The sequence below is a fragment of the Bradyrhizobium sp. LLZ17 genome (genome assembly GCF_041200145.1).
Taxonomy (GTDB): domain Bacteria; phylum Pseudomonadota; class Alphaproteobacteria; order Rhizobiales; family Xanthobacteraceae; genus Bradyrhizobium.
Window position 1 is genome coordinate 2730352 of record NZ_CP165734.1, and the last position, 56134, is coordinate 2786485.

Here is a 56134-nt window from a genome sequence, read left to right on the forward strand (position 1 = left end):
CTGCGGCCCGCGTGTAGGCTTTGGCCCTGTAGGGATTCCCGCCACGCAACGCCGTACGCTGTGCGTATTCTCGCAGGAGACTGACGATCGTGCGAACATCGACGGAAGCCACTCAACGAGCCTCCCGTTCCGCGCCCGGCCTCATCGGAACAAACGCTCCTTTAGCGGGTGGGCCGTCATCGCGCCGGCGATCGAGAGATGCCTCAAGTTTCTGCGCTGCCCGGAAGTCTTCAAGGTGCTGCGTATTCGGGCTATAAGCGGCCTCCTTCTTGAGGAGATTGTAAATTCGCGCCGCAACCAGCTGCAGATGCTTCATCCTGCCGCGCGGCATCGAACGGGCTTTGCAAAGAGCCCGGACGGCGTAGGCGCGGAAGTAGTCAAACGCGTCAGACATGGTGTCTGTAAACGCCGGCCGGCAGCTATGGTTCGGTTACCATCTCGCTCCGCATCGCGGCAATGATCGACGTGCCTGGTCAAAGATCCTCGCGTAGACCCTCGAAAAATGGGTGCCGCACCTTTTCCTCCGCCGACTTCGCCCGGTACTCGATTTCGGCGAGCAGCTTCGGCTCGACCCAGACGCCCTTGTGCGCGATCCGCTTGGAGTAGGGCTGGGTCTTCCGTACCGGAGGCCTCAGTCGCTTCTGCAGGTCAGGGGCGCTCGTCTTGTCGAAACCATGGTCGACTTTCCTGCGTAGAAAAGGTCATCACCCTTGCGGCGACCGAGATAGATGCCGTCCCATTTGCCATCATCGAGCGCGAAACCCGCGATCGTGAGGGTCTCCCGCTGCGAGCAGGTCTTCTTGACCCAGTTATTGCCGCGGCCGCTGGCGTACGCGCTGTCGCGGACCTTGGAGACCACTACCTTGCAGACGTGCGCGAACATATCCTGGCCCTCGATCTCGAAGCTCTCGCTGAACTGGACTGTGTTTCGGCGCGGGGTCTCGACGCTTATCGGCGTGTGGGTCCAATGGATCAGGTTCAATGCAATCAATGACTTGAAGGGGTCCCCAAGACGCCGATGGAGGTCATTTTTCGATCAGCATCTACACCCGTGACCTGGAAGCGCATCGAGAGCGGGATCGCGCCGGACGCCTTCACCATCAAGAGTCCATTCCGCGCTAAGCCAAGGAGGTGAGCCACATGTCGGATGCATTCGATCAATGGGTGGAATGGCGCCACAAACCTCCCGGCGAAAGGCGCAGCATTCCTGCCGAACTCTACGCCGCGGTGATGTCGCTGCCAGAGCCCGATCGCTCCAACCGGCAGAGGGTGAACGAAACTATCCGCAGCCACGAGGCGGCTCGGCGCGAGGGCAGAACCGTATGGCTGGACCTCGGTTGGATCGTTCTCCTCAAGCCATTTTTCCGCGGCTTTGATCGACGGATAGAGCTTGGCCCAATCGGGTTCTCCGATCGCTGTGGACGCCGGATCGCGCGAGTAGAGCCAAACCGATCGTTGCGCTCGACCGCCTTCCACTTCGTACTCCCAGGCCACGCCTTCAGGGTCGTTTTCCTTGAACCACCTGTCGGCGACTTCGGCAGATGCAAACACCTTCACCCAGCCGGCGCCGACGTGAAGTTTTCGCTTCTGACCAACGTTTGGAATCCGTTGGCCGCAGACGTGCAGGGCGGAGTGACGCAGACCAACACCTTATATTTCTACATCAACGGTTCGAAAAGCGCAGTTGCAAGCAACGCCAAAGGTGGCAATGCGCTTATCTAGGCGAGCAGCCCGCGGCCGCAAACAGCTACCGGCGCGCGACCGGAGTGGCCAACGAACAGCGAGCGAAGTTTTGGGAGCTCCGAGCGGCCCTCGGTCTTGCACGCCTGTGGGCGAACGACGGGAAATCCAAGGAGGCGCGCGATCTGCTCGCGGCTGTCTGCGGCTGGTTCACCGAAGGACTGGACACCCGTGACCTGAAGGATGCGCACGTGGTACTGGCCAATTTTGCTTGACCGTTCGTGCGCGGACGCCACGTCAGACCCAAAGACGTCATGACGAGCCCCATCCGCACGCGGCCGGGGACACAGGCCAAATCGATCACCTCGTCGGCGCCGGCGAGAACACGATAGCGATGGCGCCCTCTTCAGCGTCTGCCACCTGGCCACGACCGCAGGACCGGCGGAGTATTGGTCAAATCAGGGGTGATATCCCCTAGCCCCGGGCGACCCAAACTCCGAGCAGGAACGCTATGAACAGCGACCGTGGCGGCGGTCAATCGGTGGTCAGAGTTCAGTTAACAACGCCGTTGATCCCGCCGCGTTTGGCGCGCCGTCGGCTGCCCGAACACATCAAGGGCTCAGTTGCGCGCTTGGTGTAGACCGTGAGATTGAAAGCTCCTCCTCGTTCATGTCGGCTGAGACATCCGCAAAAAGAGGCGTGCTCAGGTAGCGCTCGCCGGTATCAGGAAGCATGCAGAGAATATTGGCTCCTTTCTCGGCCTCGGCTGCAACCTTCAGTGCACCAGCAAAGGTGGCTCCTGAGGTAATTCCGACGAAGATGCCTTCGCGCGTTGCGAGTTCCTTACTGCAGCGGATGGCCTCGGGCCCAGAGATCGGCAGCACCCGATTGATCACCTCCATCACGACAGCATCGTCCGTGAGTTTGGGGATAAAGTCCGGTGTCCAGCCCTGCATCGGATGTGGCTTGAATGTCGGATGCGGTGCTGCCGGGGTACCGTCTGAGTTCCGCGACTGGGGGAGACCGCTTGCCAGCAGCCTGGCATCCTCTGGTTCGCAAACCACAATCTTGGTTTCAGGACTTTCTTTAGCCAACACTCTCGCAACGCCTTTCAACGTTCCGCCAGTCCCGTAGCCGGTAACGAAGTAGTCGAGCTTTTCTCCCGCGAAATCGTCAAGTATTTCGCGCGCCGTTGTCCTCGAATGAACATCTGGATTGGCTTCGTTCTCGAACTGCCGGGTCATGAACCACCCATGCGCCTGGGCGAGCTCGATAGTCTTCTTTAACATTCCGACGGCCCGTTCGGCGGCGGGAGTGACGATCACCTTCGCTCCCAAAAATCGCATGAGCTTGCGGCGCTCGACGCTAAACGGCTCAGCCATGGTGATGACGAGCGGATAGCCTTTGGCGGCGCAAACCATGGCAAGGCCGATCCCGGTATTTCCGCTTGTCGCCTCTATGACAGTTTGCCCCGGCTTGAGCTCTCCGCTTTTCTCTGCGGCTTCGATCACACCAAGAGCCAACCGGTCCTTCACCGACCCGAGGGGGTTGAAGGCTTCGATCTTTACGAAGAGATTGACGCCGGGGGCGCCAAGCGATTAATCCGAACCACCGGTGTATTACCGACAGTCTCGAGAATGCTCTGATATGTTCGCCCCATGTCGCCCTCCATCCCGCGTCATTTGCCGAATGCGTTGAGCGGATCGAAGCTTATACGGATTACCGGCTTCCGCAACGGCAAAGCTAGTGAGGTACCGCCTCCAGCCGGGGCCGGACACTCCATCTCGCCGGTTGACGCGCCGTGACGAGGAGCGGCCGATTTCGCAGCTCAAGGCTTGCGAAAGAGCCGAGCAGACCTGCTTTCGCAGTCACATAGTCAAGACGACTGGTGATGGCATGCTGGTCGAGTTTGCCAACGTGATCGACGCTGCAGGATGCGCTCTCAAAGTCCAGCGTGGCAGGACCGTGCAAATGCCGAAATCGCCAAAAAGACAAGGATCGCATTACGGATCGGAATCCATGTTGGCGCCGGCCTTCTCCTCTCGCTCGGGGTGCCCATGACGTACGGCGTTAACCCCGCGGCCGACCTGTTCTGAGCAATGACAGTTTCGACAGATTTCAAAGTTGGAAACATGAGAGGGCTCCGGTCAATTTCGCCCCAAACCGGCCGCGCCGCGTGAAAGCCGATGTCGCTTCCGCCAATTCCGGGTGCTGCGGTCGTTTACCCTGCTGGCATGGGTGCCAGATTCGGCGGAGTTAGCCGGTGGAGGAAGGCGCTGAAGCTCTCGATAGCAGCACCGCGCCCTCAAGCTCCTCGACGGAAGCGCCACCGCGCCGATAAACGCCGTTGGGCAAAGAGGTCCGAAGTTTTCCCACGGTATAGACAGGCCAACAGCAAGACCGAAGAGTGAATGTATTTATCACTCCCAATGCCGGTTGATTCAGCGTGTCCTCGTACCCAACGGATTCATCTAACCAGGGACAAGCCCTTGTCTCCTCAATCGATCTGGCCGCGTGGATCGAAATATTTCCATCCGCGTTGCGTATTTGGGTGCCGGCACGATTGCGGGGCTGGCGTGATCTTTTTGTTGTTTGCAGGCCTCAGCATGTCTCTCACCAACCTGCTCGTCTCGGTACTGGTCGCGCTCGGTCCTATTGCGGTGCATGATGATGGCCGATACGCGAATTCGCCACTGAAATCATGGTTCGAAAGCCTGCACAGCAAAGACGGCGTTCAATGTTGCGCGGATGCCGATGGCATGGCCCTCGCGGACGTCGATTGGGACACCGAGGATGGGCACTATCGCGTGCGTATTGACGGACAGTGGGTGATCGTTCCGAGTGATAGAGTGGTTACTGACCCTAATCGCACGGGCCGGACGATTGTTTGGCCGCAGTACCTCAACGGCAATCCAGTTATCCGCTGTTTCATGCCGGGAAGCATGACCTGACTGAATCCGTTGCGCATCTCGCAACGCAACCGCGCGCATCTCGCGGTCGCGAACGCTGAGGATTCCAAAAAGCGGCACACGCCATCAACTTCGCTTGTCAAACCAGTATCTCCGGAGTCACAGTTCAATTGCACCGCGCAGCCTTTCGGCCGGTTAAAAGCAAAAAATATTAGGGGCGGAACGGATGAATAAATTTTCGATCGGATACGCCGCGCTACTTGGGTTCGCCTGCACATTGCCAACCCTCTCCTATGCACAGCAGGAGGTAAAGCAAGACTCGATTGGCCCCGTGGGTCAGGCGAACGTCACACCCGTCACACAAGCTCTGCTCAATGCAGCTGACAAGAGCGCAAGCAACTTCCTTCTGACCAACGGCAATTACGCCCAGACGCGATTTCATCCTGCAAAACAGATCAACCGCAACAACGTGAAGAACCTTCACGTTGCCTGGATCTTCCAAACGGACGTCAAGGAATCGCTGGAGACCTCACCGATCGTGGTGGACGGCGTGATGTTCGTCACGACATCCTACAGCCACGTCTACGCGCTCGATGCCAAGAGCGGCCGCGAGCTCTGGCACTACAATCACAAGATGGGACCCATCACGACCTATTGCTGCGGTCCCAACAATCGCGGCGTCCAGGTTCTCAATGACACGGTCTATCTGGCCACGCTGGATTCGAAGCTGGTGGCGCTGAACGCCAAGACTGGCGACGTCGTCTGGAAGACCGACATTGCCGATCCCGAGCTCGGCTACAGCGAGACGATGGCTCCGACTGTCGTGAAGGACAAGGTCCTGATCGGCACCAATGGCGGCGAATATGGCATTCGCGGCTTCGTCCGGGCCTACGACGCCAAGACCGGCAAGCAGCTGTGGAATTTCGACACCGTTCCGGAGAAGTCGGTTGGCGTCTGGGCAACCAAAGACGCCACCGGTCGCGATATGCATCGCGACATCGCGGCAGAAAAGGATGCGGTCGCCAAGAACGGCGATCCCTACGCAAAGCTCGGTGGCGGCGTCTGGCAAAATCCCGCCGTCGATCTCGAGACCAACCGGATCTACTTCGTGGTCGGCAACCCCTCACCCGACCTCGACGGCGCTAGTCGACCCGGCGACAACCTCTATACGGATCTGCTGGTGTCGCTCGATCTCGATACCGGCAAGTATGCATGTCACTTCCAGTATATCGCGCACGACGTCTGGGATCTCGACGCCGTCAGCCCGCCGGTGCTCGTAAACGTGGCGGACAAAAACGGTAAGACCATTCCCGGCGTGATCCATGCCGGCAAGACCGGGCACATCTACGTGCACGACCGCAAGGATTGTAGCCTGATCCGCTTCTCCGAAGCGATGGTGCCGCAGGAGAACATGTGGGTGCTGCCGACCAAGGAAGGTGCGCGCATGCTGCCGGGCGCCAACGGCGGTGTCGAGTGGTCGCCGATCGCGACCGACCCGGGCCAGGGGCTCGCTTACGCGATCAACCTGCATCAGCCCATGCACTACCGCGTCGAAAGCTCGCCTTATCCAAACGGAAAGCTGTGGCTGGGCGGCGCATTCACCGCGATCCCGGAGGAGAAGCAGTCCGGCAATATCACGGCGGTGAACTACAACACCGGCAAGATCAAATGGCAGGTGAAGACACCGGAGCCGATGATCGGGGGCATTCTCGCCACGGCTGGCGGCCTCGTGTTCAGCGGCGAAGGCAACGGCAAGTTCGCGGCCTATGATTCGTCTAACGGCAAGGAATTGTGGAGCTTCCGCGCCGGTGCCGGGGTCAATGCGCCGCCGTCCAGCTACATGGTGGGCGGCAGTCAGTACATCGTGGTTGGCGCCGGGGGCAACACCCAGGTTAACTTCAAACGCGGCAACAACATCATCGCCTTCTCGCTCGATTGACGGGGCAGGCGCGATATCGTCATGGATGTTGCGAAGCGGGGCCGATCGGGGCCCCGCTTCCATGTTGAGCCTCAATGGATCAGTGAATGAATTGCTTGCTGAACTGGACGATCGCGGGCGTGGTCATGCTGGGACTGGGGATTTGCGTTGCCCCAACGATAGCGGTCGCTCAAATCAGGAACGGGGCCAGCGCGCAGCCTGCCCTCCCTCCCGCGATTGCCGATAAGGTCGAAGTCTGCGCCGGCTGTCACGGGGCCGACGGCAAGCCCGTCGACAAAAGCATTCCCATCATCTGGGGACAACTTCAAGGCTACATCTACATCCAGCTTCGCGATTTCAAGCGGGGCGACCGCAAGAACGAGACTATGCAGCCGATCGCGTCGTCGCTCGAGAAGGATGAGATGATGGCGATTGCCGAATTCTTTTCGCAGAAGCCGTGGCCCGATCTTGGCCAGCCGAGGGCTCCGAAGAACGTCGCGCAGAAGGCGGTCGAAGCCGAGCATTCGGTTGGCTGCACCGGCTGCCATTTGGAAGCGTTTCAAGGCGCCGGCACCGTGCCGCGGCTCGCCGGCCAGAGCCGCGAATATCTCGCCAAGACGACTGCGGACTTCCGCACTCGGGAGCGAGGCAATAATCCCGGAATGTCCGACCTGATGATCGCCACCCCGGAGGATGGACTCGCAGCACTCGCGGAGTATCTCGCCGGCTTATAGGCGCGTGCGCAGGGCCTCAATGTGTCGCCCTCAGGCGTTCGCGCAGCGAGGTCAACGTCGTGAGGTCGGCCGCACCTTTGCCGCCATTGTCCCGCAGCGAGGGATCCGCGCCTCGCGCGAGCAACAGGGCAGCGCTCCTCTCGCGACCTCCCTCGGCCGCGATCATCAGGGCCGTGCGGCCACGCGCATCCCGGTCATCGATATCAGCGCCGATGTCCAACAAATAAGTCAGGACATTTGCTACTTTTTCATCCGGGACCTTCTCGTCCGCACCGGCGGCCCACATCAGGACGGTAAGCTCATTGGCATAGCGGGCATTGACGTCGATGTTGCGGGATAGCAACCGCTTCACAATATCGACATGACCGGCGGCGGCAGCATAAACGATTGGTGGTTTCCCGGTGTCATCCGGCAGGCGCTCGTCGGCTCCCTGTGCGATCAGCGCCTCGACGATCGCGTCATTGCCGGCATAGGCAGCCGCCGCGACTGGAGATATCCCGCTGCGGCCCGTGAGCTTGACACTGGCGCCATGTTCGATGAGACGACGGACCACCGCAACATGGCCGCGCTCCGCCGCAAAATACAGAGCGGTCGCGCCGGCGAGATTGCGTGCATCGATCGGAGCCCCCCGCGAAAGCAACAGATCGATCATCTCCATGTGACCGAACCGCGCAGCATGACTTAAGGGCCTTGCGCCCCGCCGGTCACGGGCGTCGACAGAGGCGCCCGAATCCAGCAACGCCGTCGCCAGCCCGGTGCAATTTGCGTCCGCTGCCGAAAACAACATTAGCGACACCTCAGTCGCGGAAATCTGCCTATAGTTAGCTTGAAGTCGGCGGCCCAACTCCACGCAGCGCTCGGATTCCGCAGAGAAAGCTGGTGACAAAACGCACAAGACGAGGGGTACGGCCCAGCAGAAAACTCCGAGACAACGGGACAATGCCTTACCTCCCACCGCTTTTCTCAAGAGTGGCACGCGCGCTGACCGAAGCCAAGCTGTGAGCCGCCTTGGATCAACGCGAAAAGCTGGCGAGCGCAAACTCGCTCTGCAATGCGGCAAACTTTTATTCGATCAGCTGGTCGGCTCCCGAAATTGGGGAGAAAGGCATCACGCAGAAGGCCGGGGCGTTGCCGTTCTCGTCACCGCTATTTCGAGGCTGTCCATCGGCCGACCCATCCGTCGGTCCGCGTATAGGACCCACCACCGCTGCTGCCCGAGAGACGCCCGGTTGCGGTTAGCGTGACGCCGCCGCTGTTGGTCGATGCTTGGAAGGCTCCGGAAGGGCTGACGTTGCCTCCGCCGCCACCTGCAACGGTGACGCGCGTGCCCGACACAGTGAAAGCTCCACTGCCGCTTCCCTGGCAGTTCGTGCTGGTCCCTGTGAACGTCCATGTGCCATCGAAGCCGCCACCCCCGGCAGCACCTCCGGCCGAGCGGCGCGCGGCCTGCGGGGCCGGTGCCGCCCTGGATTTGGAAGGTTTCGCGGCCCGGTCCGGCTCGGCCGGCCTGCTGTCTCGCGCCCCGGACAGGGACTTCTCATCGTTGCCGATGCTGCCGCCGGCACTGCCGGACTGAGCGAGCGCGGACGACGGGCCGAGTTTGCAAAACCACCCCCAAGCGCGTCGACGCAACCCTACGAGAAACCGACAGGCGCCAATTGGTGGGTTGCTATCGTCTAAAGCGCGGCCAGGGAGATCGTCTAGATCGAGGATGCGTGCAAGTCCGTTTGAACCGCATTGCGGCAATTTTGAACGCGCGACCTACCGCCGACTTCGTAGATCTGCAGCGGCAATTGCGTTTTTGAATTTCGCTTCGGTTTGCGCAGCATTGCGCAAATCAGATTCCATCTGAGAAGCAGAGCCATGTGCTGCTGCTCTACTTACAGGCGACAGCGGAAATCGGGCGCATCTAAACCGCTCTTGGGCTTTGGGTCCAGGTACGGACTCTCCGCCCTGATGCATTCCTGTTCAATAGCGCTCCCGTTGCCCGTCATGAAGGGCTGACTCGTTGCTTCAAAAGCGTGGTCCCGTGACACGCCGGACCAAAACTGATGGCGCCTCATGAGGGAGCGTTCTGTGCCTCATGGCGATCAAAACGCAGACTGTTAGACTGGGCCCGCCGCCGTCTTCTTCTAGGTGCTCTCCGCTATCACGCTCGTCGCATCGGGAAAACTTGGAACTTCTCGGCCCAGCGTAGGTTGTGCCGTGCAACTACTGGAGGACGACATGAATAAGAAACTTCTTCTTCTGCTAACGGCTGCCTCGCTTCTGGCGGGTCCGTCGTTTGCGCAAAATCCGCCGGCAACCGATCGGCCCAACAACAATGCGGTCAACAGTTCCGATCAGAAAAACTCCAACAAGCCGGTTGCAGGCGCAAACAGTTTCACTGAGGGCCAGGCCAAATCGAAGATCGAGGACGCGGGCTACACCAACGTCACATCCTTGAAGAAGGACGACAAAGGCATTTGGCGCGGAAAGGCCAGTAAAGGCGGCGCCTCGACCGATGTCAGTCTGGATTTCCAGGGCAACGTGAATGCGGCGAAATAGGTTGGCGCGCAGCAGCGAAAATTGAGAGGGATTCAAGATGACCGTTACGATTTCACGTCTCTACGATAACTACTCCGATGCGCAGCGCGCCGTGACGAACCTGGAAGCTGCGGGCGTGCCGCATTCGGATTTGAGCATCGTCGCGAACAATTCCGAAAACTGGTACAGCACCGACAAGAAGGTCGATCGCGATCGCGACGGGGTTGACGATCGGGCGGAAGGTGCGGCTACGGGAGCGGGCGTCGGCGCAGGTCTCGGTGGCGCTGCCGGCTTGCTCGCGGGCCTTGGTTTGTTGGCTATCCCCGGGCTGGGGCCCGTCGTGGCGGCCGGGTGGCTCGCGTCGACCGCGCTCGGTGCCGTTGCCGGCGGAGCTACGGGCGGCGTGGTCGGGGCGATGACGCAGGCCGGCGTATCCGATGAGGAAGCACCACTCTACGCCGAAGGTGTGAGGCGCGGCGGCACGCTGGTTTCAGCTCGTGTGCCTGATGCTGACCGCGCGCGATACGAAGCGATTCTGAATCAGTCCGCCGTTAATCTGCGCGACCGGAGCGCAGCCTGGCAGAAGGCAGGCTGGAAGAGTTACGATCCGTCCGCCCAGCCTTATGGTGCGGAGGAGGTCCGGAGAGAGCGGCAACTCTACGGTTCCGGAAAGAGATGAATTAGGCGGCGGCCCGCCCTAGGCGGGTCGCCCCCTTTTGCATTCGTAGAACGCCGTTCGACATCGTGTGCTTACCCGGCTTCGTTTGCAGCAGTTGGCAAGGGGAACTCATTTGCACGGAGGGCGTTTACGACAGCTAATTGCCTAGCTCTTGGGCTTAAGGGGGGGAACATGAAGGCATCGGTAGTCTCAACGGAGGCGCGGGATAGCGCGACCGCGGGCAAGTACTTGGCCGCCGAAATACGAAAGTCCCTAAGCAACAAATCGCCTGGTGCCTTGGTAGTATTTGCAGCTCCTGAGCACGACCACCAAGCAATGCTTTCCGCGATACGAAAGCAGCTACCCGACACCATCCTTGTCGGAGCTTCATCTGCCGGCGAATTCACGAATGTGACCAGTGGACAAGGATTAGCGTGTGCACTGGGGTTGGTGGGCGACGATGTGATGTTCTCGTATAGTGTTGGACGCAACCTCGCGATGGATGCCACTGCGGCAGCCCAAGAAATAGTTTCGAGGTTTACATCCACACCGCCTGGTGGGTTTCCCTTTCGGGCTGCTCTGGTTCTGGCTGATGCTCTTGCTGGGCATGCTGATATTTTGGTAGATCAATTGACGTTAGCTACAGCCGGTCAATATCAATTTTTTGGTGGAGGCGCGGGGGACAACGCTCAATTTCAAAAGACAACCGTTTTTTGTGGAGAAGAAGTCTTGTCCGACGCTGCGGTGGCGTTGGAAATCCTTTCCGCAAAGCCACTGGGCGTAGGTGTTAGTCACGGCTGGAGACCAGCCTCGCGCGCCTATCGCGTCACGGCGAGCGATGGCATGAAAGTAATCAGCCTTGATGGCTTTCCAGCGATCGAAGCGTTCGAAGAACACGCGGAAGAGACTCATCAGAACCTGGATCGGAAAGAACCGTTACCATTCTTCCTGCACAATATTATTGGGGTTGATAGCGGGGCTGAACATCGCTTGCGGGTCCCTCTGGCTGTCGACGAAGAAGGCGCAGTGATGTGCGCCGCTGAGGTCCCCGTTGGATCAGTCGTAAGAATTATGAGGACTAGCACGGCATCCGCAGTTTCTGCCGCCAAACAGGCTGCAAGTGCGGCTTTGGATGCATTAGGCGGTCCTCCAGCGGCGGCTCTTTTCTTTGATTGCGTTGCTACTCGCCTGCGGATGGGAGACGAGTTCGGGTTGGAACTCTCCAGCCTGCAGGAGCGATTTTCCGAAATTCCGTTAACGGGGTGCAACACCCACGGTCAAATCGCCCGGGCGGAAGGGCAGTTCAGTGGCTTTCACAACTGCACTGCGGTAGTTTGCGTATTTCCCGAGTAGTCACTTGAAAGAAGCCGAGGCTCACCTTTTAAATGGATTTGCAAACGCCAGCGCAAGGCAAGAAGCTTCGGCGCAACTGGCCAAGAAAATGGGAGGCGATGCCTTCCTCATTTTCTTGAAAGATGAAGAAACGGGCAGTTTTACGCCAGCTCAGGGATTTAACCAGCGCCTGCCTGGCGGCCCGTCTTGGCGAACGTTTTTAAAGCAAGCGTCAAACTGCCGTGAATTCTCCGGAGAGGTCGCGTTTCCTGACGCTAACACGCTCGTTCCCGCGGTCGCTCGTTCGGCCACTGCGGCAATCTTGGTATTCGTCGGCAAGAACTTGTGTATCCGTTGGAATGAAGTCGAATCAGGCCTGCCGCTTTTAATTGAGCTACTAAAATCTGAAGCGCGGGTTCATGTAGCTGTGTCGCGTGAACGTTCTGCCACCGACGCGGCGTCTCATGCGAGGCATCTTGCGAGAGCACTCGATGGCGCGCGTAAAGACGTATCCGCTACCTCCTTAATACTTCAGAATCTCAATGCGACGCTGGAACAGCGTGTTGCGGAAGAAATCGCGCGCCGGAACGAGGCCGAAGCAGCGTTGCGCCAAGCGCAAAAGCTTGAGGCCATCGGTCAACTTACCGGCGGTGTTGCACATGACTTTAACAACCTGCTTACGGTAATCATGGGCGGTCTTGATACGATCGGACGGCAGATCGCAAGCATGTCCGATGCGCCGCAGTTTGGACGCATCATGCGGGCGCAGGCGATGGCGCATCATGCATCTCAGCGAGCGGCGACACTTACCGCCCGCTTGCTGGCCTTTTCACGTCGCCAACCGCTCGACCCAAAGTCCATTGATGTAGATCGTTTGCTCGGGGGAATGGCCGAACTGCTCAAGAGCACTTTAGGAGAACAAATCAGACTTGAAATAGTAGGCAACGCCGGTTTGTGGAGCGCCTTTGCTGACGCATCCGAGCTGGAACATGGAATCCTCAATCTGGCGGTTAACGCGCGAGATGCGATGCCCGGCGGAGGACGACTTACAATCGAAACCGGCAACACCTGGCTAGACGACGAGTATGTTGCCGCACTGCCGGAACCCGTGCCTCCGGGCCAATACGTTTTGGTCGCTGTCAGCGACACCGGAACCGGGATGGACAAGGCAACCATCGATCGCGTATTCGAGCCGTTTTTCACGACTAAGGAGGTCGGCAAAGGGACTGGGCTGGGGCTGAGTCAAGTTTACGGCTTCGTCCGACAAACGGGTGGCCACATCAGGATTTATAGTGAACTGGGGCATGGCACGACGGTCAAACTCTATCTTCCTCGATGCAACACTGAACCCGACAAGCAGGAGGATCGCAGCATTCCGACCGCAACAATGTTGCGGGGTAACGAGGCCATTCTCGTTGTGGAAGATCATGACGATTTGCGCGCGTATTCGTCCGGAGTGCTCCGCGACCTCGGATATCAAGTTTTCGAGGCGGCCGATGCGGCCTCGGCCATAAGCTTTCTTGAATCGTCTCGAACGATCGATCTTCTCTTCACCGATGTTGTATTGCCGGACGGCCTACATGGGAGAAATATCGCCGATCATGCTAGGCGCCTGCATCCGGCGATGAAGGTGCTATTCACAACGGGCTACACACGCAACGCGATAGTCCACAACGGTCGGCTTGATCCGGGGGTGAACCTGCTGAGCAAGCCATTTACCTTTCGCGGATTGGCCGAGAAAGTACGAAAAATTCTCGATGAGGCATGATGCGGAGCAAGTTGGGCCCAATTCGCCGCCGTGTCTTCGTGCCGGCGCAAGATTCATCGAAGCCTTTCGCATTGAAGGAGTGCCGAATCGGCTGCGGGATGTCCTGGACAATCTCCATGAAGAGAGGGAGGGACTCCGAAGTCTGACAGAAAGAGCTGATCAAGAGAGGGACATCGGCGCTCATGCAAGGAGGCAAATGCAGCGGTTTCCGTGACATCAGTTGTCCACCCCCTCAACAAAGTGCACGAACGCGCACGATCCTACCGGGCATCACTGAAGTTAATTGATTTTTCCGTTAACGTACTGCGCTCATAACGGTCTAGTTCTTAGTTCTAGTCCAGGCAGGCCCACCACAACAATTCAGATACCTTTCGGACTGAGAGCCGCCTTACTGCTATTGTTTTGCACAGAAACTCCCGGACGAAAGTGAACGATCCTCGTCGAATGCGAGCGAATTAGCGCAAAACACAATCTGACAGTCGGACGTATATGGCGGCTTGCTCATACGTCTCTCTAACAACATAACTCGTCCGGTACGAGGTCCGCTTCGCTCGACCATCGCAGGTTCGCAGCCGACGTCAGTAGGTTCGAAAATGGGCAACTGCCGGTCATCAACCTGCAGCGGCAACGGTGCAGGAGGCGACTTCGACCAAGTTTCACCGAATGATCATTCAGAGATCCCGTAGCGCTCTCGTTAGCGTCCGTCCTCAACCGCCTCCCTTCCTGGGCACCAACCCAGTGCCTCCGGCACGCTCAATACTTGCCACCGCGCTCACAGCCTCTCGCAGATCTTCCGGCGTGTACGGCTTGCCCAGCAGCACGGCGTCGAGCTTTCCGAAATCATGAGCCGCGGCATGATCGCCCGTCGCGAATATGATCTTCAAAGCCGGAAGCCGAGCCCTCGCCTCTTCGGGCGAGCGTGACGCCAGAAACCTTAGGCAGCCCGACATCAGTGAGCAGGACATCGAAGTTTCAGCAACTGGGCGGTCAGCGCCCGGAACTCGAGACTCGCGGGCAAGCTGTCGAGCTTCTCCCAGGCGAGCTTCGAGGCCAGAAACGTCTGCTCGTTGCACGGGTCCGGAATCCGGGCACGCATCTCTGGCGTTGAAAACGCCTGGAATTGCGCAAACTCCCTCCGTCGCCCCTCCCGTGTCAGCTCGGCAGCTTCCCCCGACCAGTCCGCAAAGAACAGGAAGGGCGTGTCGGCCAACCCTTCCTCTCCCATGAACAGCATGGGAATGTGAGGATTGAGCAAAACGAGCGCGAGGGCCTGCTTCAGCTTTTCCGGACTGACCAGTCTCGACAGCCGCTCGCCCAGAGCGCGATTGCCCACCTGATCATGATTCTGGGCGAAGAAAATGGTGGCCTCGGGCGGCAGATCTGCACTCGGCTCTCCGCGCGGAGCGTCGTGCAGAGGGAAGACTTCTCCCTGATACGCAAATCCCTCGGTAAGGGAGCGCGCGAGATGTTCGAGCGGCTTGTCTGCGAAGGCGCTCTAATAGCCCTCGCGCTCTCCCGTCAGGAGGACGTGAAGAGCGTTGTGGAAATCGTCAGCCCATTGCGCGTCATAGTGCCTGGCCAGCCCCTGCGAGCGACGAAGGAGATGCGCCTGATTTGCCTCGTTCTCCAGCATCAAATGCACGCGCCGGCCTGCGAATTCATTGCGAACCGTCTCGGCAAGCTCGACGAGGAAATGGCGGTCGGAATTGTCCTTCAAGGCGTGCACCGCATCAAGACGAAGACCATCGAAGCCGTAATCCCGCAGCCACATCATCGCGTTTTCGATCAGGAACTCGCGTACGAATACGCCATCTTGTCCCTCGAGGTTGACCGCCGGCCCCCAGCCCGTGGCATGGCGGCTCGTGAAGAAACGCTCGGCATAGCTGTGCAGGTAATTCAGCTGCGGACCGAAGTGATTATAGACCACGTCCAGATAGACCATGATGTCTAGGGCGTGCGCGGCGCGCAGCAGCTGCTTGAGATCCTCGGGCCTGCCATAACGCGCATTCGCCGCGTTCAGCAGCACGCCGTCGTAACCTCAATTGTGCCGGCCTGGGACGTCGTTAAGCGGCATCAGCTCAATGGCCGTGATGCCGAGACCGCGCAGATAAGGTAGCTTGCTCTGGACTCCGGAATAGGTGCCCTCCTCGGTGAAGGTACCGACGTGCAGTTCGTAGATGACGGCTTCCGGCCAGGGACGGCTTCGATAAGGCACGCTGTCGCGCAATGCCTCCGTATCGATTACCTCACTGGGTTGACCGACATCATCGGGCTGGAAACGAGAGGCCGGGTCAGGAACGATCAGCTCCCCGTTGATCCTGAACTGGTAGCGCGTGCCGACGCGCGCGGTCGGACTTAGCAGCTGACACCAGCCGTCGCTGTCGCGAGGCATTGGGCGCGGTGGCTGGCCGACTTCAAGTAACTCGACCGACCGTGCGGTCGGCGCCCAGAGGTTAAAGGACACCCCATGGTCGAGGATCTGAGCTCCGTGGCGGCGAGATTGCTCCGGTCTTGCCGCTCTCTGACTCACGACCTACTCACCTTTTTATTCGTCATCAAGACGCTTCGCCGCTCACAGTGGCTTGGCGGGCCAAAGTCGATCCTATGAGCATCGATTTTCCGTCGCTCAAGTCTGTGAATGAAGAAGTTGAGATCTCTGCATTCGTTCCTTCGGCAGCAGAACTCTGGCCAACAGCTTGTGAGGCTTCGCGCACGCTGTTCAGCCCGGCTCGCTTGGTCGAGCTAAATCAGCCAACGCATCGGCACAGGGAGCCGTGTTCGTCACGTGCGCCACCGCCCGCGAGCTGGAACTGAACTACATCGGGACGGTTAGCCCACGGACAGGAGTTTCTCCATGCAACGCTCGAAGCCGCAGCCGATCCGCAACAAGCTGGACCTGACTGACCCTACCCAGGTGCGCCTTGTCAGGAAGCGCCTACGGTTGTCCGAGTCCGAACTGACGACGATCGTCGGCAAGATTGGCAACTCGATTTCCGCGATCAGCAAAGAAGTCGCGCTACAAAGGGCGAAGGTTTTGCCTAAGCCCGCCGATCTGCCTGCAATCGAGGTGATTGCCTCGGCAGTGACGGAGCAAACCACCGTTGAAGGCGCGATCGCGCCAATTTCCTAAACCGACTTCCTAACCCGCGTTCTTTCGGGGCTGACATGGACCAATCCGCACGCTCTGACGAGACGCTCACTAGGGCGGCTTCGAGCTTGCGCCGTTCCCGCATCACTGAAGGCAGGCCGTTTCCGCTCGGAGCCACGTGGGACGGGCTCGGCGTCAACTTCGCCCTGTTCTCGGCACACGCGAGCAAGGTCGAACTCTGCCTGTTTGACGACGCCGGCGAGTCCGAACTCGAACGGATTGAACTGCCGGAATACACCGACGAGGTGTGGCACGGCTACCTGCCCTCAGCCCGCCCCGGGACCGTTTACGGATACCGTGTCCACGGGCCGTATGAACCTGATGCCGGGCATCGCTTCAACCCCAACAAGCTGGTCCTTGATCCGTATGCGAAGCAGTTGGTCGGCCAATTGCGCTGGGGAGCGGAGCTGTTCGGCTATCAGCTCAACCATGCCGACAAGGACCTCTCCTATGACGAACGCGACAGCGCGCCCTTGATGCAGAAGTGCCGAGTCATCGACCCGGCTTTCACCTGGGGCGTAGCGCGCAAGCCGGAAGTCCCCTGGGAGCGCACGATCGCCTACGAGATGCACGTTAAGGGCTTTACCCAGCTGCATCCGCTGGTATCCGAAGCAGATCGCGGGACTTTCTCGGGCCTGGCGCATTCGGACATTCCGGCCTACCTGCGCTCGCTTGGCATTACCAGCGCAGAGTTGTTGCCCATCCACGCCTTCGTCGACGACAGTTACCTGGTCGAGAAGGGGTTGCGCAACTATTGGGGGTACAATTCCATTGCCTTCTTCGCACCGGAGCCGCGTTATCTCAAAACGCCGTTCGCGAACGAATTCAAGACCATGGTCAATCAGTTTCACGCTCACGGGATCGAGGTGATTCTCGACGTCGTCTACAATCATACGGCGGAAGGAAACGAGCTCGGTCCGACGCTCTCATTCAAGGGCATCGACAACGCGAGCTATTATCGCCTGCTGCCGGACACGAAGCGCTATTACATCAACGACACCGGCACCGGGAATACGGTCAACCTGTCACATCAGCGCGTGCTGCAATTGGTTGCAGATTCCCTGCGCTACTGGGCGACCGAAATGCGCGTCGACGGCTTCCGGTTCGACCTTGCCACTATTCTGGCACGCGAACCTTACGGCTTCGACGAAGGCGGCGGCTTCCTGGATGCCTGCCGCCAGGATCCGGTTCTCTCCGGCGTCAAGTTGATCGCCGAGCCCTGGGACATCGGTCCGGGAGGCTATCAGGTCGGCCAGTTTCCACCCGGATGGGCCGAGTGGAACGACAAGTTCAGAGACACTGTACGCGCTTTCTGGAAGGGCGATCCGGGCACTCTCGCTGACTTTGCCAAGCGCATTTCCGGGTCGGGCGACCTCTTCAACAAGCGCGGCCGCCGGCCGTGGGCCAGCGTCAATTTCGTTACGGCGCATGACGGCTTCAATCTCAACGATCTCGTCTCGTTCAATGATAAGCACAACGAGGCGAACGGCGAGGACAATCGGGACGGCCATAGCAACAATCATTCGTGGAATTGCGGCGTCGAGGGGCCGACAGACGATGTGGAGATCACCGCGCTGCGGGAGCGCCAGAAGCGAAACCTCCTCGCAACGGTGCTGCTGTCGCACGGCACGCCAATGCTGCTTGCCGGCGACGAATTCGGGCACACTCAGAACGGCAACAACAATGCCTATGCCCAGGACAACGAGACCACATGGCTTGACTGGATGGGCATTAGCGCAAACGGCCGGAGCCTCCGTGAGTTTGTCCGCAAGCTGATTGCCACGCGCAAGGCGTTTCCGATCCTCTACCGAAGCCGGTTTCTGGTCGGCTCGCGGAATGAAGAGCTCGACGTGAATGACGTGACCTGGCTGTCACCATCCGGCCATGACATGACAACACAGCAGTGGGAGGACGGCAACGCCAAGTGCTTTGGGATGCTGCTCGACGGGCGTGCCCAGGAGACTGGCATCAAGCGCCGCGGCTCGGATGCGACCATGCTGCTGATCTACAATGCGCACCATGAAGTCGTGAACTTCACCTTGCCCGCCGTCACCGACGGGCGGAGCTGGCTGAGCCTGATCGATACCAACCAGCCGGACACGCCGATGGCCGAGTTCGACCTCGGACATCTTTACGCGGTGACAGGACGGTCTCTGGTGGTATTTGGACTCGCCAACGATACCATCGCGACCCGCCGCCTGCGACAGGGTCTCGGCGCGTTGATCGACATTGCGGACACCCCACTGCCGAGCCAGCTTTGATTTACGAATCGCGGACGTACGCCCTTGTTTTGGATTGACGCCATTGTTGAGCAGCCTCCATGGAGGAGCACAGAACGCACGTGCCTAAGCGAGATCACCTTACAGGAACCAATTGAGGTCCCTTCGGTTTTTGACGTGATGGTCTGGAACGCAACCGAGCAATTTGAGGGCTTTGCGTAGGCGAGCCCTTTTTGTTTTGATGATGATCAGTTGAGGAGTGTAGTCATGTCTGGTCCGACCGAGGAAGAGATCCGTACCAGGGCTTGTCAGCTATGGAAGGACGCTGGCGAACCGGCTTGCAAAATGGATGAGTTCTGGTACCGGGCCGAGAGAGAACTTCTTAAGGAGCGCACCGTGTCAGGCGATCCGCCACCGGGAATGACCGACAATGTTGCCGATTTAGAGCATACTGGTTGACGTGACATGTCTGGTTTAGGGGCGACGCGCACAGGTATCGCTTAGCCGATCCAAGGACACCCCGGACATCAAGTTCCCTTTCGGCAAGTCGTGACTTGCCCGCTGGTCAATCGCCCGCACGGGGACTCCGCGGTAGCCTTCGCAGCACATCAGCTTGCACGCGGGCTCAAGCACAACAAACAACCCTGATGACACGCGGCGGGATTTCCGGGGATCGGCCAAACGCGGGAACCCGACGCGCGTGAATCAACTGCATGTGAGGAGCGGATCAGCCCTAAGCATTGACTATTATAAGCTTGCTTACTATCTGCCCAAAGTGAGTTCGCCATGAATGGTTCGACTAATACGGGATCCGCCGAACTAGGTTTCCTGCTGCACGACGTCGCGCGTTTGATGCGCAAGAGGTTCGAGCAGCACGCCCGTGGGTTCGGCCTGACGCGCGCTCAATGGCAGGCGCTGGCCTACCTCTCGCGCAATGAAGGCATCAGTCAAACGGGGCTCGCGGATCTCCTTGACGTCGAACCGATCACGTTGAGCCGAATAGTAGATCGGCTGGTGGAGTCCGGCTTCGTGGACCGCATCCCTCACGCGACGGATCGCCGGGTGTGGCGGCTTAGTCTTACCGATGCGGCGAAACCCAAACTGAAGCAGGTTCGGGAGCTCGGAGAGAGAACGCGCTCGGAGACGCTCGCTGGTCTCTCCCAATCCGATCGCGAGTGTCTTTTGAAGTCGCTGTCCGTGATGCGGTCGAACCTCTCGGCCGCCTGCGACGCGCCGGTAACGAACAAGAAAAAGGTCGGTGATGGATAAACTGAAAGAAGACAGGAAGCAGACCGCGGAGGACGGTAACGTTCACCAATTCGACCGCGGCCGGCCCGAGCGCCGCATCGAGGAACCGCGGACGGAGCAGCAGGATCAGGTCGAAGCCCGCGGCAATCCGCAGTCGCAGCTCGGGCAAAAAGCGGCGCCGGCCGCACCTGTTCAATCCAGGCGCCGTTCAATGCTGCGGGTCGGGCTGTTTGCACTGCTGCCCGTCGCACTGATCGTGGGAGGATACCTCTAAGTCACTGGCGGCGCGGTGATGGAGACCGAAAACGCCTATGTTCAGGCAGACACCGTGGGCATCTCTACTGACGTTTCCGGAATGGTCCAGCAAGTGGTGGTCAAGGACAACCAAAAAGTCGCGAAGGGAGACGTGCTGTTCAAGCTCGATCCCAAGCCCTCCCAGTTTGCGCTTGAAAGAGCCGAAGCACAGGTCGGCAACACCAAGAACGACCTCCTGGCGATGCAGGCGAGTTACCGGAACATGGAAGCCCAGGTGCAGCAGGCGAAGGCAGATGTCGACTTCAACATGACCAACTTCAAACGCCAGGAGCAGCTGCTCACCAACAACTTCACTCCGCGAGCGACCTACGATGCCGCCAAGAACAGCCTGCAGAGCGCGCAGCAGAAGCTCGCGTCGTTGCAGCAGCAGCTTGAAGGGCTTGCGGCGAACCTCAATGGCGACCCGAATGGAGAGATCGAGGACCACCCGCGCTACAAGGACGCCGTCGCCGCCCGAGACGAAGCCGCCAGACAGTTGGACCATACGACCGTCCACGCGCCGTTCGCGGGCATCGCGACGAACGTTCCGACGCTGCAGCCCGGACAGTATCTCGCAGCGTCCACGGTCGCGTTCAATCTTGTGTCCTCAGACCACGTCTGGGTCCAGGCCAACCCGAAGGAGACTGAACTCACCTACGTCAAACCTGGGCAGAAGGCCACGATCGACGTGGACACCTATCCCGGCGTGGAATGGTCCGGCACGGTCGACAGCATCAGCCCCGCGTCTTCCTCCAGTTTCTCGCTGCTGCCCTCGGAAAATTCCAGCGGCAACTGGGTCAAAGTCGTGCAGCGAATCCCGTTGCGGGTACGGGTCCAGAACGATCCGACAAGCCGCCGCTTCGGGTCGGCATGAGCGTGGAGCTGAGCATAAACACGGGCCACGCCCGCGGTCTCCCGCAGTTCATCACAAACTACCTCTGATCAGATGACGGCAGCCGTCCAGAACCGAGGAGCAATCACCGCCTGCATCATCCTGGCGGTGATCATGCAGGCGCTCGACACCACCATTGCGAATGTCGCGCTGCCGTACATGCAGGGCAGCGTCTCGGCAAGCGCCGACCAGATCAACTGGGTGCTGACCTCCTACATCGTCGCGGCGGCCATCATGACGCCGCCTTCCGGATTTTTGGCGGCGCGGTTCGGGCGCAAGCGGGTGCTGATGGTGGCCATCGTAGGTTTCGTCGGGGCATCTGTCCTCTGCGGATTGGCGCAGTCGCTATTCCAGATCGTGGCGTTCCGTCTCATGCAGGGCTTCTTCGGCGCCGCGCTGGTGCCGATCGCCCAATCCATTCTTCTGGACATCTACACTCCCGAGGAACGCGGGTCCGCGATGGCACTCTTCGGAATCTCTGTCATGGTCGGGCCAGTATTGGGACCGGTCATCGGCGGCTGGCTGACCGACCACATGAGCTGGCGCTGGGTGTTCTACATCAATGTCCCCATCGGCGCGCTCGCCTTCATCGGCATCTCGGCCTTCATGCGGACAGACTCCTCGCTTGGCAGCGGCCGAATGGACTGGCTTGGCTTTGGCAGCCTCAGTATCGCGATCGCTGCCATGCAGGTGTTCCTCGATCGCGGCGCGCAGCTCGACTGGTTCTCTTCCCTTGAGATCATCATCGAGGCGACCGTCGCCGTCTCGGCCTTCTACGTCTTCCTGGTGCATACCTTCACCACAAAGCATTCGTTCGTGGATCCCCGCCTGTTCCTCGATCGCAATTTTACCGTCGGAATGTTCTTTATTTTCATCGTCGGCGTCACCTATCTTGCATCCATGGCTCTCCTCACGCCATGTCTGCAGAGCCTGATGGGCTATCCCGTCGTGACCGCCGGAATCGTCATGGGACCGCGCGGGGTCGGCACCATGGCCTGCATGTTCGTCGTCGGGCGGTTGATCAACAAGGTGGACACGCGCCTCCTGCTGCTTGCGGGCCTTCTACTCACGGCTTGGGCCATGTACGACATGACCGGCTGGACCCCCGCCGTCTCGCAGTGGACCATCGCCGTCACGGGCTTCATCCAGGGCGCCGGCCTCGGCTTCCTTTTCGTTCCCTTGACCACCGTGACCTTCGCGACCCTCGACCCGGCCAAGCGCGGCGACGGGACCGGTCTCTACAACTTGTCGCGCAATGTCGGATCCAGCGTTGGCATCTCGGTCGTCTCCTACCTGCTGATCCGGAACGGACAGGTCAACCACGCCATCATCGGCGCGCATGTGACCGCGACCAACCGCGAGCTTGCGCAGCATGCTTTCCGCGCTTTGAGCCCGTGGACGGCCCCTGGACAAGCCGCACTGGACGCGCTCATCCAGCAACAGGCCACCATCATCAGCTACATCGACGATTTCAAGCTGATGATGATCCTGACACTGGCGGCCATTCCCCTGCTGCTCCTGCTTCGGGGCGCTTCGGCGTCGACACCGGGCGATCACGCCATGGTCATGGAGTAGCGTCCATCAAGCACAGAGAGACTGGCGGCTCCCCGCTTATCGAGGAACGCGCCCGCGGAAGAGCTGCGGCGCGTTGCCGCCCGGCATGGATCAGCAGACGCTGAACCAATACACCGCCGCCATCACGCGCGCCGTGAACGACCTCATCACCTCCATGGGCGGCTCGATTTCGGCGGAGCACGGCATCGGGATCGAAAAGCTCGACGAGCTCAGCCACTACCGCTCGAAGACCGAGCTCGACATCATGCGCACCATCAAGCGCGCGCTCGATCCGAAGAACATCATGAATCCGGGCAAGGTGCTGCGGGTGTGATGGAGGCCGAGCACCTCGCCGTTTCCTCAGCCGCGCGGGTTGACGATGGTGTAGCCTCGCAGCGAACGCGCGTGCATGCGTGTGGCGTGACCGCCCGAGTTGGCGTCATACGCCATCCACATGTCGCCGCCGAGAGACTGCTCGAGAACAAAGACATGCCCCCGTCGCGCCGCGACCATTCCCGGCGCCGGCGCGGCGCGTGGAAAGCGCAGCCAGTTGGATGCCAGATTCAATTCCGGCACGACATGGCCGAACACGTGCAGTGCGGCGCCGCAGCCACAGAACGACGGGCAACCGGCGGGCCGGCCTCCGATGACGCGCTCGCCGGAGACGCTGATCGTCGTGGCGGTGTAACCCGCATTGGTCACCGACATCTGTGTCGCGCCATAGGCCGGCAATGACGGCCTCGGAGCCCGCCCGCGGCGCGGCTGCGCATACGAGAAATCGCAGGGCATGGTGACGTTGCACTCCGGCACTTGAAGATTCCGAGAGGGCCGCGCTTCCGCGGCAATGGAGCTGGCGGCAATAGCGAGACACGCGGAAACAACTTGCTTGATCATTGCAGGACTCTGGGTTGGAGGGTCCTGCCCCGATGAGAACAACCGATAATGATTTGGCTGAATTGGGTCTGAAGAGCGGCGGGAGAAAGTGCGCGATTAACCTGGGTTAACTCAATGGCACGAGCGTCGGTGCAATTGCGCGACAATCGCTTTTGCGAACTCGGCAAAGCGCCACGGCTCCGGCCAGCGCGAGAACGATCCCACCAAAAATGCGATCCAAACGGGCAGATGAGAGCCTCGGAGGCGACGCGTGAATCAAGCGAGAGCTCCTTCGAGCCGCGCGCCTATTCGCGCGCCACTGCTGCTCGAAACTTCAGATTCTTTCTGGCCGCGGAGAACGGGCCTCGTCCCAAGCCTTGCCGCCAAGCCTGAGCTTGACCTTGGCACGCCGAACTTGCGCCTTTCGGAACCCGGCTTCTGAAGAAGTAGAATTCCGAATGAGGATTGATCCAAGGCTCGATCATGCGAAAGCTCACGGTGACCACTCCTATGCACCACCGGGGCTTTCTCCTAAAGCGTATTTTTGAAACGTAAATCATCCGGAGTTTCAGGCGCTTGGAAAGAGCTCGCGGAGAGAGTGGGTCTCCCTACCCATAGAATGCGCAAAAAATGCCGAAAAACAAGGACGCCGCAAAGTCCCGTCCACGTTTGTGACCACGCTGTGTACCACCTCACCGGGCGAATCGGCCGTCGATTTCGGACGATTTCGAGGCGATCGAGAGCGGTCGCCTCCCCTTTGCAGGGCTCACAAAGCCCTCGGTTACATAGGCTCGGCGGCCATCGGACGGAGCCTTTGTCTGCGTGCGCCTACTTCTTGGGCGCGGGTTTGGAACCAACCCTAATCCACGTCGTTGTGTAAGGTTTTGTTATCCGGGAATGGAGCGAAGACATTTAAGCGTCTCATCTCAAGAGATGGCCGCTAGGGGGTAAGCATGTCGAGCAGGGCTGACCGACCGGTTTCCGTCTTGAAACCAAAATCCGCTCGCGACCTGGGAGTAGAGCCCGGAGGGGTGGTGCTTTCGGCGATCCTTGCCGGCTCGCCCGACGCGATCTGGTGCTGGCGCACCGACGGCATCATCACGCAGTGGAATCCCGCGGCACAACGGCTGCTAGGGTTCGAGGCTTCGGAGGTCGCCGGTCACTCCATCCTGGATCTGGTCCCGCAAGCGGAGCGCTCAGCCGCCCAGAACATGATCGATCGGGTGAGCGCCGGCGAATCCTATGGCCCCTTCGAAACCGACCGGGTGGGCAAGGATGGCAGAGCCCTGGCCGTGGAGCTTACGGTCGTCCCGCTGCGCGATGAGAAGGGCTCGATCGTAGGCGGAGCAACCTTTTGCCGGGACATCAGCGAACGCAAGAGGGCCGCGGAATCCCTTTCGCGGACCGTTGGCGAGCTTGGGACGCTCTTTCATCTCACGGAGCGTTTACAGGCTGCCAGATCCGCTCAAGAGGTCTATGAGGCGGCGCTCGATGCGATTACCGAAGCGCTCGAGTGCGACCGCGCATCGATCCTGCTGTTCGATTCGGCTTCCGAGATGCGCTTCGTCGCCTGGAGAGGCATCAGCGAGCAGTACCGCAAAGCCGTGGACGGTCACTCGCCATGGACGCCCGACACGACTTGCGCGTCCCCTATCTTCGTGGCCGACATTCGGGATGCGAACGAACCCGAGGCCCTGAAGAAGGTGATCGAGGGCGAAGGGATTCGTGGACTCGCGTTCATTCCCCTGGTCCGCAACGGACGCGTCTTCGGCAAGTTCATGACCTACTATAGGTGCCCGCATCGCTTCAGCGAAGGAGAGACCCGTCTAGCCAGCACCATCGCACGCCAGTTGAGCTTGTCGCTCGACAGAATCATGACGGAAGACCAGTTGAGGGAATCCGAGCTTCGTTTCCGGCTCATGTCGGAGCACGCTCCGGTCATGATCTGGATAAGCGACTCCTGGGGAAAATGCCTTCACCTCAATCGGCTGCTACGTGACTTCTGGGGAGTGGAGGAAGCAGCCATTCCCGACTTCGACTGGTCGTCGACAATACATCCCGACGACGCCTCCGCCATCCACGAACAGGTGGGGGGCGCAATTGCGAAACGGGCTGCGGTAGAGCTGAAGGGACGATACCGCAGCGCCTCGGGAGCATACCGGGTTCTGGAAACCGTCGCGCATCCTCGCATCGGCGCTTCCGGTGACTTCCTCGGGATGATCGGCGTCAACGTCGACATCACCCGGAGAGAGGAAGCAGAGGCAGAACGTCGCCGTGCCGAAGAGGAATTGCAGGCGATGAATATCGCCCTGAGAGAGAACGAAGAACGTTTGCGCCTGGCTACCGCCAACGCGGACGTCGGCTTCTGGGATGTGGACGAGGTCAATCAGGTCCTGCATTGGCCGCCGTTGGTCAAGGCGATGTTCGGTATCTCGCCGGAGAGACCCGTGTCGATGGCGGACTTCTTCTCAGGCCTTCACCCGGAGGACCGCGAGTTAGTCGGCGCAGCTTACGCAGCGGCGGCAGATCCCGAGGAGCGCGCTCTCTACGATGTCGAGTATCGAACCATCGGTAAAGAGGACGGTCGCGTCCGCTGGGTCGCTGCGAAGGGACGAGGCGTGTTCGATGACGACGGCCGCTGCGTGCGAGTGACCGGCACCGCGATCGACGTCACTGCTCGCAAGGCAGATGAAGCAAAGCTCAAGGAGCTGAACGAGACATTGGAACGCCGAATCTCCGAAGTCTTGGCTGAACGGAGGGTTTTGGCCCACATTGTCGAGGGGACGGATGCTTTCGTGCAGGTCGTGGACCTGGAATTCCGCTGGCTCGCCATCAACAAGGCCGCGGCGGACGAATTCGCGAAGATCTTCGGAGTTCGTCCGCAAGCCGGGCAATGCATGCTTGACCTGTTGACGCATCTGCCCGCTGAGCGAGAAGCCGTGCGCGCGGTTTGGGCCCGCGCACTATCAGGAGAGGAATTCACGGAGATTGCGACGTTCGGCCATCGCGAACAACGTGGCCACTACGAAATGAAGTACAACACCCTCCGAAACAGCAAGGGAGAGCGGATCGGCGCGTATCGATCTGTCTACGATGTGACGGAACGTATCCGCGAGCAGGAGCGGCTCGCGAGGGCGGAGGAGCAGCTGCGTCAGGGACAGAAAATGGAGGCGATGGGCCAGCTAACTGGCGGGGTAGCACACGACTTCAACAACCTGTTGACACCGATCGTCGGCGCCCTTGACGCCTTGCAGCGCCGAGGCGTAGGCGGGGAACGCGAACAGCGATTGATCACCGGGGCGATACAGTCCGCAGACAGGGCCAAGACGCTTGTGCAGCGGTTGCTCGCATTTGCACGGCGGCAGCCACTCCAAACCAGAGCGACCCAGGTGGGGGACCGCATCCGCGGGATGGGGGATCTGATTGCGAGTACGTCCGGTCCGCAGGTCAAGGTCTCTGTCGAGATCGAGCAGGACCTGCCGGCCGCAAAGGTCGATGAAAATCAGCTCGAGATGGCTCTCCTCAATCTCGCGGTCAATGCGCGTGACGCCATGCCTGACGGCGGAACGTTGCGCATTACCGCGGATGCCCAGGACGTCGACTTGGGACATCGCGCCAATCTGAAGCCTGGCCGCTACCTAAGGATATCGGTTGCGGACAGCGGCGTCGGCATGGACGAGTCCGTGAAGGCCCGTGCGATCGAGCCATTCTTCTCGACCAAGGGCATCGGAAAGGGCACGGGTCTCGGGCTATCGATGGCTCACGGCTTGGCCTCGCAATTGGGCGGCTCACTGACCATTCAAAGCCGCCCGGGGCTGGGCACGAATATAGAAATCTGGCTTCCTTCGACCGATGAGCCCGTGAAGGCGGAGAGCCAAGAACAGGTCTCGACGCCCGGCGGTGGCCCGCTTGGAACGGCGCTTCTCGTCGACGACGAGCCCCTTGTGCGCGCGGCAGCCGCGGACATGCTAACGGACATCGGATACGCCGTTCTGGAAGCTGCTTCGGCGGAAGAGGCGATCCGCCTGATCGAGGGCGGTCTCAAGCCCCAGTTGCTTGTTACGGACCATCTGATGACAGGAATGAACGGCACGGATCTGGCCCGGCGCGTTCGGTCGGAAATGCCCGGGACGCAGGTGCTGTTGGTGTCGGGCTATGCCGAAAGCGAAGGCGTTGCGCCCGATCTTCCGCGAATGGTCAAGCCGTTCAGCGGCAACGAACTCGCTGCCAAACTAGCCAGCATGTCGGGCAGCGGATGAGCCGATGTCCGTCTTGAGGAGGCCGTAATCGGCTTCAGATGATTCATCCCGCCGCGCGGCATCGATCGGGCTTTGCAAAGAGCCGGAAGGCGTAGGCGCGGGAGTAATCAAACGCATCAGACATGATGTCCGTAAGAGCCGGCCGGCGCCTATGGTTCGGTCACCACCTCGGCCACGCCGCGGGAGATGGTCCGTGCCTGGTCACAGATCCTCGCGCAGACCCTTGAAAAACGGGTGCCGGACCTTTCCCCCGCCGACTTCGCCCGGTACTCCACCTCGGCAAGCAGCTTCGGCTCGACCCAGATGCCCTTGTGCGCGATACGCAAGTTGCGCTCGGAGACGGCGTTGCAGACGCAATAGCCGGCGACATAGTTCAGCGCATCGGCCTCCGACACGTTCGTTCAGTGGCGAGTGTGAAGCCCGTCGACGCGAAAGCCATCGTTCCATCTCGGCTCCCGAATCTCTAATTAATCTGGATCCGTTGACCGCCTGTTGAAGTCACGATGTCGTAGTCCGACGCCGTGCCGGCCTTCGAACAAGAATTCGATGCCGAGTTCTTCGAAGACGGCACGAAGCTTTTCCATGATGCGCTCCGAACGTGGCTCGTCCGTATTTTCGAGGCGAATGACCGTGCGTCTCGCAACGCCCGCCCGATCGGCAAGCTCCTCTTGCGAGAGGCCAAGCCATGCGCGCGCCGCGCGGATTTGCTGAATGTTAACCACGTTTTGGCACTTTTAGTGACTTTTTATGTATGATATGAGACGGTCATTCCACGCTCACTCCCGAGCGCAGGAGCAACCTCATGACGACCCCTTTCGACACCACGCCGTTGGTTTCGGCGGCCGCGATCACCCGGGCTTCCCGCGCGGTGATCGACAACGCCATGGCTGGCGATTTTCCGATCGATCCGATCATCGGACCGGATCTCTCGAAGTCCCTCTCGGTGATCAACAGCGTGGTCAAGCGCCATGGTCTGATGCTCCAGAAGAGTTTGGCCGACGCCCTCGCGGCGACCGGCCGTTTCGAGGTCCTGACCGAGGTCGCGTTGCCGATCACGGAAGCGGCGAACGCTTTGTTGGCCTCACAGAACTCCGATCGCGATCTGGCCAAGATCAAGCTCAAGGCCGATTCGGCGGTCCTGCGCATGGTGACGGTCGATCTGATTGTTGTCGAGACCGAAGCCGGTTGGGCCGGCGTCTACGAGGTCAAGCGCGGCAACGGAGCCACCGAGTCAGCGCGGCGCCGTCCGATCGAGCATGGCCTGAAGGCGGCGCGTCTCGTCGTCGCAGACTACCTTTCGAAGCTCGGCTACGAAGGCATCCGCAACGTGACTAGCGCTGTGATCGACGTCTACGGCGCCTCCGGCTTCAGCAAGGACCTGAAGGTGACGGGCGAGGAACTCGACGAACACTTCGGCGTGCCGGTGCTTGCGACACTCGAGGCGGTGACGGCGGAGTTGCACCGCACCCTGTTCGCCGAGATGCGCGGGCTCCTGGCGCCGACGCTCGCGAGCCTGTCCAAGGTTCCGGCCAAAACCGACGTCACGGTCGTCGCGCCCACCCGGCAGGTTGGCCGCGAGGAGGCCGTAGAGGACTCCATGGTGCGGATCCTCAAGGCTCGCCCGAGCGGCCCCGGCCCGTGGCGCGGGCGCGTGGTCTAGCCCGACGACCGGCGATCGGCGACGCAGCGAAGGAGTCGAAGTGAGCACCAAGGGTAAGACCCTCGATCAAGGGGTTGGCGGCGGCAAGTGTGGCGTCACCACGGAGCTGTCTAGTTCGGCTTGCCCCAAGAGGCCGGCCCTTTGGCCCTTCAACGCCGAGAGCTATTCGCCCTTGGCGTGGTGGCGGCTGTTGCCGCCGTCGTGTTCCGTGCCGCCGAGCGGCTGCTGTTGACCACGACGCTCCAGGCGATCAGCGTCCTCTACGGTGGCGATGATCTCACCGCCGCAATGCGCGGTGACGCGAGCGGCGCCATCGGCGGGGCCGTGGAGCTCATGCCGATCAACGAGATCACGCTCTATGTCGACATCACGATGACGGCGCTGATGCGCACGGCGCTCGCCGGCAACGCAGCGTCGGCGTTGGTTATGGCTCAGGTCATCGGCCTCACCGACGTCGGGCACGAACTCGCAGCTGAACTCGCCGACTCCTGGCTGGACTACGGTGGCCGGCATTCGCGCGAACGGGACAAGTTCAGCGAAGCCCGGGTCATCTTGACCACCGCGTTCGCTGAACGCCCGAGCAAGGATAGCGACGCATGAAGCTCCAGCGCCTAATACCGAAACTTAGCTGGACGGCACCCACGACGAACATGAACGGCAGCTCCCGATTGAGCGGCTGCCTCATTGGGGCGCACGCATGAGCAAGGCCTCCAAGCCCGGCAAGGCGGGCACCGTCCCCGAGACGGACGTCAACATGGAGCCGAACGTAACCTTGGGTGACGGCGCTGACGACGACTTCGACCTGCCCATCGTCGATGAGGACATCATCTTGAGCGGCGCCGCGGCCGATGCCGCCGACCTCGAAGAGAATTTCAAGAACCTGCCCCGCATCTTGCGCGTTGCGCTCCTCATCAACCAACGTAGCCGCAACATACATGATCGTCTGGTCGCCGACATCGAGATGCTGCGCCCTGGCTTGCCGCTGACCGCGAAGTTCGCGACCGTCGACGACGCCGCCACAGCGCTCGCTCTAGCCAAGGACCTCGACCGGTGTGCCGTCGCCGATGACGCTCCCGAACTCCGACATCTCGCCGACTGCGTCCGCGTGCTCAGCCTTCCGATGCAGACCGATCTGGCCAGTTCGGAGGATTACCGGCGCGTCACTCGGACGCTCATGGCTGCCCTTACTCGGCTGCCGGCTGACATAGATCTGCAGCTCGCCGCCGACATCGAGACCTTCTGCGTCGGCTGGGCCATGATCCCTGCGCTGCAGCACCGCCTGCCCCGCTACCCGCGACCGGGCCTCGTGGCCGCGGCCGAGGCCAGCAATTTCGGCGACCTGACTGCGACCCGCCGGATCGAGGCCGCCGTGGAGACCATGCGGATCAGGACCGAAGCGCGAGTTTCCAGTCAACGAGGCGAAGCCGAAGACATCGATGAACGGACAGCACCACGGGAGCGAGTCCCTCCAGCGTCGGCGACGGGACTGCATCAATGCGTGGTCGCACAGCTGCCCGTGAAGGAGATGAAGAACACCAGGCTCAAGGACCTGCTTCCTCAATTCGAGGGCGTCATCAACAAGGTCGTGCCCCTCGTCACGCCACCGCCTCTCGAGCAGGTCCGCAACGCGCTCGTGTTGGAATTTCCCTACGCCAAGAACGTCATCGACATCGTGATCGCCGACCTCGTCGGCAGGCCGACTGTTTTGGTTCGTCCGATCCTGGATCTGGGGGAGCCCGGTGGAGGGAAGTCTCTGTTTGCACGCCGGATCGCCGAGCTCCTAGGAGTGTCTTGCTGGCGTACCGATGCTTCCCGGGCCGACTCAGTTTTCGCGGGGACCGACCGGCGTTGGAGTTCCGCCGAGCCCTGCCATCCGTTCTTAGCGATCGCTCGTGCCGGTCATGCCAACCCGATGGTGCTGCTTGATGAGCTGGAAAAAGCAGGCGGGATGAGTGCGGGCACCCGTCCCGACGGCGTCGGGCGGCTCTGGGATTGCTTGCTCGGCCTCTTGGAGTCCGAGACCAGCATCCGCTACCCCGATCCATTTTTTCAGAGCAACGTTGACCTCAGCCACATCAGCTACGTTGCCACCGCTAACAGCGTGGCGGGTCTTCCCCGCCCGTTGCTCGACCGCTTCCGCGTCGTCACGTTGGCGCTGCCCTCGCGCGACCATCTCGATGCCTTGTTGCCGGCTGTCATCGCCGGCCTCGCCCGCGACCGCGGTCTCGACGCTCGCTGGGTTGCCCCGCTTGATCGCGATGAGCATGCGGCCATCGCATCCTCGTGGAAGGGGGCTCGGTCCGCAATTTGCGCCAGCTCGTCGAAGTCATCCTACGCGATCGCGACGCCAACGCGACCCGGAACTGAGACCACGATCATGTACAAGCCATCGAACACTCCGTTCGGCCTGCCTTGGAGGCGACCGACGAATCCACTAGTGAAGGCTCCCTCCGAAGTGCCGGGCTCGCAGGAGGTTGATCTGTCCACGGATGCCGAAACGACCGAGACGATGGCGCGCTCGCTCGAGGCCACGGGCAACTACAAAGTCCTGCGCCGCCTCGTCCCGCGGAGTACCCAGCCCCGGTCCGCGACCGATCGGATTGGATTGATCATCGACCTGGAAACGACCGGCCTTGACACGACGCGCAACGAGGTACTGGAGATCGCCGCTATCAAATTCGGCTATGCCGGCGATCGGATCACCTCGATCATCGACACCTTCCAAGGATTTCAACAACCGTCGGCACCGATCGAGCCTGCCATCACCGCCTTGACCGGCATCACGGACACCATGGTCGAAGGTTACCACGTCGATAGCACGGCGCTCGAGCAATTCGTGGCGAACAGCCATATTGTAATCGCGCATAACGCCGCTTTCGACCGCAAGGTTGCGGAACGGCACTGGCCTTTCTTCGCGAACTGTCACTGGGCCTGTTCGGCGATGGGCATCGACTGGAAAGCCCATGGCCTTGCTGGCGCCCGCCTCGCCTATCTGCTCTCACAATGCGGTCTCTTCCACGACGCTCATCGGGCGCTGGATGATTGTCACGCAGTCCTCGAGATCTTGGCACTCGACCTTCCGGGCACCAAGCAATCCGGGCTTGCGGCTCTGCTCGATCGCGCCCGTCGCCCTCAGCACCGCATCTGGGCTGACGGCGCGCCATTCGCGCTGAAGGACACGCTCAAACAGCGTGGCTATCGGTGGAACGACGGTACCGATGGCCGCCCCAAGGCCTGGTACGTGGACGCCGATACTGTCGACGCCGAACTGGACTACCTCCGAAAGGAAATTTACCGTCGGGACGACCTCGACATCGTGTGGCGCACGATAACTTCACTCGATCGGTTCTCAACCCGAATTTAACAGAGCGACATGATTGCTGTGCGCTTAGATTTTGCCCTTGCTGCACGCTCTAGCGCGTCTGCGCGTAGTGCAATAGGTGCCAAATTTCCAGCCGCGACGCGGGCAGCTAACTCACCAAATTCCTGCGCAATATTTGCCTCGCCAAACCCGCGTCTCTTATTTGCACGTTCCAGCTCAGCCTGAGCTGGCTTTCCGCGAAATCAGGCGGCAGGGCATAAGCCTGAACAGATGTTTGCCGCTGAATTTGATCTGCGATGCCTTGAACCTGAGCGGCGGTCGGTTGGCACTTCTGGACCTGAGCTACTCGATTGAGCTGTGTTTGGAATGCTTGGAGTGAGGGGCTCCACCCCGGATCGAATGCCTGCCGAGCGGCGGGATATTGGTCAATCCATTCTTCGAGTGTTCCCCAGCCCCAAACCTCAATGCGGATACTTCGCTTCTTCTTGGCCTGATCAAGCGTCAGTTTCTGGGCCAACTGATCCAGCACCCTGTCGTTCTTGGCCGTTGTAATGATGATGTATTCTTTTAGGTTAGGTGAATACTTGAGAGCCTTCTTCACCTCGGCGCGGGCCCGCCAAAGTCGAAAAGCTCTCTCGTAAAATCATAGACTTCGGAGAACAGCCCTCTCACCCCCGACCGTCGTGGTGGTGACGGAGTGCTAGAGCATGTTGTCGCGGCTTCTTGTGGGAGCCTTTTCATAAGCGGCCCCTTCGACCAAGCCCTGAACGCAGCTTTTTTTGAGAGGTTCGATTGCTGGTGCGCATGCTCTCAGATGATGAACCTATACCCTGCCGCGCATTTCTGCCCAGGATAGTGAACCAGATAGGCGCCTACTTGGCGCGACTCTTTGGTGGCCTTGCAGGCGGTGTACGGTACTCGGTCCATCTTCATTCACGCTAGTGTGGACGTTCCGTCTAACGCGCGCCGCCCGTTGGCCCTCGCCTATTGCGCCGATGATTGTCGATCGGCGGGGCGCCAACTGGGGTCAAAGGACGCGCCGATTTACGGCAATTGCGCGCCACGCTGGCGGGACAACCTTATCTGGATGGAGACAGCCCCGACCACACGGACTATTCCTTGTTCGGCGTCTTTCAGCGTGCGAGGGCGATCAGTGAATTTCGCCTGCTTGAGGACGGCAATCCAAATTGCTGGCTGGCGGCATCGAATGCTGGAGCTTCACGGGCGGCTTGCCGGCAACGCGCCGCGCTACGCGGTCTGATCGGTGCCGCCGCCAAGCCGTTGGCGGTCGTGTGGCGCGTCGAAGTCGAGCGCCGGCCCGACCGGGACGATGCCCGTCGGATTGACCGAGCGATGGCTCGCGTAGTAGTGCCGTTTGATGTGGTCGAAATCAACGGTCTGCGACACGCCTGGTGTCTGGAAGATGTCGCGCGTGTAGGACGACAGATCTGGGTAATCAGTTATACGCCTGATATTGCACTTGAAGTGGCCGTAATAGACCGCGTCGAACCGGATGAGGGTCGTGAACAGCCGGATGTCCGCCTCCGTAATGCTATCGCCCAAGAGAAAGCGCCTATCCGAAAGGCGCAGATCCAGCCAGTCCAACGTGTCAAATAGGGGGGCGACCGCCTCTTCGTAGGCCTCCTGATTGGTGGCGAAGCCGGCCTTGTAGACGCCGTTGTTCAGAGTGCTGTAGATGCGCGCGTTCACGCCATCGATCTCCTCGCGCAACTTCTTGGGATAGTAGTCGCCTTGTGCTGCGCCGATACCCGCAGTCGATGGTATTTACTCAGTTCACAGATACGATGGACTATCTGCGCAACCATCTGGTCGAGCGAACCGGCCGGTCGATAATGTGCTTCTCGGGGGTGGAGGCGAAGTCCGCGGCAACGATGGTTCGTGGAAGCGGATCAGCCGCGAAGAGGTCAAAAGGCGCTTTCGCGAACATCACGCAGATATACTGGTGTGTACCGATGCCGCCGCGGAGGGGCTCAATTTCCAGTTCTGCGGGGCCTTGGTGAATTACGACATGCCATGGAATCCTATGCGCGTCGAGCAGCGGATCGGCCGCATCGACAGGCTCGGGCAACGTTTCACGGACATCCGCATCGTGAATCTGCATTATGCCGGCACTGTCGAGGCCGACGTGTACGTGGCAGCCCGCGATCGGATCAATCTGTTCGAGAACGTGGTGGGCGGCTTGCAGCCCATTCTCGCCAAGCTCCCGACGCTGATCAGAGACACCGTGCTCGGGAGCGCAGAAGAACCGGACCGGACGCAAGATGCAGTCCGGCAAGCCGATTGGCCGGATAGTTGACACGAGCCGCTGCGGGAGCGGCCTTGGCTTCTGGGCTGGTGACGACTGAGGTGACTGCGACGCCGGCGGCGGCCATGCCGGCTCCGCTCATGAATTTTCGGCGGCCGACATCGACCATACGATCGCAACGCTGCGACATGGTAAATACTCCTAGGTGCGCCGGTACGCCTACCCGCGCCTGGTTTCCTCGGATGGGCGGCCGGTACGCCTACGGGCCGGAGCGCTCGATCGTTGTCATTCAATCTTCAAAGTAAGTATGTACGATATGTCGAGATTTCTCGACATATTCAATAGTCGAAACGTTGTGGCTTGTCACCAGTCCTTTGGGCTAGAAAGGCGCGCGACTCGATGCTTCAATCCGGGGACTTTTCGATGCGGAAAACCACGCTGGCCGCGGCGAGCCACGCGAACGCGGTGCCAGCCGGCGCTTTGAGCGAGGCGCACGCGATTTCGGCCCTCGCAGCGCTGGCCCAGCCGACCCGGCTCGCAATCTTCCGGCTATTGGTGAAGCACGAGCCGGTGGGTATTACCGCAGGCGTGATCGCCGAGACTATTGGCGCACCGCACAACACGCTCTCCTCACATCTGGCCATCTTGGTTCGGGCCGGTCTCCTTCGCTCATCGCGCGAGGGCCGCACCATCATCTATCGGTCCGACGTCGAGGGCGTGCGGTCAATCATTGCCTTCCTGGTGAACGACTGCTGCGACCGCCATCCGGAGCTCTGCAATCTGGTGGCGGAGGATGCGGTGGCGTGTTGCGCGCCGAAGGCGAAAGCGGCGAAAAAGACGGCCAAGCGCAAGAACTGAGGGCGGGCGCGACCATTTGCGGCATCGTGCCCGACATCTGCCCCTGATCAGGCGACACCTCCATTCGACTGTCGTCCACAGCCCGACGGAACACGTGGACAAGCGGTAGCCTGTGCATTTCGGAATCCCTGACCCGTGCTAACCGCTCGGAACGAGCCGGCGGCCCCAAGGATTCGTCTCGGCAGGAGCGATCTCGATGCTGATGACGATGGAAAGACGGCCTGCGATCCGCACGCTACGCGGCTGGGCCATCTCGGTGCTGCAGGAGGCCGGCGCCATTCGCGAATGCGAGGAGCACGGCTGGATGCAGGACCGCGCCGACCCGCATGCGCGGGAGCTCGCGTTGGACATCGCCACGCAGGAGCCACCGGATGGCTTATCTCCGGATCAGGCCATCGCCGAGATCCGCGGAGTGCTGGATTCGATCGGCGACACCTGCCCCGAGTGCCGCCCAGACTGAAGCGCACCGGACAACCCGCGGTCCGATACCGCTATCGACGATCAAGCGATCAGCGGTGCTGCCAGGGTGCCCAGATGCTCCGCAGCGGCACGCACCCGACCCGCGTGCTTTCGCCGCCGGTCCGCGAACTCGGCGGCGTCGACCGACGAACGCACCTTGTAGCCCGCCGCTGTCAAGCGGGCGCATAGCCGCGGCGCCTCCGCAGCAGTGGTGTCATCAGATGCCGGTTGGAGGCCGACCAAACCATTCAATTCGTCCAGCAGACGCAACCCTTCGCTTCGGAGCAGGACCGCCGGGGCCCGGGTCGCGGGCTCGTCGATCAGCAATTCGAACATGAGCGCGAGATCCATCATGGCGCCGAGCGTGGCGGGCCAGCCGGCGCCCACCGACGCCGACCTGAAGTAGATCAGGGAGGGATGAGAAGCGTGGCTCTGCACCACGGAAGCGCACCAGTCGCGCCCTCGATACAGGACGCGCCTGATTTCCTCGGGAGAGTCGAGGTCGGCGTAGCGCTCGAGCAGTCCGAGCGCCGAAGGCGGGTCGCCTGCGGCGGTGGTGAGCTTCAGAATGCCGGCGTCGCGGCGGGAGATTCCCTCCTGCACTTCGAGCAGGTACGTCACCGCCATGGTCAGAACGGAGAGGCCTGAAAGGCCGGCGCAGATCAGGGCCCAACGCGCCGGTCCGTGCGCCTCGATCCCGCTCAGGCCGACCGTGCACAACGCGCTTCCGACGATGAACAGCGCCTCCTGGAAATCGGCCGACGGAGAGAACCAGTCCCCCAGCGCATGCGCGATGAGCCCGTAGCCGAGCAAGAGAAGTCCCATCCAGATGAGGAAGGAGCCCATGAGGATCGACGGCGCGAAGCTGGTCGAGACCCCGCTCTTGCCTCGGCGAGCCCACTTCCAAATCGGCAGCGCGACGGCGAGGAGCCGCCGCGCCACGCGCAGTGCGCCCCTGCTCTCGCCCGGGACGACCACCGTGTCGAATACATCGCGCAGCGCGAAGACGACCAGGACCATTCCGGCAGCAATCTCGATGGTCTGAATGATCATGGCGGAATGCCAGCGGCGCCAGGCGAACTCCGCCCGAACACGTCACGTCTCCGCACGCGTAGCGAGATGCACTGCGGCCATGACGACCAAGACAGCGATCAGGAACTTTCCCGCGGAGATCGTTCTCCGTCCATGTGACCGGCGGGCCAAGTGCATCGAGCACTCCGATTATCGGCGACCAACAGCGCTGCGTTGCGTTCGTTCCGAAGCGGCCGACGGCCCGCGTCGAGGCGACCCTAGCGCCGGCGCGCCACCCAACCCAATACTTTGTCGTAGGAGGAACCTGTCCGGCTCGTCCCAATTGGCTTGTCGCACCAGAACTCTGACGAACGGCGCGGCCATGGTCGAATTCGCACAGCTTCGCGACCGCATGGTCCAGGTTCAACTTGCACGCCGCGGCATCCGTGATCGGCGCGTCCTGGACGCGATGGCACAGGTCCCTCGGGAGCGGTTCGTGGAATCCGGTTTCGAGGAATTCGCCTACGAGGACGGCGCCCTGCCGATCGCGAACGCGCAGACCATCTCGCAGCCCTACATCGTCGCGCTGATGACGGAGGCGGCCGAGCTGAAGCCAGCGGACAAGGTGCTCGAGGTCGGAACCGGTTCGGGCTATGCGGCGGCGGTCGCATCGCGGCTCGCCAGAACGGTTCACACCGTCGAGCGCCATCGCGCCCTGGCCAGGGTCGCCGCCGAGCGGGTTGCGGCGCTCGGCTACGACAATTGCGTCGTCCATACCGGCGACGGCACCCGCGGGTTGCCCGAAGAGGCGCCGTTCGATGCGATCCTCGTCGCGGCCGGCGGTCCGGAAGTACCGGACGCGCTCAAGGGCCAACTGGCCATTGGGGGCCGTCTCGTCATCCCAGTCGGCGATTTGGAGCACGAACAATCGCTGCTGCGGATCACACGCCGAAGCGACATCCAATATGACGAAGAAGCCTTCGGGGCGGTTCGCTTCGTGCCCCTGATCGGAGAGCACGGATGGGCGGAGGACGGCGCGCGCTCCGCCAGCAATCACGTCCCCGGGCGCACGCGTTTCCGCTCGCTCACGGACATGATCGGCGCCGCCCTCGAACCGTTGCCGGCTTTCGACGATCCCGCCTTCGGCGCCCTCTTCGATCGCTTTGCGCAGTCCCGGGTCGTGCTGCTGGGCGAAGCCACCCACGGCACGTCGGAGTTCTACCGGGCGCGCGCTGCGATCACGCGGCGCCTGATCGAGAAGCACGGATTCACGACTGTCGCGGTGGAAGCCGATTGGCCCGACGCCGCGGCGGTCGATCGCTACGTTCGCCACCGGTCGTCGCGCGGTTCGGGCGAGAAGCCGTTCGAGCGCTTCCCGACCTGGATGTGGCGAAACACCGACGTCGCCGCTTTCATCAATTGGATGCGCGAGCACAACGAAAGCAAGCCGGCAGGCGAGCGGGCCGGATTCTTCGGGCTCGACATCTACAACATGCGGAGTTCGATCGCGGCCGTTCTCGCCTACCTCGATGGCGTAGATCCAGAAGCCGCGGCCGTGGCGCGCGAGCGCTACGGATGCCTAACCCCTTGGCAGCGCGAACCTTCGACCTACGGCCGCGCCGTCGTGACCGAAGCCTACCGGAAATGCGAGGCGGAGGTGGTTCGCCAGTGTCAGGATATCCTGGGAAAGCAACTCGACTACACCGCGAACGATCCGGACAGCTTCCTGGACGCGGCGCAGAACGCGCGGCTGATCGCCTCCGCCGAGCGCTACTATCGGATCATGTACTATGGCGGGCCCGAGATCCTGGAACCTGCGCGACACGCACATGTTCGAAACCTTGGGCCATATCCTGGACGCCCAGGGGCCGCGATCCAAGGCGGTGGTCTGGGCGCATAATTCACATATCGGCGACGCCCGCTTCACCGAGATGGGGGCGGTCCGCGAGGAGCTCAACATCGGTCAGCTTTGTCGAGAGAAGTTCGCCGAGGCGGCGTCCCTGGTCGGCTTCGGCACCCATACCGGCACCGTGGCCGCCGCGTCGGACTGGGACGGCGAGATGGAAGTGATGCAGGTGCGGCCCTCTCGACCGGACAGCTACGAGCGGCAGTTCCACGATGCCGGTGTGCCACGCGGCCTGCTTGAATTTCGCCGGGACGAGAGCCTTCGGCGTCGCTTGCTCGAGCCGCGGCTCGAACGGTTCATCGGCGTCATCTACCGGCCGAACACCGAACTGCAAAGCCATTACGCCGAAGCGTCGCTGCCTCAGCAGTTTGATGCATTCTTGTGGTTCGATGAGACGAAGGCAGTCAGGCCCTTGGGACCGGAACATCGCCGCGCTGGCGTCCCGGACACCTATCCGTTCGGACTCTGACGGCGAGGGCTCCGACCAGCGAGTGCCCTCGGAGCTCAGGAACCACCCTCAGATCGAGGCGCGCGTGCCGAGATGCACTGCGACGAGGTCAAGACCGCGACCAGCACGATGCCGGCCGACCTCTCCCTCCGCGCACGCGGCTTTCCGGACCACCTGCATGTAGCCGAACCGTTTTGCCACAGCTAACTGGCGGGCATCGCCGGCTAACGGGTCTAGCGCCGGCGCGCGACCCATACACCGAGCAGGAACGCCACGCACAGCGACTGCAGCGGTGCCATCAAAGTCACCTTGCGAAGTTGGTCGATCCAGCGCATCGCGGCATCCTGCGAAGTGGGCTGCAGCGGCCGGCGGCTCGCTTCCGCCTCGGCGCGCAACCTCGCCGCGGACGCACGATCGACGCCGTCCTGCTCGTTCGTGAGTCCAGAGGCTTCCGTCATTGCCGAGGCTTCTTTCATATCCATGCGGCTCTCCTATTTGTCAGGCGGACTTCCGCTGCGACCTTGCCGCCGGCTTCTTCGCCGCAGCTTCCTTCGCCGGCTTCTTGCCGGCAATCGGCATCAGCATTTCCTTCTGGCCCGCAGCAGCCTTCCGCGGCTTCTTGGCAGGCTTCGCCGCCTTCGCCGGCGCGGCCTCCTGACCAACGCTCCGACGCAGCGCCTCCATCAGATTGACCACGTTGGTCGCCGCCGGCTTATCTTTCGGCGTGATCGGCTTGCCGGCGCGCTTCTGGTTGATGAGCTCGATCAGCGCGCTCTCATAGTGGTCCTCGAACTTCTCCGGCTCGAAGTTGCCCGCCTTCTGGTTCACGATGTGCCTGGCGAGATCGAGCATGTCCTTCGTCACCTTCACGTCCTGAATCTCGTCGAAGTATTCCTGCTCCGAACGAACTTCGTACGGGTAGCGCAGCAGCGTGCCCACTAGCCCCTTGTCCATCGGCTCCAGCGCGATGATGTGCTCGCGGTTGGTCAGCACGACGCGGCCGATGGCGACCTTGTCCATCTCGCGGATGGTCTCGCGGATCACCGCGAAGGCGTCGTGTCCGACCTTGCCGTCCGGCCTGACGTAATAGGGGCGGATCAGGTAGCGCGGGTCGATGTCCGTCCTGTCGACGAATTCGTCGATCTCGATGGTCCGCGTGGATTCCAGCGCGATCTCCTCGAGTTCGTCCTTCGTGACCTCGATGTACTGCCCCTTCTCGAGCTCATAGCCCTTGACGATGTCTTCGTTGGGTACCTCCTCGCCGGTGTCACTGTCGACCTTGAGGTACTTGATCCGGTGGCCGGTCTGCCGGTTGAGCTGGTTGAAGCTGATCTTCTCGCTCTCGGAGGTGGCCGGATAAAGCGCCACCGGGCAGGTGACGAGGGACAGACGCAGGAAACCTTTCCAGTTCGCGCGGGGGGCCATGGCTACGCAACGCTCCAGGGTACGGGGACACGGACTCAAGACGAACGAGGCGGCGCGGTTCCGACAGCTCCGGCCGTGATCCACGCAATTCAAGCCCGCCCCTGCAGCAGCCACCAGCGAAACACGGTCCCGGCGCTTGACTCTTGTGAACAAAATGAGAACATAATCCGATGATCGCTACCCCCGAGCCATCCGGACCGCTCCCCGACGACCTCGATGCCGCCGCCGACCAGGCCATCGCGGCTTGCGGCGGCGATGCCCGGGAAGCCGTCAGGGCGCTGATCGTCGCGAACGACTTCCTTGAGGCCGAGCTCGACCAACTCCGGAGGAAGGTGTCGACCGGCTACGCCCGCGGACGGCTTCCTTCGCGGGTCCGCAAGGGCGTGGCAGATGAGTGACGACGATCTCGAATCCCGCGCCAAGGCCGTGATGAATGCCGTCGCGATCACGCGTATGGAGGGTGGCGAGCCGTCGGCGTTCGTCCGCGAGCAGCTTGCCCGATATGCCGCCGGTGAGATCTCGGCCGACGAGATGCGCCAAAACGTGCTCCGGCATCACGGAGTGAGGCACGATGTCTGAGGTGACCTACTACGTCGCCTTGCCGTTCGTCCCTTCCGACGACGGCATCGCCGCCGGCGAGGCGGTCGAGTGCTTCAATCCGAACGCGGCCGTGATGAAAGCCGAGGCGCTTTCGCGGAAGCCCGGCATCGTCGGCGCGGTGGCCTTCAGCCGCAGCGGGGATCCGGCGACGGGCGACTTCGGAGATGCCACCGTGATCCGGAAGTTCGGCGAGGTGCCGGACGACCTGAGCGCGCTGTGAAACTCGACTGAGTCCGCAGCGAGATCGAACGCATGCGCGGCCAGCTCCGCGCGCAGGAACGCGAGATCCGGATGCTGCAGCGGGCCGGCATCGCGACCGCTTCGGCCGAATTGCTGCTCGGCCGGATGCGAGCCAAGGTCGATGATCTCTGCCGAGAGCGGAATCCCCTCAAAAAGGCCGCCACTAGGCAAGCTACCCACCCGATGACGCGCGGCCGCGACCTCTGCTCGCCGGGCGGCCAGGTCGAAGAACTTCGTTGCGCTCAGAGGAACGACTGCGGGAGTACCAAGTTTTCCCGATGCCCCTGCCCCAAGGGGCGACCCCCGAACTGGCCCCAGCTCAAAGCCCCCTAGCCCCCCAGAGCTGGGGCCTTCGGCCGTCTGGCTTGGAAACGCCGGCGAACGCTCGGGCGGCTTCCACGCTCATTTTTTGTTTGTCATCGCTGCAGTGGCTGAATTATGGGGCGCCGCTCCGCGCGGTCTCGCTCTTAAGCAGCCAGCAGTGTTCATTCACTTCTGCATCAGCGCCGACAGCACTGAACCGTCGTTCAAGATCGAGAAAACCTCCCGGGACGAAAAATGCGCTAAGGCTTGCTCGAAAGTGTCGCTCGCATCGATCTTGGCGCGGCCGACCGCCAGGTTCGGATCGATCATGTCGGGGCGCGCGGCGCGGGGAGGGGGCAGCTGTGCGAGGTGGAAGGCCAAGAGCGCGGCGTCTTCGCGCAACTCCAGCAAGGCCGGTTTGACCCCTGCGTCCGCGGACGCGCTCAATTCGTTCGCTCGACGCAGGACCGGAGGCGGCTCTCGATCTTCCGGCGTGGCAAACAATTTGCCGGACGTGGGGCTGGCAGTGAGTGCGCCTATGGGAACGGCGAATAGCAACCCGACGATGACCGGCGACATCCAGAGCAGAAGGGGTAGCGAAACGGCGTAGGCGCTCACGGCCATGGCGATCCCGCAGAAGGTCGGGACGCCGTACTTACGATAAAGCTCGCGGCGCTCCACCGTGCCGTCGTCGCGCCTTTGCGTCTGCCAGCCCGCATCGCGGCCGGCCAAGATCTCGAGGACCGCGATCGACTGGAAGATCATCATCACGGGCGCCATCAGCGCGGACACGACAACCTCGGCCAGAACCCCGGCCGCGGTGCGCAACGCGCCGCCGAACTGCCTGCGCGCTGATCGCCGCGTCCAGACGAGGACCAAGCTGAGCAGCTTCGGCAACAACAACAGGCCCATGGTGGCGACGAAAACCCAGATGGCGAGCACGGGATCCTGGGCCGGCCAGGTCGGAAACAACGAGAAGCCCTTGGGGAAATATTCCGGACGCACGAAGCGGGCCTGTAGCGAGGTCAGCATTCCCAGCAGCAGGAATAGCAGCCATAGCGGCGCCGTCAGATAGGCCCCGATACCCACCATGAAATGCAGGCGCGACAACCAGTGGAGACCCCGCGTAGGGACCACGGCCAGATGCTGAAGATTGCCCTGACACCAGCGTCGGTCGCGCGCCGCGAAATCGAGCAGCGAGGGCGGCACCTCTTCGTAGCTGCCCCCGAGCATCGGCAGCATGTAGATGCCCCACCCAGCCCGCCGCATCAGCGCAGCCTCGACGAAATCGTGACTCAAGATGTGCCCGCCAAAAGGCTTGCGCCCGCGCAGCTGCGGCAGCGCGGCCGCTTCGGCGAACGCCCTCACCCGGATGATCGCGTTGTGTCCCCAATAGTTGCCTTCCGAGCCGTGCCACCAGGCCACGCCCGCGGCGATCAGCGGACCGTACAGGCGGCCGGCGAATTGCTGGACGCGGCTGAACAGGCTTCGCGCGTTGACGATCATGGGAAGCGTTTGGACCAGCCCAGCGGTGGGGTTCGTCTCGATGGCATGGACCAACCGGACAATGGTATCCCCGCTCATGAGACTGTCGGCATCGAGCACGATCATGAAATCGTAGACGGCGCCGAACCGGGTGATCCACTCGGAGATGTTGCCGGCCTTGCGCGCCCTGTTGTCGGGCCGGTGGCGATAATACAGCCGCGTTGTTCCGACGGACTGTCGCAACGCCATTAGCGCCTTTTCTTCGGTGACCCAGATGTCCGGATCGGTGCTGTCGCTCAGAACGAACCAGTCGAACAGCTCCACGTGCGAGGTCGCCTCCAAGGACTCGATGATCGCCCGAAGCCGGGCCGTCAATCGGTGCGGGTCTTCGTTGTAGGTGGGTAGCAGCATGGCCGTGCGGGCTGCGATGACAGGCAGTTCCACACCTGGCGCGAAGGCGTCCTGGTCGGGACCGTGCGCCAGCAGCACGAAGAAGCCTGCCACCGCGGAGGCAAAGGAAAAGGCCACCCAGGCGAGCAGGATGAGGAATAGCGCCAGCACCATGGCTTCGAGAACGGTGACGCCGCCGACCTGCAGCACGCGATACATCTCGTACCCGCCGGCCCCTGTGAGCGCGGCCGTCGCGAGGAGGATGAGGCCTCGGCGCCAAGCCATCGTGGTGGCGACAGGTGCAGGAACACGGTCCGGTACGCGGTTCTTCCCGAGATCGCCCGGCGCCATGGGGAGCGGGGTCTCGCGCGGCAGCAGGCGTTGAGTCGCGATATCGCCGACGATCGATCTAGGTGACGGGTTCAAGGCGCCCATCGATAGACCCAGACTTCCGACAAGGGCTTGTCGCTTTCGGTCAGAAACGCGCGCAGTTCGATCGGCTCGCCCTTGACCTGACATTGGAAACTCAGTCGCCAACCACCGGTGTAGGGATTGGGCTGCGTGACGATGTTCTTCACCTCGGACTTCTCTGCCGTCACGACGCCTTTGACGCCCGCAGGGTCGATGCCTTTCAGGTTGTCGCCGACGAGATCGAGGACGAAGAGGCGCGCGTCCTCGCCCCTGGCCCCGATGCCTGTGCGCGTGAAACGGGCGAGCGAATGCGCTTTCGGGCTGTCCGGTCCCCAGTGCAGCCGATAGGTGTAGTTGTGTTCGCTCTTGGCCTGCAACGGGTTCTTGGGACGCCAGAATGCGGCGATATTGTCGTGGATCTCCTCCTTGGTCGGGATCTCGAACAGCATCACCCCGCCCTCGCCCCAGTCCCCGATCGGCTCCATCCAGAGACTGGGCCGTCTCTCGAAACTGGATTCGATGTCCTGGTAGGCGAAGAAGTTTCTCTCCCGCTGCATCAAGCCAAACCCGCGCGGATTGAGGTCCTGGAAGGTACTGATCTGGAGGTCGCGGGGGTTGCTGAGCGGCCGCCAGAGGCTTTCGCCCTTGCCATTGAAGATCGCAAGGCCGTCGGAATCGTGGACGGACGGCCGGAAGTCGTCGACCTCGTTGCGGTCGTTCGGACCGAAGAAGAACATGCTGGTCATGGGCGCGAGCCCGGCCCGCTGCATTTCGACGCGCGGGTAGACCGACATTTCGACGTCGAAGACCGTCGTGTCCCCGGGCCGCACGGTGAATCGGTAGCTCGCTGCGCAGCTTTTGCTGTCGAGGAGAGCATGGATCACCAACGACGTCGCACCCGGCGCCGGCCGCTCGAGCCAGAAGGTCTTGAAAACCGGAAATTCCTCGCCCTTGGCTTCGCCCGTATCGATCGAAAGTCCCCGGGCGGAAAGCCCGTACGTCTGGCCCTTGGCGACGGCTCGGAAGTAGCTCGCGCCGAGGAAGACGCAGACCTCGTCGTAATAGTCCGCACGGTTGATCGGCGCGTGGATACGGAAGCCGGCGAACCCGAGATCGGTCTCGTCGAACGCCGGGACCTTCTCGCCGAAGGAAAAGTCCTCCTTGCGGTATTTGATCTCGGTGGCCTTTCCGTCCGCGACCTCGAAGATATTCACCCGGTTCTTGTAGAAGAAGCCGCGATGGAAGAACTGCGCTTCGAAAGGAAGATTCTTGCCGCGCCAAAGGGCACGTTCGGGCAGGAAGCGGATCGAGCGGTACTGATCGTAGTCGAGATCCTTCAAGCCGCCCGGCAGCTTCTCGTCCGGCGCTTCGTAGGGTTTTCCCGCCAACATGCGGGCGAGGTCCCTCACGGAGGAAGGGCTGAACGCGCCTTCCGGCGGGACAGCGGCGGCGAAACCGGTGCGCGAAGCGAGCAGCAATGCCGGCAACACCGCCGACCCTCGAACAAGCTGGCGTCGGTTCACGCGCTCTCCCACTCGCTACTGGTGCCGCGCCCAAGCAACGACGGAGGGGCCCGCGAGTTCCATCGCCGTCTATTAGCGGCAAGGGCGTCGCGCCTCCGATCAACTCGGCCTGTACGCGGGATCCAGAACCGCGCAGGCCGGCCACGCTGGGAAACGAGGGGCGGTGCGCTTCGCATCGCGAAACCGGCACGGAAGCAAGCAGGAAATTCGGCGACGTGCCGGACGATCTCAGCGCGCTCTGAGCGCGCACCTACGGAGCTCGTTATTCGGAGAACCCGGTGGCGACCTACTTGCCCTTGAGGGAGAGGCTGATCCGGGTGACGACGTCGTCCCAGGCGCGCTCTTCTTCGGCGGGATAGTTGATCAGCACGCAATGGACCAGCCGCCCCGAGAAGTTGCAGCGGTCGTAGAAAACCTTGTCGCCCTTGTAGCTGGAAACCGCGAAGAAGCGCGGTGTCACCCGCTTGTACTGGATGCGGGAAGGCGGGTGCTTCTTCGCCAGAAACGCGGCGGGTGAATCGTTTGCGACGTTGGGCGCGGCCTGGATGGTGAGGTCGGCGCGCCCGTCGGCGGTTCGGAAGCGTTGGCCATACCCGTCCGGCTTGCCGGCTTCCTCCGTGAAGATCGACGAAGGGAAATCCACCGCGGTGCCGGTCTGCGGAATGGTGTACCTGGTCCATCTCACCGGTTGCGCCGAGACCGTCGCTGTCGAGGCAGCGAGTACCAAGGCAAGAGCCGCCATCGTTGCCTTCATCGCATTTCCCTCCGGGTCGCGTTCCGCCCCCCGGTCCTATCCTTCCTTCAGCGCCGACTTGACCTCACGTACCGGCCAGCTCTCGCCGTCCCCGATCACGCGCACCTTTGCGTCTCCGCCGACCAGCACGTGAGAACTGAGATCATCGTCAGCCGGCATGACGACGATTTCCGTCTCGGGCTTCCAGTTCAGCGTCAAATCGAGATCGCCAGGAAATATCTGCCAGCGCGAGCCATCGTCGAGTTCGACAATGTGGCTCTCGGAATGCGATCTGATCCTCATCGCGCAGCCCAGGTGTCCGTGCGCTACTTCTGCCCCGATGGCGCCTGGGCGTTCGAGTTGTTCGGATTCTGCTTGTTGGCTTCGTGATGTCCGATCGCGCATCCCGCCGCGGCGCCCAGCTTGCCATGGCCCGCCATGTGGCCGGCTACGCCGCCGACGATAGCGCCCTTGATGCATCCTTTGGCTTCCGCCGGTGATGCCAAGGCGAGTACGGACAGGCAGGTGATGGCCAAGATCGCTTTCATGATCGTTCTCCGAGCTGAGGCACTTCGGAGAATCAAGTCGCATCGAGCAAGCCCGTTCCGCTCCGGACGGCGAATGCTCGCCGAATACCGCGTGCGGCACCGGCTTGGCTTCCCAGGCGCCCCCTCGCGCATCGTTGAATCCCAAAGACCCGCTTGATGGACCGGCCGGACGTGCGTTGGACGCGAGGGGGTTTGCGGGAACGGTCCATAGCTTCGGCCGTTCGCAAACTGGCATCAGATGTAAGGATTTCCGGGAGCCGCCGGTGCGAATACTTCTCGTCGAGGACGACCCCCTCATCCGCGAATTCGTGGTGGAGGCTCTGCGGGAGGAGGGCTACGAAGTCATCCATGCGGCCAATGGCGAAGACGCGCTGGCATGGTGCGGGAGGCGAGTCGCCGACGTGCTCGTCACCGACGTCAGACTGCCGGGGCGTCTGGACGGATGGCAGATCGCCGAGCGATGCCGCGAGCAGGATCCCGAACTCCCGGTGATCTACGCGACCGGCTTCTCGCCCGTCGCGCCGCGTCCGGTATCTGGCAGCCTGGTCCTGCAGAAGCCCTATGATCCGGCGGACATCGTCAGAGCCGTGAAAACCATGCGCAGGCGCACTTCCCCGAATTGACGGCCCTTCAGCGGGGGACCTCACCTTGAGCCCGACGCGGTGGCGGCTCGGCTGTTCGGCAGCTTGTCTGGCCGTACGGAGCCGCTGAAGCGCGGCACGGCAGTCCCCCTTGTCCGCGTGTCAGTAACAGCCGGAACCTTCGAAGGATGCCGCCGTTGGCAACGACTACTTTCGAGTCACTGGAGGACATGAGATGAAGAAACTGATCGTTTGCGGCGCTCTCGCCGCGTTCGCTCTCGGCACGCAGGCGGCCAGCGCCGCCGAGTTCTACGTCGTGCGCGATGCCACCACCAAGAAGTGCACCGTGGTGGACACCAAGCCGACGACGACCACCACGACGGTCGTGGGCGACGGCGTCTACAAGACCAAGACGGAAGCGGAATCGGCGGTCAAGACCACGAAGGTCTGCACCGAACAGTAGGACTCGACGGGACGACTACGCCCTGATCGAACCTTGAGAGTGGACTGACAATGCCAGTATTGTTGTTGCGGGCCGTACCCGCGGTAATCGTCGTCGACGTTGCTGGGTGATTGGTTAGTTCACATGCATTGAGCGAAATAGGAGCTCAACTTGGACGGCTCGTCCGATTATTCGGGCGGGCCGTTTCCACGTCCGCTCGTCGTTTTCGGCCGCTGACTAGCGCCGTCTACAACGTCTTCCGAATCCTTGGCTCTCTGTATGGGTGGAAGGCATTCTAGCGCACGTCGGCGCGAGCGATCAGCTTGCGGTACTGAATTTCGTACTCTCTCGCCATCCGGCTTGCGGCGAAACGCTCCTCGAAACGCGCACGGATCCTCCTTCTGTCCAGCCGCCCCAATTCCTTCACCGCGCTGATGGCCTGCGCCTCGTCGTCGACGATGAAGCCGGTCACGCCATCCTCGATCACTTCGGGCACGGACCCGAAGCGATAAGCGATCACGGGCGTTCCACAGGCCATCGCCTCGATCATGACGAGGCCGAACGGCTCCGGCCACTTGATCGGAAACAACAAGGCAGCGGCGCCGGCGAGGAACGGCTGCTTCCTGGCTTCGTCCACCTCGCCGACGAGATGGACGTTCTCGCCATCGACGTGGGGCTCCAGCCGCTTCCTGAAATACGCTGTCTCGGCTCGCGGTATCTTGGCGGCGATGCGCAAAGGCATCCCGGCGGCACGCGCGATGCGGATCGCGTCCTCCGGACCCTTGTCCACGCTCAGGCGACCGAGAAACGCCAGATACGATCCCCCTTCGTAGGACGGCTGAAACGATCGCGGCGGCAGTCCGTGGGGGATCGTGCCGATCCAGTTTGCCTCCGGAAGCGGTAGTCGCTGATGTTCGGAAATCGAAACGAAGGCCGCTTCAGGGAACTCCCGGACGACCTCGGATAGCCCCGGCAGGTCCAAGCGGCCGTGCATCGTCGCGAGAAACGGCACGCCAGTCCTGCGCAGCAGGGGAAGCGGCAGCCAATCGACGTGGGAGTGGATCACGTCGAAATCGCCGGCGCGCTTGGCCATGGCTTCGATCAGGAGAGTGCAGGCCGCGTTCGGGTCTGCGCCCTTTCGCCCGAGGCGTAGCGCGCGCGGCCAAACGGGGTGAAGCTTGCCGTTTGTCCGGGAGTCGCCGCTCGCAAAAAGGGTGACATCGTGTCCGAGCTCCACCAGTTCGTCCACCAGCCAAGCGATCACGCGCTCCGTGCCGCCGTAAAGCTTGGGAGGGACGCTTTCGGCGAGCGGCGCGAGCTGGGCGATGCGCATCTGCCACTAGGCTCCGAACGCGCATCGCAGACCCAGCACGACCGTAGCTGAGATCAGAGACGAGATCGCCAGCAGGGTCCAACCTGGCCGCGTGCTTCCGCGGGCAACGCGCCCAACCAGCATCTTTATGCGACTCAGCATTCGTCGGCGGGAAGGCGATGCAGGTAGGCCAGTCCGAAGCTTGCGAGTTCTTCGGCGTCGCTCCCCGGCTCCCGTCCTCTCTTCTCAAGATGGCGATCGAGCAGGCAGCGGCGACTATCCGAGGCATCGATCCCCGGATGCTTCGCCCGGAAGATCGACCAGGCCGTCTCCGCGGCCGTTCTCACTGTAACCTCGTCCACCATTCGCGCGCTCCGGCGACTAGACCCGATGGGGCAACTCGACCTGCTCGGGAAAGTTTCCGGTTTTTCCCGAAGCTTGCGGCTCGCCAGTGCTGCCGGCGCTGGGTTCATCCGGCCCCGATCGAGGGCAGGCCCGACATCGACACCGATCGGCGTGCAGACTCCAGCCCAATCGCATGCAGGCATCCTGCAGCAGCACCCGACGGTCACACAGCTTCAGTTACGAACGAGCGAAACTGCCCCAGGTTGCTCCCAGTTATCTGAGGAGATCTCGCACGGCCTACGAAGAACGAGAAACAGGAAATCTGATCGACAGCGACAAGGTCGAAGGGACCGCAGTCTATGGGGCCGACAGTCAAGCGCATTGGCTCGATCGAACGGGTGATGATCGACAAGATCAGCGGCAAAGTCGCCTACGCGGTGCTGGGCTTTGGCGGCTTCTCGGAATCGGAGACGACCATTACCCGCTTCCGTGGCAATCGCTGAAATACGACACCAGCCTTGGCGGCTACGTGACCGGGATCAGCGACAGTCAGCTGAGAGGCGCGCCAAAGTACAGCGACGAGAGCAGCTGGAATTGGTCGGACCCGTCGGTCGCCCGCTCGGTGGACGACTACTACCGGGGCATTCCGGCCCCATGAGATGAGCGCCGTAGACGGGCCCGGACCCACCGTTGCGCGCCGACCCGGCGTGCCGTCTGCTGCAGCTCCTGTCGGCCTACTGCTCTGGCGGGCGCAACGGCCCCTCCGCCCATTTGAGGGCCGCCGGGTCGTGCAGCGGGTCGTCGTCGCAATTGGTGCAGACATACCGTGACCTACCCTCCCGAGCATCGTCGGGCACAGCCTTCATAGGCCTGCCGCACGCCGGGCGCACGCCTTCCGGACGGGATCGAACACTGGCATCTGATTTCCCCTGCGCTGGCCAGTCTACGTCCGCCGACATTGCGATCTCAAGACGGTTCGCGGAAAATGCCGCGGCGTCGGCGCCAGCCGGCACCGCTTGACTCCACGACCGCACGCATCTCAACTCTGGGCAGTGATGTTGTGGGGGTGCGTCATGGAGCAGGAATTCTATCACGGTTTGGCCCAGCGGGTCCGGGCCATCGCCGAGAGGGCCGATCCGTTCACCCGACGTCGGTTGCTGGAGTTCGCCAAGCGGTACGCCCAGAACGAAGTTCGAAGTTCTCCGCTGACTCTTCTGGGACAATCACAAGCTCAGCAGCTATATGGCCACGTATCGTTACATGGTGCGGAACAACGGCGAGCCCGACATGTCGCGTCCGACATAGGCGCCATCGTCGTCGCGACTCCTGGCCAGCATGATGCCTTCTGCGGTCATCAGCGAGACCGCGCCGAACGACTCACCCGCCGCGTTTCTGGCGAAGAGGCACCCGCCTTCCCGCATCCAGTACAAGCGGGTGACGCCGCGCTTCTTCGCGGTTTCCAGCTACAAGGGACAAGGTTTTCTACGACCGCTGCAACTTCTCGGGGCGGCTGGTCCATTGCGTGCTGATCAACTATCCCGCGCAACAAGAGCACGCCTGGGACGACGTCGTCACCCGCATCAGTCTGTCCCTCAGCGGCAAGTAGGTCGCCACCAAGTCTACGGAATAACGACCTCCGCAGGCGCGCGCTCATAGCGCGCTCAGATCGTCCCGCACGTCCGAACTCCGGATCAGCTTGGCGTGCCTGCCCATCGAGTGTCTGGGCTGGCCGACATCACCCATGAAGTAGCAATGCTCGCTCACTCCCGGCGTACCGAAGTCTTTGGTGTGGCTTCCGATCGCAAATGAGGGTGTACAGGATCGAGCGGTCGGGAACCTCGCTCCGGTGATCTGGGGTCACGACGCACTACGATCGAAGCCGCGTCCGAGATGGGGTGCGGCCAAGATACCGGCGATCCGCCGCCGCTCCTGACCCTGTTCCGCAAACCCGGATCGCGCACCTACTCCGTGCATGACCCGATCTTTGCCATCATACGCTCGAGTGAACCCGATCCAGAGTTGGAACCGGCAAACATTACGTCCGACGGGCTGGTTGACATTGTAGGCAAGGGAAGACGGGTGCAGAATGTCGACGGCTGCTCGTCAACGCCGGAGCTTCCGGGCTGCGAAGACATTTTGCTGCGGCGTTCTTTCGCTCAGGTACAGACGACAAGCGGTCCTCGACCGACGCGCGGCCTAAACAGTCTGCGATGGAGAGATCCATGAACACCCACAGAGGCAGCTCCCCCGATCCGGCGCTGCGCAATCTGGATGCCGTGCTCCCCGATTTGGCCGACCTCTACAAGGATGTCCATTCGCACCCCGAATTATCGATGCAGGAGACGCGCACTGCGAAACTGGCGGCAGACCGGCTCAGGTCGGCGGGCTTCGAAGTGACGTCGGGCGTCGGAAAGACGGGAGTGGTCGGAATCCTTCGCAATGGCGATGGCGCGACCGTCATGCTGCGCGCCGACATGGACGCACTACCCGTTCAGGAAGCGACGGGTCTTCCTTACGCGAGCAAGGCGACCGCCACCGATCGAGACGGCAATACCGTCCCCGTGTCGCATATGTGCGGCCACGACATGCATGTCACCTGGCTGGCGGGGGCCACCAAGCTAATGGCCGATGCCAAGAGCTCCTGGCGGGGCACGCTCATGGCTGTCTTCCAGCCGGCGGAAGAGACGGCCGAAGGTGCGCAGGCCATGATCGACGACGGTCTGTTCAAGCGCTTCCCCAAGCCCGACGTTGTACTCGGTCAGCATGTCATGGTGGGACCTGCGGGTACCGTTGCCGGGCGCGCCGGCGCGATCACTTCGGCCGCGGACAGCCTGCAGATTCGCCTGTTCGGACGCGGTGCGCACGGCTCGATGCCGCAGGCCAGCATCGATCCCGTGGTCATGGCTGCCTCGACCGTGCTGCGGCTGCAGACGATCGTCTCGCGCGAAGTGGCCGCGGCCGAGGCGGCCGTGCTGACCATTGGCGTCCTGCAGGCCGGCACCAAGGAAAACGTCATTCCAGACGAGGCGATCATCAAACTCAACGTCCGGACCTTCGACGCGGGAGTGCGCACGCGCGTCCTGGCTGCGATCGAGCGGATCGCCAACGCCGAGGCAGCGGCTTCAGGAGCGCCGCGACCGCCCGAGATCACGACCCTCGACCACTACCCTCTGAACTTGAACAACCAAGAAGCCACCAGCCGGGTGGTTGACGCATTTCGGGGATACTTCGGTGCCGAGCGTGTGCGGCCAACGGGGCCGGCCCCTGCCAGCGAGGATTTCGGATCATTCGGTGCGGAGTGGCACGTGCCTTCGGTGTTCTGGTTCGTCGGCGGCACCGATCCGGATACTTATGCGAAGGCCAAGGCGGCGAACAAGATCAACGAACTTCCGGTGAACCATAGCCCGAAATTCGCGCCCGTTCTCCATCCCACGTTGGAGACCGGCGTCGAAGCGCTGGTGGTCGCGGCCCGCGCCTGGCTGCCGGCGTAGAAATGCGAGGCATCGTCTTGACTGACCGACGCACGTTCATCCTCTCGTGAGGCAGGGAAGCTGCGTCATGGACAAGCTTCCCCTCGTGCTCGACCTGACTGGAACGTTCGTCTTCGCGCTGAGCGGCGCGCTGGCGGGGACCAGGCGCGGACTCGACCTGTTCGGAGTCATGGTCTTGTCCTTTGCGGCGGGAAATTCGGGAGGCATCACCCGCGATCTTCTGATCGGCTCGGTGCCCCCGGGGCGGTCGGCGACTGGCGCTACCTCGGCGTGTCGCTGATCGCCGGTCTCGTCACCTTCTACTTCTCGTCCCTCATCGTGCGGATGTCGAATGCGGTGCTGGTGTTCGATGCGGCGGGGCTCGCGCTTTTCGCCGTCACGGGCTCGTCCAAGGCACTGTCGTTCGGGCTTAATCCGGTGATGGCGACGGTGCTTGGGATGGTCACCGGGATCGGCGGCGGTATGGTGCGCGACGTGCTGCTCGCCGAGATCCCGACCGTGCTGCGCGCAGATCTTTACGCAGTGGCGGCGCTGGCAGCGGCGGCCATCGTGGTGATCGGTCATGTGCTGTTGCTGCCGGTCGCACCCGTCGCGGTGGCGGCGCTGATTTCGTGCTTCCTGCTTCGCGTCATGGCGATCAAACGGGGCTGGCGGCTTCCGGTCGCGAAAGGGGCCGAACGAGGGGACCCCGGGATCCAGAAGGAAGACTCGAAGACCGCCGAGCGGCGCTAGGTGGCGTCCGCTGCGGAACTCACGGCCCAGCGGAGTTGAGAATGACAAAGTTGGCAGGGGGTGTCGAAGGCGGATCGATCACCATGTTGACGGTGAAGATTGGATGACGACTGAGAACTGGAGAGATCGCAATGGCCAAGACGACAGACGTAGCCGTGATCGTGGGCAGCCTGCGGAAGGGGTCGATCAATCGCATGGTCGCGAACACGCTCATGGAACTGGCGCCCGCGGAGCTGAAGCTAGGCATCGTCGAAATCGGGCAACTACAGCTTTACAATCAGGATCTCGACGACCAGCCGTCGGCCGAGTGGACGGCGTTCCGCGAACGCATCGCGGGCTGCAACGCGGTCCTGTTCGTGACGCCCGAGTACAATCGCTCCATTCCGGCTGCTCTCAAGAACGCCTTGGACGTCGGGTCCAGACCTTATGGGAAGAGCGTGTGGAACGGCAAACCCGGCGCGGTCGTTAGCGCGTCGCCGAGCGCGATAGGAGGCTTCGGCGCCAATCATCACTTGCGGCAGACGTTCGTGTTTCTGAACATCCCGGCAATGCAGCAGCCCGAAGCGTATCTCGGTCAAGCCGACAAGTTGTTCGATCAGAAAGGGAAGCTGAGCAATCCCGATACCGGGAAGTTCCTGCAGAATTTCATGAACGCCTATGCGGCGTGGGTCGCCGCCAACTCCAAATCGTAGACTCGTCGGAGGCAGCCCCTGCGGGATTCGCTCCCTTCTATTTTCCTCCTCCGGCATCACGGCCAGGTCCGTGTTGGCTGACAGTCGAACCTCGTCACCCCGACCTCGGCGAGACCATTCTCGATGAATGGTGATGGCCCTTGTGGCTGGCTTCTCCGCTGTCTTTCTCAGTCAGCTTGATGCGACTGCCTTCGATGGGGCCGCCCGAATTACCGACAGGTAGGATTCTCTGCGCCGTCGATCGCGAAGAAGCTGATGTGTCAATCGGATTGCAAATTTGACCCTCGTATTGCAAGCCGAGTGACAGGCTTCGGTCCTGGGAAGGTTCAGCCTCCGCTTCCTTGCAAGAGACTACTGCCCTTTGTAGCGAGGCGTGCGACGTTGCAAGCCAGGCGTTGAGCGCCTCGCGAAGATCGTCTGTCGGAACCATGCGCGCAAATTGCTCGCGTTCGATGGCAAGCCCTTCCGCGATGGACGCATTCAAGCCTCGAGTGCCGGCGGTGATGATGCGGGAAGCCGCAAGCGGAGAATGACGCAATATCCTTTCAGCGAGACCAAATGCCTCCGGCAACAACTGCTCATGAGGTACAATCCGGTTGACGAGTCCCATGTCGAAGGCGCGTTGCGCCGAAAACGTATCTCCCGTGAGCAGGTACTCGAGGGCTCGCTTACGACCGGCCAACCGGGGTAGGCGTTGGGTCCCGCCGAACCTCGGTGGAATCCCGATGTTGATCTCAGGCTTGGCAAACGTGGCTCGGTCACTGGCGACCGCCAGATGAACTGCTTCGGTAATTTCGCAACCGCCGCCAAATGTTGTTCCGTTGACGGCCGCGATCACTGGTTTTGGAAATGCCTCCAGGCGGGCAGTAAGGCCTTGGCCGCGGCGGACAAATGCCTTTACGGCAGCATCGGGGCCTGCTTTGACGCTCTCCGAAAATT

General features: G+C 61.8%; 52 protein-coding genes and 11 pseudogenes (2 of these 63 running past the window's edge). 38 read left to right on the forward strand and 25 right to left on the reverse strand.

Annotation, left to right across the window (positions count from 1 at the left end; genetic code table 11):
• From AB8Z38_RS13435 to AB8Z38_RS13445, 3 genes and pseudogenes are all read right to left on the reverse strand, one after another.
• Positions 1-112, reverse strand: the 5' end (the start) of a protein-coding gene (locus tag AB8Z38_RS13435; RefSeq protein ID WP_369725627.1) for a helix-hairpin-helix domain-containing protein. 1571 nt of this gene lie to the left of the window's left edge; only the first 112 of its 1683 coding nucleotides appear in the window; its start codon is at positions 110-112; its stop codon lies off the left edge, out of view.
• Complete coding sequence (locus AB8Z38_RS13440) at positions 113-394, reverse strand: hypothetical protein (protein WP_369725628.1); 282 nt, start codon at positions 392-394, stop codon at positions 113-115.
• 79 nt (positions 395-473) lie between these two features.
• Positions 474-922 (reverse strand): annotated as a pseudogene (locus AB8Z38_RS13445) (DNA ligase); the annotation flags it as partial.
• A 218-nt stretch (positions 923-1140) separates the two neighbouring features.
• Between AB8Z38_RS13445 and AB8Z38_RS13450 the strand changes: the two are divergent.
• Together AB8Z38_RS13450 and AB8Z38_RS13455 are read left to right on the forward strand one after the other, a co-directional pair.
• Positions 1141-1722, forward strand: coding sequence for a hypothetical protein (locus AB8Z38_RS13450; RefSeq protein WP_369725629.1), 582 nt, complete (start codon positions 1141-1143; stop codon positions 1720-1722).
• A 44-nt stretch (positions 1723-1766) separates the two neighbouring features.
• Complete coding sequence (locus AB8Z38_RS13455; protein WP_369725630.1) at positions 1767-1955, forward strand: hypothetical protein; 189 nt, start codon at positions 1767-1769, stop codon at positions 1953-1955.
• A 336-nt stretch (positions 1956-2291) separates the two neighbouring features.
• Here AB8Z38_RS13455 and AB8Z38_RS13460 read toward each other — a convergent pair whose 3' ends face one another.
• Complete coding sequence (locus tag AB8Z38_RS13460) at positions 2292-3215, reverse strand: PLP-dependent cysteine synthase family protein (RefSeq protein ID WP_369725631.1); 924 nt, start codon at positions 3213-3215, stop codon at positions 2292-2294.
• Positions 3216-4286: 1071 nt separating this feature from the next.
• On the opposite strand from AB8Z38_RS13460, the gene AB8Z38_RS13465 reads away from it, so the two are divergent.
• From AB8Z38_RS13465 to AB8Z38_RS13475, 3 genes are all read left to right on the forward strand, one after another.
• Positions 4287-4631, forward strand: coding sequence for a hypothetical protein (locus tag AB8Z38_RS13465; protein ID WP_369726488.1), 345 nt, complete (start codon positions 4287-4289; stop codon positions 4629-4631).
• Between the two features lie 184 nt (positions 4632-4815).
• A complete protein-coding gene (locus AB8Z38_RS13470; RefSeq protein WP_369725632.1) occupies positions 4816-6528 on the forward strand; it encodes a pyrroloquinoline quinone-dependent dehydrogenase in 1713 nt (570 codons plus the stop codon).
• Positions 6529-6614: 86 nt separating this feature from the next.
• A complete protein-coding gene (locus AB8Z38_RS13475; RefSeq protein WP_369725633.1) occupies positions 6615-7241 on the forward strand; it encodes a cytochrome c in 627 nt (208 codons plus the stop codon).
• 16 nt (positions 7242-7257) lie between these two features.
• Here the strand turns inward: AB8Z38_RS13475 and AB8Z38_RS13480 are convergent, their stop codons facing one another.
• Positions 7258-8181 (reverse strand): ankyrin repeat domain-containing protein, encoded by a 924-nt coding sequence (locus tag AB8Z38_RS13480; RefSeq protein WP_369725634.1) that lies wholly within the window; start codon positions 8179-8181, stop codon positions 7258-7260.
• A 384-nt stretch (positions 8182-8565) separates the two neighbouring features.
• Between AB8Z38_RS13480 and AB8Z38_RS13485 the strand changes: the two genes are divergently transcribed.
• From AB8Z38_RS13485 to AB8Z38_RS13505, 5 genes are all read left to right on the forward strand, one after another.
• Positions 8566-8817, forward strand: a complete 252-nt coding sequence (locus AB8Z38_RS13485) for a hypothetical protein (RefSeq protein WP_369725635.1) — start codon at positions 8566-8568, stop codon at positions 8815-8817.
• Between the two features lie 650 nt (positions 8818-9467).
• Positions 9468-9788, forward strand: a complete 321-nt coding sequence (locus tag AB8Z38_RS13490) for a hypothetical protein (RefSeq protein WP_369726489.1) — start codon at positions 9468-9470, stop codon at positions 9786-9788.
• A 37-nt stretch (positions 9789-9825) separates the two neighbouring features.
• Complete coding sequence (locus tag AB8Z38_RS13495; RefSeq protein WP_369725636.1) at positions 9826-10446, forward strand: hypothetical protein; 621 nt, start codon at positions 9826-9828, stop codon at positions 10444-10446.
• Positions 10447-10617: 171 nt separating this feature from the next.
• The gene (locus tag AB8Z38_RS13500) at positions 10618-11778 is read left to right on the forward strand and encodes an FIST signal transduction protein (protein WP_369725637.1); all 1161 of its coding nucleotides are present in this window, start codon (positions 10618-10620) and stop codon (positions 11776-11778) included.
• 4 nt (positions 11779-11782) lie between these two features.
• Entirely contained in the window at positions 11783-13525 is a 1743-nt protein-coding gene (locus AB8Z38_RS13505; RefSeq protein ID WP_369725638.1) for an ATP-binding protein, read from the forward strand.
• A 949-nt stretch (positions 13526-14474) separates the two neighbouring features.
• On the opposite strand, the gene AB8Z38_RS13510 is transcribed toward AB8Z38_RS13505, so the two are convergent.
• The 3 genes from AB8Z38_RS13510 to AB8Z38_RS13520 all read right to left on the reverse strand — a co-directional run bounded on the left by AB8Z38_RS13510 (position 14475) and on the right by AB8Z38_RS13520 (position 16055).
• The gene (locus AB8Z38_RS13510) at positions 14475-14858 is read right to left on the reverse strand and encodes a hypothetical protein (RefSeq protein WP_369725639.1); all 384 of its coding nucleotides are present in this window, start codon (positions 14856-14858) and stop codon (positions 14475-14477) included.
• A gap of 162 nt (positions 14859-15020) precedes the next feature.
• A complete protein-coding gene (locus tag AB8Z38_RS13515) occupies positions 15021-15551 on the reverse strand; it encodes an alpha-amylase family glycosyl hydrolase (RefSeq protein ID WP_369725640.1) in 531 nt (176 codons plus the stop codon).
• A 12-nt stretch (positions 15552-15563) separates the two neighbouring features.
• Entirely contained in the window at positions 15564-16055 is a 492-nt protein-coding gene (locus tag AB8Z38_RS13520) for a hypothetical protein (protein ID WP_369725641.1), read from the reverse strand.
• 324 nt (positions 16056-16379) lie between these two features.
• Between AB8Z38_RS13520 and AB8Z38_RS13525 the strand changes: the two genes are divergently transcribed.
• The 7 genes and pseudogenes from AB8Z38_RS13525 to AB8Z38_RS13555 all read left to right on the forward strand — a co-directional run.
• Entirely contained in the window at positions 16380-16655 is a 276-nt protein-coding gene (locus tag AB8Z38_RS13525) for a DUF3606 domain-containing protein (RefSeq protein ID WP_369725642.1), read from the forward strand.
• Positions 16656-16690: 35 nt separating this feature from the next.
• Complete coding sequence (glgX, locus tag AB8Z38_RS13530) at positions 16691-18934, forward strand: glycogen debranching protein GlgX (protein ID WP_369725643.1); 2244 nt, start codon at positions 16691-16693, stop codon at positions 18932-18934.
• A gap of 225 nt (positions 18935-19159) precedes the next feature.
• Positions 19160-19351, forward strand: a complete 192-nt coding sequence (locus AB8Z38_RS13535; protein WP_369725644.1) for a DUF2934 domain-containing protein — start codon at positions 19160-19162, stop codon at positions 19349-19351.
• Between the two features lie 327 nt (positions 19352-19678).
• Positions 19679-20161 carry a MarR family winged helix-turn-helix transcriptional regulator gene (locus AB8Z38_RS13540; RefSeq protein ID WP_369725645.1) on the forward strand — a complete coding sequence of 161 codons (483 nt, stop codon included), beginning with the start codon at positions 19679-19681 and terminating at the stop codon, positions 20159-20161.
• Positions 20154-21376, forward strand: a pseudogene (locus tag AB8Z38_RS13545) (HlyD family secretion protein). Before AB8Z38_RS13540 ends, AB8Z38_RS13545 begins: the two are co-directional and overlap by 8 nt.
• Before the next feature lie 4 nt (positions 21377-21380).
• Positions 21381-22901 carry a DHA2 family efflux MFS transporter permease subunit gene (locus AB8Z38_RS13550; protein ID WP_369725646.1) on the forward strand — a complete coding sequence of 507 codons (1521 nt, stop codon included), beginning with the start codon at positions 21381-21383 and terminating at the stop codon, positions 22899-22901.
• Between the two features lie 76 nt (positions 22902-22977).
• Positions 22978-23214: pseudogene (locus AB8Z38_RS13555) on the forward strand (FAD-binding oxidoreductase); the annotation flags it as partial.
• Positions 23215-23240: 26 nt separating this feature from the next.
• On the opposite strand, the gene AB8Z38_RS13560 reads toward AB8Z38_RS13555, so the two are convergent.
• Entirely contained in the window at positions 23241-23774 is a 534-nt protein-coding gene (locus tag AB8Z38_RS13560; RefSeq protein WP_369725647.1) for a hypothetical protein, read from the reverse strand.
• Between the two features lie 1013 nt (positions 23775-24787).
• On the opposite strand from AB8Z38_RS13560, the gene AB8Z38_RS13565 reads away from it, so the two are divergent.
• Positions 24788-28012, forward strand: coding sequence for a PAS domain S-box protein (locus tag AB8Z38_RS13565; protein WP_369725648.1), 3225 nt, complete (start codon positions 24788-24790; stop codon positions 28010-28012).
• A gap of 201 nt (positions 28013-28213) precedes the next feature.
• Here the strand turns inward: AB8Z38_RS13565 and AB8Z38_RS13570 are convergent.
• Both AB8Z38_RS13570 and AB8Z38_RS13575 read right to left on the reverse strand, forming a co-directional pair.
• A pseudogene (locus AB8Z38_RS13570) lies at positions 28214-28407 on the reverse strand (hypothetical protein); the annotation flags it as partial.
• Between the two features lie 72 nt (positions 28408-28479).
• Complete coding sequence (locus AB8Z38_RS13575) at positions 28480-28734, reverse strand: helix-turn-helix transcriptional regulator (protein ID WP_369725649.1); 255 nt, start codon at positions 28732-28734, stop codon at positions 28480-28482.
• A gap of 80 nt (positions 28735-28814) precedes the next feature.
• Here AB8Z38_RS13575 and AB8Z38_RS13580 point away from each other — a divergent pair, with 80 nt between their 5' ends.
• The 3 genes from AB8Z38_RS13580 (at position 28815) to AB8Z38_RS13590 (ending at position 33036) form a co-directional block, all read left to right on the forward strand.
• Entirely contained in the window at positions 28815-29672 is an 858-nt protein-coding gene (locus AB8Z38_RS13580; protein ID WP_369725650.1) for a hypothetical protein, read from the forward strand.
• 141 nt (positions 29673-29813) lie between these two features.
• A complete protein-coding gene (locus AB8Z38_RS13585; protein ID WP_369725651.1) occupies positions 29814-30272 on the forward strand; it encodes a hypothetical protein in 459 nt (152 codons plus the stop codon).
• 97 nt (positions 30273-30369) lie between these two features.
• Positions 30370-33036 carry a 3'-5' exonuclease gene (locus AB8Z38_RS13590; protein WP_369725652.1) on the forward strand — a complete coding sequence of 889 codons (2667 nt, stop codon included), beginning with the start codon at positions 30370-30372 and terminating at the stop codon, positions 33034-33036.
• A gap of 106 nt (positions 33037-33142) precedes the next feature.
• Here AB8Z38_RS13590 and AB8Z38_RS13595 read toward each other — a convergent pair whose 3' ends face one another.
• Positions 33143-33595, reverse strand: a complete 453-nt coding sequence (locus AB8Z38_RS13595; protein WP_369725653.1) for a hypothetical protein — start codon at positions 33593-33595, stop codon at positions 33143-33145.
• A 398-nt stretch (positions 33596-33993) separates the two neighbouring features.
• Here AB8Z38_RS13595 and AB8Z38_RS13600 point away from each other — a divergent pair.
• Positions 33994-34176 (forward strand): annotated as a pseudogene (locus AB8Z38_RS13600) (glutathione S-transferase C-terminal domain-containing protein); the annotation flags it as partial.
• A 66-nt stretch (positions 34177-34242) separates the two neighbouring features.
• Here AB8Z38_RS13600 and AB8Z38_RS13605 read toward each other — a convergent pair.
• Positions 34243-34764: pseudogene (locus AB8Z38_RS13605) on the reverse strand (glutathione S-transferase C-terminal domain-containing protein); the annotation flags it as partial.
• Between the two features lie 85 nt (positions 34765-34849).
• Here AB8Z38_RS13605 and AB8Z38_RS13610 point away from each other — a divergent pair.
• Positions 34850-35311, forward strand: a complete 462-nt coding sequence (locus AB8Z38_RS13610) for a helicase-related protein (protein ID WP_369725654.1) — start codon at positions 34850-34852, stop codon at positions 35309-35311.
• On the opposite strand, the gene AB8Z38_RS13615 is transcribed toward AB8Z38_RS13610, so the two are convergent.
• The gene (locus tag AB8Z38_RS13615; RefSeq protein WP_369725655.1) at positions 35229-35450 is read right to left on the reverse strand and encodes a twin-arginine translocation signal domain-containing protein; all 222 of its coding nucleotides are present in this window, start codon (positions 35448-35450) and stop codon (positions 35229-35231) included. The genes AB8Z38_RS13610 and AB8Z38_RS13615 overlap by 83 nt on opposite strands.
• A 233-nt stretch (positions 35451-35683) precedes the next feature.
• Here AB8Z38_RS13615 and AB8Z38_RS13620 point away from each other — a divergent pair, with 233 nt between their 5' ends.
• Both AB8Z38_RS13620 and AB8Z38_RS13625 read left to right on the forward strand, forming a co-directional pair.
• Positions 35684-36118 carry an ArsR/SmtB family transcription factor gene (locus tag AB8Z38_RS13620; RefSeq protein WP_369725656.1) on the forward strand — a complete coding sequence of 145 codons (435 nt, stop codon included), beginning with the start codon at positions 35684-35686 and terminating at the stop codon, positions 36116-36118.
• 196 nt (positions 36119-36314) lie between these two features.
• A complete protein-coding gene (locus tag AB8Z38_RS13625; RefSeq protein ID WP_369725657.1) occupies positions 36315-36578 on the forward strand; it encodes a hypothetical protein in 264 nt (87 codons plus the stop codon).
• A gap of 41 nt (positions 36579-36619) precedes the next feature.
• Here the strand turns inward: AB8Z38_RS13625 and AB8Z38_RS13630 are convergent, their stop codons facing one another.
• On the reverse strand, positions 36620-37630 hold the full coding sequence (locus tag AB8Z38_RS13630) for a hypothetical protein (RefSeq protein WP_369725658.1): 1011 nt from the start codon (positions 37628-37630) through the stop codon (positions 36620-36622).
• Between the two features lie 340 nt (positions 37631-37970).
• Between AB8Z38_RS13630 and AB8Z38_RS13635 the strand changes: the two are divergent.
• A pseudogene (locus tag AB8Z38_RS13635) lies at positions 37971-39963 on the forward strand (protein-L-isoaspartate(D-aspartate) O-methyltransferase).
• Between the two features lie 212 nt (positions 39964-40175).
• Here AB8Z38_RS13635 and AB8Z38_RS13640 read toward each other — a convergent pair.
• On the reverse strand, positions 40176-40418 hold the full coding sequence (locus AB8Z38_RS13640) for a hypothetical protein (protein ID WP_369725659.1): 243 nt from the start codon (positions 40416-40418) through the stop codon (positions 40176-40178).
• A gap of 22 nt (positions 40419-40440) precedes the next feature.
• A complete protein-coding gene (locus AB8Z38_RS13645) occupies positions 40441-41367 on the reverse strand; it encodes a Ku protein (protein WP_369725660.1) in 927 nt (308 codons plus the stop codon).
• Between the two features lie 170 nt (positions 41368-41537).
• On the opposite strand from AB8Z38_RS13645, the gene AB8Z38_RS13650 reads away from it, so the two are divergent.
• The 3 genes from AB8Z38_RS13650 to AB8Z38_RS13660 are packed head-to-tail and all read left to right on the forward strand — an operon-like array spanning position 41538 to position 42187.
• The gene (locus AB8Z38_RS13650; protein WP_369725661.1) at positions 41538-41765 is read left to right on the forward strand and encodes a hypothetical protein; all 228 of its coding nucleotides are present in this window, start codon (positions 41538-41540) and stop codon (positions 41763-41765) included.
• On the forward strand, positions 41758-41946 hold the full coding sequence (locus tag AB8Z38_RS13655; protein WP_369725662.1) for an antitoxin VbhA family protein: 189 nt from the start codon (positions 41758-41760) through the stop codon (positions 41944-41946). Before AB8Z38_RS13650 ends, AB8Z38_RS13655 begins: the two co-directional genes overlap by 8 nt.
• Positions 41939-42187 (forward strand): hypothetical protein, encoded by a 249-nt coding sequence (locus AB8Z38_RS13660; protein ID WP_369725663.1) that lies wholly within the window; start codon positions 41939-41941, stop codon positions 42185-42187. Before AB8Z38_RS13655 ends, AB8Z38_RS13660 begins: the two co-directional genes overlap by 8 nt.
• Positions 42188-42696: 509 nt before the next feature.
• Here AB8Z38_RS13660 and mdoH read toward each other — a convergent pair.
• From mdoH to AB8Z38_RS13685, 5 genes are all read right to left on the reverse strand, one after another.
• A complete protein-coding gene (gene mdoH, locus AB8Z38_RS13665) occupies positions 42697-44820 on the reverse strand; it encodes a glucans biosynthesis glucosyltransferase MdoH (RefSeq protein WP_369725664.1) in 2124 nt (707 codons plus the stop codon).
• Positions 44808-46319, reverse strand: a complete 1512-nt coding sequence (locus AB8Z38_RS13670) for a glucan biosynthesis protein G (RefSeq protein ID WP_369725665.1) — start codon at positions 46317-46319, stop codon at positions 44808-44810. The genes mdoH and AB8Z38_RS13670 overlap by 13 nt, the downstream gene beginning before the upstream one ends.
• A gap of 286 nt (positions 46320-46605) precedes the next feature.
• Positions 46606-47073, reverse strand: coding sequence for a hypothetical protein (locus AB8Z38_RS13675; protein ID WP_369725666.1), 468 nt, complete (start codon positions 47071-47073; stop codon positions 46606-46608).
• A 36-nt stretch (positions 47074-47109) separates the two neighbouring features.
• On the reverse strand, positions 47110-47355 hold the full coding sequence (locus tag AB8Z38_RS13680; protein ID WP_369725667.1) for a hypothetical protein: 246 nt from the start codon (positions 47353-47355) through the stop codon (positions 47110-47112).
• 23 nt (positions 47356-47378) lie between these two features.
• The gene (locus AB8Z38_RS13685) at positions 47379-47600 is read right to left on the reverse strand and encodes a hypothetical protein (protein WP_354208961.1); all 222 of its coding nucleotides are present in this window, start codon (positions 47598-47600) and stop codon (positions 47379-47381) included.
• A gap of 263 nt (positions 47601-47863) precedes the next feature.
• On the opposite strand from AB8Z38_RS13685, the gene AB8Z38_RS13690 reads away from it, so the two are divergent.
• On the forward strand, positions 47864-48223 hold the full coding sequence (locus AB8Z38_RS13690; RefSeq protein WP_369725668.1) for a response regulator transcription factor: 360 nt from the start codon (positions 47864-47866) through the stop codon (positions 48221-48223).
• A gap of 193 nt (positions 48224-48416) precedes the next feature.
• Positions 48417-48644, forward strand: a complete 228-nt coding sequence (locus AB8Z38_RS13695) for a hypothetical protein (RefSeq protein ID WP_063994857.1) — start codon at positions 48417-48419, stop codon at positions 48642-48644.
• 274 nt (positions 48645-48918) lie between these two features.
• Here the strand turns inward: AB8Z38_RS13695 and AB8Z38_RS13700 are convergent, their stop codons facing one another.
• Both AB8Z38_RS13700 and AB8Z38_RS13705 read right to left on the reverse strand, forming a co-directional pair.
• Positions 48919-49956, reverse strand: a complete 1038-nt coding sequence (locus AB8Z38_RS13700) for a glycosyltransferase family 4 protein (protein ID WP_369725669.1) — start codon at positions 49954-49956, stop codon at positions 48919-48921.
• Between the two features lie 134 nt (positions 49957-50090).
• A complete protein-coding gene (locus AB8Z38_RS13705) occupies positions 50091-50300 on the reverse strand; it encodes a hypothetical protein (protein ID WP_369725670.1) in 210 nt (69 codons plus the stop codon).
• A 257-nt stretch (positions 50301-50557) separates the two neighbouring features.
• Between AB8Z38_RS13705 and AB8Z38_RS13710 the strand changes: the two are divergent.
• The 7 genes and pseudogenes from AB8Z38_RS13710 (at position 50558) to AB8Z38_RS13740 (ending at position 55195) form a co-directional block, all read left to right on the forward strand.
• Positions 50558-50938 (forward strand): annotated as a pseudogene (locus AB8Z38_RS13710) (PRC-barrel domain-containing protein).
• A 518-nt stretch (positions 50939-51456) separates the two neighbouring features.
• Positions 51457-51543 (forward strand): annotated as a pseudogene (locus AB8Z38_RS13715) (glutathione S-transferase); the annotation flags it as partial.
• A 96-nt stretch (positions 51544-51639) separates the two neighbouring features.
• A pseudogene (locus tag AB8Z38_RS13720) lies at positions 51640-51886 on the forward strand (hypothetical protein); the annotation flags it as partial.
• Positions 51887-52490: 604 nt separating this feature from the next.
• Entirely contained in the window at positions 52491-53771 is a 1281-nt protein-coding gene (locus tag AB8Z38_RS13725) for a M20 family metallopeptidase (protein WP_369725671.1), read from the forward strand.
• A 67-nt stretch (positions 53772-53838) separates the two neighbouring features.
• Positions 53839-54051 (forward strand): trimeric intracellular cation channel family protein, encoded by a 213-nt coding sequence (locus AB8Z38_RS13730; protein ID WP_369725672.1) that lies wholly within the window; start codon positions 53839-53841, stop codon positions 54049-54051.
• On the forward strand, positions 54042-54503 hold the full coding sequence (locus AB8Z38_RS13735; RefSeq protein WP_369725673.1) for a trimeric intracellular cation channel family protein: 462 nt from the start codon (positions 54042-54044) through the stop codon (positions 54501-54503). Before AB8Z38_RS13730 ends, AB8Z38_RS13735 begins: the two co-directional genes overlap by 10 nt.
• A 131-nt stretch (positions 54504-54634) precedes the next feature.
• Positions 54635-55195 (forward strand): NADPH-dependent FMN reductase, encoded by a 561-nt coding sequence (locus tag AB8Z38_RS13740; RefSeq protein WP_369725674.1) that lies wholly within the window; start codon positions 54635-54637, stop codon positions 55193-55195.
• A 351-nt stretch (positions 55196-55546) separates the two neighbouring features.
• On the opposite strand, the pseudogene AB8Z38_RS13745 reads toward AB8Z38_RS13740, so the two are convergent.
• Positions 55547-56134 (reverse strand): annotated as a pseudogene (locus AB8Z38_RS13745) (crotonase/enoyl-CoA hydratase family protein) (it continues 201 nt past the right edge of the window).

What these genes read in the sequence shown, in the direction of transcription:
- AB8Z38_RS13440 (WP_369725628.1), bottom strand. Translation starts at nt 394, where the DNA reads ATGTCTGACGCGTTTGACTACTTCCGCGCCTACGCCGTCCGGGCTCTT.
- AB8Z38_RS13450 (WP_369725629.1), top strand. Translation starts at nt 1,141, where the DNA reads ATGTCGGATGCATTCGATCAATGGGTGGAATGGCGCCACAAACCTCCC.
- AB8Z38_RS13465 (WP_369726488.1), top strand. Translation starts at nt 4,287, where the DNA reads ATGTCTCTCACCAACCTGCTCGTCTCGGTACTGGTCGCGCTCGGTCCT.
- AB8Z38_RS13470 (WP_369725632.1), top strand. Translation starts at nt 4,816, where the DNA reads ATGAATAAATTTTCGATCGGATACGCCGCGCTACTTGGGTTCGCCTGC.
- AB8Z38_RS13475 (WP_369725633.1), top strand. Translation starts at nt 6,615, where the DNA reads ATGAATTGCTTGCTGAACTGGACGATCGCGGGCGTGGTCATGCTGGGA.
- AB8Z38_RS13490 (WP_369726489.1), top strand. Translation starts at nt 9,468, where the DNA reads ATGAATAAGAAACTTCTTCTTCTGCTAACGGCTGCCTCGCTTCTGGCG.
- AB8Z38_RS13495 (WP_369725636.1), top strand. Translation starts at nt 9,826, where the DNA reads ATGACCGTTACGATTTCACGTCTCTACGATAACTACTCCGATGCGCAG.
- AB8Z38_RS13500 (WP_369725637.1), top strand. Translation starts at nt 10,618, where the DNA reads ATGAAGGCATCGGTAGTCTCAACGGAGGCGCGGGATAGCGCGACCGCG.
- AB8Z38_RS13525 (WP_369725642.1), top strand. Translation starts at nt 16,380, where the DNA reads ATGCAACGCTCGAAGCCGCAGCCGATCCGCAACAAGCTGGACCTGACT.
- glgX (WP_369725643.1), top strand. Translation starts at nt 16,691, where the DNA reads ATGGACCAATCCGCACGCTCTGACGAGACGCTCACTAGGGCGGCTTCG.
- AB8Z38_RS13535 (WP_369725644.1), top strand. Translation starts at nt 19,160, where the DNA reads ATGTCTGGTCCGACCGAGGAAGAGATCCGTACCAGGGCTTGTCAGCTA.
- AB8Z38_RS13540 (WP_369725645.1), top strand. Translation starts at nt 19,679, where the DNA reads ATGAATGGTTCGACTAATACGGGATCCGCCGAACTAGGTTTCCTGCTG.
- AB8Z38_RS13550 (WP_369725646.1), top strand. Translation starts at nt 21,381, where the DNA reads ATGACGGCAGCCGTCCAGAACCGAGGAGCAATCACCGCCTGCATCATC.
- AB8Z38_RS13560 (WP_369725647.1), bottom strand. Translation starts at nt 23,774, where the DNA reads ATGATCAAGCAAGTTGTTTCCGCGTGTCTCGCTATTGCCGCCAGCTCC.
- AB8Z38_RS13580 (WP_369725650.1), top strand. Translation starts at nt 28,815, where the DNA reads ATGACGACCCCTTTCGACACCACGCCGTTGGTTTCGGCGGCCGCGATC.
- AB8Z38_RS13590 (WP_369725652.1), top strand. Translation starts at nt 30,370, where the DNA reads ATGAGCAAGGCCTCCAAGCCCGGCAAGGCGGGCACCGTCCCCGAGACG.
- AB8Z38_RS13615 (WP_369725655.1), bottom strand. Translation starts at nt 35,450, where the DNA reads ATGTCGCAGCGTTGCGATCGTATGGTCGATGTCGGCCGCCGAAAATTC.
- AB8Z38_RS13620 (WP_369725656.1), top strand. Translation starts at nt 35,684, where the DNA reads ATGCGGAAAACCACGCTGGCCGCGGCGAGCCACGCGAACGCGGTGCCA.
- AB8Z38_RS13625 (WP_369725657.1), top strand. Translation starts at nt 36,315, where the DNA reads ATGCTGATGACGATGGAAAGACGGCCTGCGATCCGCACGCTACGCGGC.
- AB8Z38_RS13630 (WP_369725658.1), bottom strand. Translation starts at nt 37,630, where the DNA reads ATGATCATTCAGACCATCGAGATTGCTGCCGGAATGGTCCTGGTCGTC.
- AB8Z38_RS13640 (WP_369725659.1), bottom strand. Translation starts at nt 40,418, where the DNA reads ATGAAAGAAGCCTCGGCAATGACGGAAGCCTCTGGACTCACGAACGAG.
- AB8Z38_RS13645 (WP_369725660.1), bottom strand. Translation starts at nt 41,367, where the DNA reads ATGGCCCCCCGCGCGAACTGGAAAGGTTTCCTGCGTCTGTCCCTCGTC.
- AB8Z38_RS13650 (WP_369725661.1), top strand. Translation starts at nt 41,538, where the DNA reads ATGATCGCTACCCCCGAGCCATCCGGACCGCTCCCCGACGACCTCGAT.
- AB8Z38_RS13655 (WP_369725662.1), top strand. Translation starts at nt 41,758, where the DNA reads ATGAGTGACGACGATCTCGAATCCCGCGCCAAGGCCGTGATGAATGCC.
- AB8Z38_RS13660 (WP_369725663.1), top strand. Translation starts at nt 41,939, where the DNA reads ATGTCTGAGGTGACCTACTACGTCGCCTTGCCGTTCGTCCCTTCCGAC.
- mdoH (WP_369725664.1), bottom strand. Translation starts at nt 44,820, where the DNA reads ATGGGCGCCTTGAACCCGTCACCTAGATCGATCGTCGGCGATATCGCG.
- AB8Z38_RS13675 (WP_369725666.1), bottom strand. Translation starts at nt 47,073, where the DNA reads ATGAAGGCAACGATGGCGGCTCTTGCCTTGGTACTCGCTGCCTCGACA.
- AB8Z38_RS13680 (WP_369725667.1), bottom strand. Translation starts at nt 47,355, where the DNA reads ATGAGGATCAGATCGCATTCCGAGAGCCACATTGTCGAACTCGACGAT.
- AB8Z38_RS13685 (WP_354208961.1), bottom strand. Translation starts at nt 47,600, where the DNA reads ATGAAAGCGATCTTGGCCATCACCTGCCTGTCCGTACTCGCCTTGGCA.
- AB8Z38_RS13695 (WP_063994857.1), top strand. Translation starts at nt 48,417, where the DNA reads ATGAAGAAACTGATCGTTTGCGGCGCTCTCGCCGCGTTCGCTCTCGGC.
- AB8Z38_RS13700 (WP_369725669.1), bottom strand. Translation starts at nt 49,956, where the DNA reads ATGCGCATCGCCCAGCTCGCGCCGCTCGCCGAAAGCGTCCCTCCCAAG.
- AB8Z38_RS13705 (WP_369725670.1), bottom strand. Translation starts at nt 50,300, where the DNA reads ATGGTGGACGAGGTTACAGTGAGAACGGCCGCGGAGACGGCCTGGTCG.
- AB8Z38_RS13725 (WP_369725671.1), top strand. Translation starts at nt 52,491, where the DNA reads ATGGAGAGATCCATGAACACCCACAGAGGCAGCTCCCCCGATCCGGCG.
- AB8Z38_RS13730 (WP_369725672.1), top strand. Translation starts at nt 53,839, where the DNA reads ATGGACAAGCTTCCCCTCGTGCTCGACCTGACTGGAACGTTCGTCTTC.
- AB8Z38_RS13740 (WP_369725674.1), top strand. Translation starts at nt 54,635, where the DNA reads ATGGCCAAGACGACAGACGTAGCCGTGATCGTGGGCAGCCTGCGGAAG.